At 70.2% G+C, this 56,673-nt stretch carries 51 protein-coding genes and 1 tRNA gene (2 of these 52 running past the window's edge); 24 read left to right on the top strand and 28 right to left on the bottom strand.

Annotation, left to right across the window (positions count from 1 at the left end; genetic code table 11):
* Both manB and ABCR94_RS35195 read right to left on the bottom strand, forming a co-directional pair.
* Positions 1–621 carry the 5' portion of a mannose-1-phosphate guanylyltransferase gene (gene manB / locus ABCR94_RS35200; RefSeq protein WP_347125137.1) on the bottom strand. It extends 462 nt beyond the left edge of the window, so 621 of the gene's 1,083 nt are visible here — the first part of the coding sequence; the start codon lies at positions 619–621; its stop codon lies beyond the left edge, outside the window.
* 77 nt (positions 622–698) lie between these two features.
* Positions 699–2,036: an N-acetylmuramoyl-L-alanine amidase gene (locus ABCR94_RS35195; RefSeq protein ID WP_347125135.1), complete on the bottom strand. Its 1,338-nt coding sequence runs from the start codon at positions 2,034–2,036 to the stop codon at positions 699–701.
* Between the two features lie 138 nt (positions 2,037–2,174).
* Between ABCR94_RS35195 and ABCR94_RS35190 the strand changes: the two genes are divergently transcribed.
* The 4 genes from ABCR94_RS35190 (at position 2,175) to ABCR94_RS35175 (ending at position 8,371) form a co-directional block, all read left to right on the top strand.
* Complete coding sequence (locus tag ABCR94_RS35190) at positions 2,175–2,957, top strand: TIGR03089 family protein (protein WP_347125133.1); 783 nt, start codon at positions 2,175–2,177, stop codon at positions 2,955–2,957.
* A 152-nt stretch (positions 2,958–3,109) separates the two neighbouring features.
* Positions 3,110–4,540, top strand: coding sequence for an LCP family protein (locus ABCR94_RS35185; RefSeq protein WP_347125132.1), 1,431 nt, complete (start codon positions 3,110–3,112; stop codon positions 4,538–4,540).
* Between the two features lie 224 nt (positions 4,541–4,764).
* A complete protein-coding gene (locus ABCR94_RS35180) occupies positions 4,765–6,531 on the top strand; it encodes an LCP family protein (RefSeq protein WP_347125129.1) in 1,767 nt (588 codons plus the stop codon).
* Positions 6,532–6,610: 79 nt separating this feature from the next.
* Complete coding sequence (locus ABCR94_RS35175) at positions 6,611–8,371, top strand: LCP family protein (RefSeq protein WP_347125127.1); 1,761 nt, start codon at positions 6,611–6,613, stop codon at positions 8,369–8,371.
* 72 nt (positions 8,372–8,443) lie between these two features.
* On the opposite strand, the gene ABCR94_RS35170 is transcribed toward ABCR94_RS35175, so the two are convergent.
* Positions 8,444–9,466, bottom strand: coding sequence for a glycosyltransferase family 2 protein (locus tag ABCR94_RS35170; RefSeq protein ID WP_347125126.1), 1,023 nt, complete (start codon positions 9,464–9,466; stop codon positions 8,444–8,446).
* A 72-nt stretch (positions 9,467–9,538) separates the two neighbouring features.
* Between ABCR94_RS35170 and ABCR94_RS35165 the strand changes: the two genes are divergently transcribed.
* The gene (locus tag ABCR94_RS35165; RefSeq protein ID WP_521978524.1) at positions 9,539–11,041 is read left to right on the top strand and encodes an LCP family protein; all 1,503 of its coding nucleotides are present in this window, start codon (positions 9,539–9,541) and stop codon (positions 11,039–11,041) included.
* 17 nt (positions 11,042–11,058) lie between these two features.
* Here ABCR94_RS35165 and ABCR94_RS35160 read toward each other — a convergent pair whose 3' ends face one another.
* Positions 11,059–11,607: an acyl-CoA thioesterase gene (locus tag ABCR94_RS35160; protein ID WP_347125122.1), complete on the bottom strand. Its 549-nt coding sequence runs from the start codon at positions 11,605–11,607 to the stop codon at positions 11,059–11,061.
* 108 nt (positions 11,608–11,715) lie between these two features.
* Between ABCR94_RS35160 and ABCR94_RS35155 the strand changes: the two genes are divergently transcribed.
* Positions 11,716–12,978 carry an LCP family protein gene (locus ABCR94_RS35155; protein WP_347125120.1) on the top strand — a complete coding sequence of 421 codons (1,263 nt, stop codon included), beginning with the start codon at positions 11,716–11,718 and terminating at the stop codon, positions 12,976–12,978.
* Positions 12,979–13,056: 78 nt separating this feature from the next.
* Here the strand turns inward: ABCR94_RS35155 and ABCR94_RS35150 are convergent, their stop codons facing one another.
* A complete protein-coding gene (locus ABCR94_RS35150; RefSeq protein ID WP_347125177.1) occupies positions 13,057–14,541 on the bottom strand; it encodes an MFS transporter in 1,485 nt (494 codons plus the stop codon).
* 357 nt (positions 14,542–14,898) lie between these two features.
* Here ABCR94_RS35150 and ABCR94_RS35145 point away from each other — a divergent pair, with 357 nt between their 5' ends.
* Positions 14,899–15,264 (top strand): cupin domain-containing protein, encoded by a 366-nt coding sequence (locus ABCR94_RS35145; protein WP_347125118.1) that lies wholly within the window; start codon positions 14,899–14,901, stop codon positions 15,262–15,264.
* A gap of 219 nt (positions 15,265–15,483) precedes the next feature.
* On the opposite strand, the gene ABCR94_RS35140 is transcribed toward ABCR94_RS35145, so the two are convergent.
* Entirely contained in the window at positions 15,484–16,656 is a 1,173-nt protein-coding gene (locus ABCR94_RS35140; RefSeq protein WP_347125116.1) for an acyl-CoA dehydrogenase, read from the bottom strand.
* Positions 16,657–16,822: 166 nt separating this feature from the next.
* Between ABCR94_RS35140 and ABCR94_RS35135 the strand changes: the two genes are divergently transcribed.
* Both ABCR94_RS35135 and ABCR94_RS35130 read left to right on the top strand, forming a co-directional pair.
* On the top strand, positions 16,823–18,166 hold the full coding sequence (locus tag ABCR94_RS35135; protein WP_347125115.1) for a UDP-glucose dehydrogenase family protein: 1,344 nt from the start codon (positions 16,823–16,825) through the stop codon (positions 18,164–18,166).
* Between the two features lie 119 nt (positions 18,167–18,285).
* A complete protein-coding gene (locus ABCR94_RS35130; RefSeq protein WP_347125114.1) occupies positions 18,286–18,648 on the top strand; it encodes a VOC family protein in 363 nt (120 codons plus the stop codon).
* A gap of 41 nt (positions 18,649–18,689) precedes the next feature.
* Here ABCR94_RS35130 and ABCR94_RS35125 read toward each other — a convergent pair whose 3' ends face one another.
* The 4 genes from ABCR94_RS35125 to ABCR94_RS35110 all read right to left on the bottom strand — a co-directional run bounded on the left by ABCR94_RS35125 (position 18,690) and on the right by ABCR94_RS35110 (position 22,962).
* Positions 18,690–19,934: a dipeptidase gene (locus tag ABCR94_RS35125; RefSeq protein ID WP_347125112.1), complete on the bottom strand. Its 1,245-nt coding sequence runs from the start codon at positions 19,932–19,934 to the stop codon at positions 18,690–18,692.
* 135 nt (positions 19,935–20,069) lie between these two features.
* Positions 20,070–21,329: a dipeptidase gene (locus ABCR94_RS35120; RefSeq protein ID WP_521978520.1), complete on the bottom strand. Its 1,260-nt coding sequence runs from the start codon at positions 21,327–21,329 to the stop codon at positions 20,070–20,072.
* Positions 21,326–21,847, bottom strand: coding sequence for a 5-(carboxyamino)imidazole ribonucleotide mutase (gene purE / locus ABCR94_RS35115; protein ID WP_347125110.1), 522 nt, complete (start codon positions 21,845–21,847; stop codon positions 21,326–21,328). The genes ABCR94_RS35120 and purE overlap by 4 nt, the downstream gene beginning before the upstream one ends.
* Complete coding sequence (locus ABCR94_RS35110) at positions 21,844–22,962, bottom strand: 5-(carboxyamino)imidazole ribonucleotide synthase (protein ID WP_521978542.1); 1,119 nt, start codon at positions 22,960–22,962, stop codon at positions 21,844–21,846. Before ABCR94_RS35110 ends, purE begins: the two co-directional genes overlap by 4 nt.
* Positions 22,963–23,202: 240 nt before the next feature.
* Between ABCR94_RS35110 and ABCR94_RS35105 the strand changes: the two genes are divergently transcribed.
* Positions 23,203–23,712 carry a GtrA family protein gene (locus tag ABCR94_RS35105; protein ID WP_347125107.1) on the top strand — a complete coding sequence of 170 codons (510 nt, stop codon included), beginning with the start codon at positions 23,203–23,205 and terminating at the stop codon, positions 23,710–23,712.
* Here ABCR94_RS35105 and ABCR94_RS35100 read toward each other — a convergent pair.
* The gene (locus ABCR94_RS35100) at positions 23,705–24,994 is read right to left on the bottom strand and encodes a sensor histidine kinase (protein ID WP_347125105.1); all 1,290 of its coding nucleotides are present in this window, start codon (positions 24,992–24,994) and stop codon (positions 23,705–23,707) included. The genes ABCR94_RS35105 and ABCR94_RS35100 overlap by 8 nt on opposite strands.
* Positions 24,995–25,009: 15 nt before the next feature.
* Entirely contained in the window at positions 25,010–25,687 is a 678-nt protein-coding gene (locus tag ABCR94_RS35095) for a response regulator transcription factor (protein ID WP_347125103.1), read from the bottom strand.
* Between the two features lie 435 nt (positions 25,688–26,122).
* Between ABCR94_RS35095 and ABCR94_RS35090 the strand changes: the two genes are divergently transcribed.
* Entirely contained in the window at positions 26,123–27,613 is a 1,491-nt protein-coding gene (locus ABCR94_RS35090) for an oligopeptide:H+ symporter (RefSeq protein ID WP_347125101.1), read from the top strand.
* Between the two features lie 91 nt (positions 27,614–27,704).
* Here the strand turns inward: ABCR94_RS35090 and ABCR94_RS35085 are convergent, their stop codons facing one another.
* The 6 genes from ABCR94_RS35085 to ABCR94_RS35060 form a co-directional block, all read right to left on the bottom strand.
* The gene (locus tag ABCR94_RS35085) at positions 27,705–29,093 is read right to left on the bottom strand and encodes a hypothetical protein (RefSeq protein ID WP_347125100.1); all 1,389 of its coding nucleotides are present in this window, start codon (positions 29,091–29,093) and stop codon (positions 27,705–27,707) included.
* Between the two features lie 14 nt (positions 29,094–29,107).
* Positions 29,108–30,214 carry a hypothetical protein gene (locus ABCR94_RS35080; protein ID WP_347125173.1) on the bottom strand — a complete coding sequence of 369 codons (1,107 nt, stop codon included), beginning with the start codon at positions 30,212–30,214 and terminating at the stop codon, positions 29,108–29,110.
* Positions 30,215–30,414: 200 nt separating this feature from the next.
* On the bottom strand, positions 30,415–31,488 hold the full coding sequence (locus ABCR94_RS35075) for a COG1470 family protein (RefSeq protein ID WP_347125098.1): 1,074 nt from the start codon (positions 31,486–31,488) through the stop codon (positions 30,415–30,417).
* An 87-nt stretch (positions 31,489–31,575) separates the two neighbouring features.
* Complete coding sequence (locus ABCR94_RS35070; protein ID WP_347125096.1) at positions 31,576–32,277, bottom strand: peptidase; 702 nt, start codon at positions 32,275–32,277, stop codon at positions 31,576–31,578.
* Between the two features lie 195 nt (positions 32,278–32,472).
* Positions 32,473–32,964, bottom strand: coding sequence for an ATP-binding protein (locus tag ABCR94_RS35065; protein ID WP_347125094.1), 492 nt, complete (start codon positions 32,962–32,964; stop codon positions 32,473–32,475).
* Positions 32,965–33,175: 211 nt separating this feature from the next.
* Positions 33,176–33,544 carry an STAS domain-containing protein gene (locus tag ABCR94_RS35060; protein WP_347125172.1) on the bottom strand — a complete coding sequence of 123 codons (369 nt, stop codon included), beginning with the start codon at positions 33,542–33,544 and terminating at the stop codon, positions 33,176–33,178.
* Between the two features lie 252 nt (positions 33,545–33,796).
* On the opposite strand from ABCR94_RS35060, the gene ABCR94_RS35055 reads away from it, so the two are divergent.
* On the top strand, positions 33,797–34,693 hold the full coding sequence (locus tag ABCR94_RS35055) for an RNA polymerase sigma factor SigF (protein WP_347125170.1): 897 nt from the start codon (positions 33,797–33,799) through the stop codon (positions 34,691–34,693).
* Between the two features lie 203 nt (positions 34,694–34,896).
* On the opposite strand, the gene hutI is transcribed toward ABCR94_RS35055, so the two are convergent.
* The 4 genes from hutI to hutU form a co-directional block, all read right to left on the bottom strand.
* On the bottom strand, positions 34,897–36,072 hold the full coding sequence (hutI, locus tag ABCR94_RS35050) for an imidazolonepropionase (RefSeq protein WP_347125093.1): 1,176 nt from the start codon (positions 36,070–36,072) through the stop codon (positions 34,897–34,899).
* A gap of 17 nt (positions 36,073–36,089) precedes the next feature.
* Positions 36,090–37,433: a formimidoylglutamate deiminase gene (locus tag ABCR94_RS35045; protein WP_347125091.1), complete on the bottom strand. Its 1,344-nt coding sequence runs from the start codon at positions 37,431–37,433 to the stop codon at positions 36,090–36,092.
* Positions 37,424–38,614 carry an allantoate amidohydrolase gene (locus tag ABCR94_RS35040; protein WP_347125168.1) on the bottom strand — a complete coding sequence of 397 codons (1,191 nt, stop codon included), beginning with the start codon at positions 38,612–38,614 and terminating at the stop codon, positions 37,424–37,426. Before ABCR94_RS35040 ends, ABCR94_RS35045 begins: the two co-directional genes overlap by 10 nt.
* A gap of 203 nt (positions 38,615–38,817) precedes the next feature.
* The gene (gene hutU / locus ABCR94_RS35035; RefSeq protein WP_347125089.1) at positions 38,818–40,497 is read right to left on the bottom strand and encodes a urocanate hydratase; all 1,680 of its coding nucleotides are present in this window, start codon (positions 40,495–40,497) and stop codon (positions 38,818–38,820) included.
* 120 nt (positions 40,498–40,617) lie between these two features.
* Between hutU and ABCR94_RS35030 the strand changes: the two genes are divergently transcribed.
* The 5 genes from ABCR94_RS35030 to ABCR94_RS35010 all read left to right on the top strand — a co-directional run bounded on the left by ABCR94_RS35030 (position 40,618) and on the right by ABCR94_RS35010 (position 44,350).
* Positions 40,618–41,976, top strand: coding sequence for a type III PLP-dependent enzyme domain-containing protein (locus ABCR94_RS35030; RefSeq protein WP_347125087.1), 1,359 nt, complete (start codon positions 40,618–40,620; stop codon positions 41,974–41,976).
* Between the two features lie 262 nt (positions 41,977–42,238).
* The gene (locus ABCR94_RS35025) at positions 42,239–42,622 is read left to right on the top strand and encodes a roadblock/LC7 domain-containing protein (RefSeq protein WP_347125085.1); all 384 of its coding nucleotides are present in this window, start codon (positions 42,239–42,241) and stop codon (positions 42,620–42,622) included.
* 17 nt (positions 42,623–42,639) lie between these two features.
* The gene (locus ABCR94_RS35020; protein WP_347125167.1) at positions 42,640–43,392 is read left to right on the top strand and encodes a transcriptional regulator; all 753 of its coding nucleotides are present in this window, start codon (positions 42,640–42,642) and stop codon (positions 43,390–43,392) included.
* Positions 43,393–43,430: 38 nt separating this feature from the next.
* On the top strand, positions 43,431–43,823 hold the full coding sequence (locus ABCR94_RS35015; RefSeq protein ID WP_347125083.1) for a roadblock/LC7 domain-containing protein: 393 nt from the start codon (positions 43,431–43,433) through the stop codon (positions 43,821–43,823).
* Between the two features lie 149 nt (positions 43,824–43,972).
* Positions 43,973–44,350 carry a hypothetical protein gene (locus ABCR94_RS35010; RefSeq protein WP_347125081.1) on the top strand — a complete coding sequence of 126 codons (378 nt, stop codon included), beginning with the start codon at positions 43,973–43,975 and terminating at the stop codon, positions 44,348–44,350.
* A gap of 119 nt (positions 44,351–44,469) precedes the next feature.
* Here the strand turns inward: ABCR94_RS35010 and ABCR94_RS35005 are convergent, their stop codons facing one another.
* On the bottom strand, positions 44,470–45,306 hold the full coding sequence (locus tag ABCR94_RS35005) for a MurR/RpiR family transcriptional regulator (protein WP_347125079.1): 837 nt from the start codon (positions 45,304–45,306) through the stop codon (positions 44,470–44,472).
* Positions 45,307–45,363: 57 nt separating this feature from the next.
* Entirely contained in the window at positions 45,364–46,878 is a 1,515-nt protein-coding gene (locus tag ABCR94_RS35000) for an aromatic amino acid ammonia-lyase (protein ID WP_347125078.1), read from the bottom strand.
* A 400-nt stretch (positions 46,879–47,278) separates the two neighbouring features.
* Between ABCR94_RS35000 and ABCR94_RS34995 the strand changes: the two genes are divergently transcribed.
* On the top strand, positions 47,279–47,698 hold the full coding sequence (locus ABCR94_RS34995) for a hypothetical protein (RefSeq protein ID WP_347125076.1): 420 nt from the start codon (positions 47,279–47,281) through the stop codon (positions 47,696–47,698).
* Between the two features lie 322 nt (positions 47,699–48,020).
* Here the strand turns inward: ABCR94_RS34995 and ABCR94_RS34990 are convergent, their stop codons facing one another.
* A complete protein-coding gene (locus ABCR94_RS34990; RefSeq protein ID WP_347125075.1) occupies positions 48,021–49,415 on the bottom strand; it encodes a cystathionine beta-synthase in 1,395 nt (464 codons plus the stop codon).
* Positions 49,416–49,573: 158 nt separating this feature from the next.
* Between ABCR94_RS34990 and ABCR94_RS34985 the strand changes: the two genes are divergently transcribed.
* The 3 genes from ABCR94_RS34985 to ABCR94_RS34975 all read left to right on the top strand — a co-directional run bounded on the left by ABCR94_RS34985 (position 49,574) and on the right by ABCR94_RS34975 (position 53,429).
* On the top strand, positions 49,574–50,572 hold the full coding sequence (locus ABCR94_RS34985) for an SGNH/GDSL hydrolase family protein (protein WP_347125073.1): 999 nt from the start codon (positions 49,574–49,576) through the stop codon (positions 50,570–50,572).
* A gap of 432 nt (positions 50,573–51,004) precedes the next feature.
* A complete protein-coding gene (locus ABCR94_RS34980; protein WP_347125072.1) occupies positions 51,005–52,225 on the top strand; it encodes an acetyl-CoA C-acetyltransferase in 1,221 nt (406 codons plus the stop codon).
* A gap of 340 nt (positions 52,226–52,565) precedes the next feature.
* Complete coding sequence (locus ABCR94_RS34975) at positions 52,566–53,429, top strand: hypothetical protein (RefSeq protein WP_521978538.1); 864 nt, start codon at positions 52,566–52,568, stop codon at positions 53,427–53,429.
* A gap of 22 nt (positions 53,430–53,451) precedes the next feature.
* Here ABCR94_RS34975 and ABCR94_RS34970 read toward each other — a convergent pair whose 3' ends face one another.
* Positions 53,452–53,769 (bottom strand): hypothetical protein, encoded by a 318-nt coding sequence (locus ABCR94_RS34970; RefSeq protein ID WP_347125070.1) that lies wholly within the window; start codon positions 53,767–53,769, stop codon positions 53,452–53,454.
* Between the two features lie 99 nt (positions 53,770–53,868).
* Between ABCR94_RS34970 and ABCR94_RS34965 the strand changes: the two genes are divergently transcribed.
* Positions 53,869–54,099: a DUF4287 domain-containing protein gene (locus tag ABCR94_RS34965; protein WP_283515299.1), complete on the top strand. Its 231-nt coding sequence runs from the start codon at positions 53,869–53,871 to the stop codon at positions 54,097–54,099.
* Between the two features lie 108 nt (positions 54,100–54,207).
* On the opposite strand, the gene ABCR94_RS34960 is transcribed toward ABCR94_RS34965, so the two are convergent.
* Both ABCR94_RS34960 and ABCR94_RS34955 read right to left on the bottom strand, forming a co-directional pair.
* Positions 54,208–55,074, bottom strand: a complete 867-nt coding sequence (locus ABCR94_RS34960; protein WP_347125068.1) for a Bax inhibitor-1/YccA family protein — start codon at positions 55,072–55,074, stop codon at positions 54,208–54,210.
* 186 nt (positions 55,075–55,260) lie between these two features.
* Positions 55,261–55,342, bottom strand: a tRNA-Leu gene (locus ABCR94_RS34955).
* A 377-nt stretch (positions 55,343–55,719) separates the two neighbouring features.
* On the opposite strand from ABCR94_RS34955, the gene ABCR94_RS34950 reads away from it, so the two are divergent.
* Together ABCR94_RS34950 and ABCR94_RS34945 are read left to right on the top strand one after the other, a co-directional pair.
* Positions 55,720–56,487 carry an ABC transporter ATP-binding protein gene (locus ABCR94_RS34950; RefSeq protein ID WP_347125067.1) on the top strand — a complete coding sequence of 256 codons (768 nt, stop codon included), beginning with the start codon at positions 55,720–55,722 and terminating at the stop codon, positions 56,485–56,487.
* A gap of 65 nt (positions 56,488–56,552) precedes the next feature.
* Positions 56,553–56,673 carry the 5' portion of an ABC transporter permease gene (locus tag ABCR94_RS34945; protein ID WP_347125065.1) on the top strand. It continues 2,423 nt past the right edge of the window, so 121 of the gene's 2,544 nt are visible here — the first part of the coding sequence; the start codon lies at positions 56,553–56,555; its stop codon lies off the right edge, out of view.

Raw genomic sequence — 56,673 nt, 5'->3', positions numbered from 1 at the left:
GGCGAGCAGGCCGGGGAAGGTCTCCCGTTCGACCGAGACGGGCCGGCCGGCCGGGATGGTGTCGATGACCGAGCGGCGGAAGACGTACGCGCCCGCGTTGATCTGGTCGGTGACTATTTCCTCGGGGGTCTGCGGCTTTTCGAGGAAAGCCGTCACCCGGCCCGTGGAGTCCGTCGGGACGAGGCCGAACGCCCGGGGGTCCTCGACCCGGGTGAGGTGCAGCGAGACGTCCGCGCCCGACGACCCGTGGGTGGAGACGAGGGCCTCGATGTCGAGGCCGGTGAGGATGTCTCCGTTGAAGATGAGGACCGGCTCGTCGGGCCCCGAGCGGAGCCTGGAGGCGACATTGCGGATGGCCCCGCCGGTGCCGAGGGGCTCGTCCTCGGTGACGTACTCCAGGTGCAGTCCGAGCTCGGAGCCGTCTCCGAAGTGCGGCTCGAAGACCTCCGCGAGGTACGACGTCGCCAGCACGATGTGTTCGACTCCGGCCGCCCGTGCGCGGGCCAGCAGGTGGGTGAGGAACGGGACGCCTGCCGCCGGGATCATCGGCTTGGGGGTGTGCACCGTGAGCGGACGCAGCCGGGTGCCCTTGCCCCCGACCAGGAGGATCGCTTCAGTCACCTTGTCGTCTCTGCTTCCTGCTGGGGCCGGCCGGGTACGGGCAGGCCAGTGTATGCAGACTGTTCGAACGCCCCCGGTCAGCGGCCCTGAAGGCGGGCCGATGAGCTCCGGGCCGTGCCGAGCTTGTTGTAGAGGCGGCCTCCTGGGCACTCGGTGGCGAATCCGTCCCGGTGTCCTGAGATTACGTGGAGCCTGACGTTCGCGCCCTTCTTGTACAGGTTGCCGCCGCCGGACTTCAGGGTTGTCCTGGCGCGGGGGTTGGCTCCGTGCAGACCGAGCTTCCAGGCGGTGATACGGGCGATCGCATTCACCGCGGCGGCGGGCGGGTTCGACGAGGTGTAGGTCCCGATGACGGCGATGCCCGTGCTGTTGGTGTTGAAACCGAGAGTGTGCGCCCCAAGAACCGGCTTGGCCACACCGCCTGCCCGGCCTTCGTAGATGTTTCCGCACTTGTCGACGGCGAAGTTGTAGCCGAAGTCGCGCCATCCACTGCTCTTGACGTGGTAGCGGTAAATACTGCGAAGGACTGAGCTCGCCTGCCCGCAGCTGTAGTTGTTGCCGGTCGCGCTGTGGTGCACGAAGGCGGCCTTCACCGTCTCGGTGTAGCCCAGCTTGCGCTCACGCATCCTCTCGTCGGCGCCCCACCCCTTGCGCGTGATGATGCGCGGGCGCGGGCCGATGTACGGCCTGGCGGCCACGAGTCCCGCGTCGGCCTCCGTCTCGGCCCTGGTCAGGGCCGGGAGTTCGGTGGCGAGCGAGGAGCGCCCTGCGTCGGCGGCGTCGGAAGAGCCCGCGGGCGGCGGGGCGCCGGGGTCGACCAGTTCCAGCCGCAGGCCGGCCGGCAGGGGGGCGCGGACGGCGCGCTCGGAGGGCGCGGCGTTCTCGTGCTGCGCCGGGCTCTCGTGCTGCGCCGGATTCTCGGACGGTCCCCCGCTCGCGGACTGCACGCGTACTTCGACGCCGTCGGAGGCGCCGACCCACAGGGGTGCGGTCGAGCCGCGCACCTTCCCCGAGTCGCGCTCCGCCGTACCGGGGTCGGCGGCGTGCTCGCTGTTGTGAGTCTCGACGTGCTGCCAGGCGGACCAGGTGCCCCTCCCGGCAGCCCGGGTACGGACCTGGACCGTGCCGTCCAGCTCGGCGGAGGCGTCGTCCCAGACGACACCGACCAGTGAGAACGGCTGTACGTCGCGCTCCGCCAAGCCCTGTGGAGTGGCGGCGGGGCTCGCGGACCGCTCACTGCGAGGGGCGAGTGGCGTGAGTGGCAGGGACTGGGTGGAGCCCGGCAGCGCCTCGCCGGCGGGCGCGGGGGCGGAGACTGCCGTGGCCAGCGGTGCGGAAGAGGCCACGGAGACGGACGGAAGGACCAGAGCGGCGGTGCACGCGACGCCGATCGCGGAAGCAAGGTAGGCACGCATACAACAGATCTTGGACATAGTCGTATAAGTCTGTCCATTGGGGATCTGATGGTGCGTCGGCCGAATTGGCTAACCCCAAGTGCGTGGACCCCGGGCACGGCAGTCCTCGCACCAGGGGCGCCGCGTACCCTTGCGCGGGTGAACGCCATCGATCGCACCCCCGCCGACCTGCTGCGATCCGCGCTCGCCGCGGACCCGGCCCGCCCCCTTGTCACCTTCTACGACGACGCCACCGGCGAGCGCGTCGAATTGTCCGTCGCCACCTTCGCCAATTGGGTGGCCAAGACCGCCAATCTGCTCCAGGGCGACCTCGCCGCGGCGCCCGGCGACCGGCTCGCGCTGCTGCTGCCCGCGCACTGGCAGACCGCGGTCTGGCTGCTCGCCTGTTCCTCGGTGGGCGTGGTCGTGGAGGTCGGCGGCGACCCGGCCGACGCCGACCTGGTCGTCACGGGACCCGACACGGTCGAGGAGGCGCGCGCCTGCCGCGGGGAGCGCGTCGCGCTCGCCCTGCGCCCCCTGGGCGGCCGCTTCCCGCAGCCCCCCGCCGGGTTCGCGGACTACGCCGTCGAGGTGCCGGGACAGGGCGACCGCTTCGCCCCCTTCGAAAAGGTCGACCCGGACGCCCCCGCGCTCACCGTCGTGGACCCGAGCGGGCGTACGGAACTGACGGGTGCGCAGCTGGTCGAACGGGCCCGTACGGACGCCGGGGCTCTGGGGCTCGACGGCGCGGCGGGTGCACGGCTGCTGTCAGGGCTGGCGTACGACTCCTGGCAGGGACTGTCCAGCGGCCTGTACGCGCCACTCGCCGCCGGCGGATCCGTGGTGCTGTGCCGAAACCTCGACCGGCTCTCCGACGAGGACATCGCCAAGCGCGTCGACAGTGAGCGCGTCACCAACACGGCGGTACGACAAGCCCCCTGAGGGCCACCCGTCCGGCCCACCCACTGCCGAGCCCCCGGGCCTGAGCGTCAACTCCGGTACATGATCGACGGTACGCATCGCACAACCAAGCGCGAGGTTCGGCCGTCTACCCCTGCGACCGGCGGCCGAGCGCGCCGCCGACTCCGTGAAGGATGGACGCAGACGTGACCGACAGTGCTGGCACGCCCTCCGGACCGGACACCCCGGCCGAGGACGAGGCGAAGAACGAAGCCTCCGAGGGCAGGAACGAAGAGACCGGCACGAGTACGGGCACAGGCACGGACGCGAGTGCGGACACGGGTGCGAGTGCGGACACGGACACGGGTGCGGGTGCGGACACCACCGCGGCGGCCGACGGCGCCACCGACGACCACGCCGCCGACTCCGGCACCGCGGCGAGCACCGATGCGGCTCCGGCCGCCAACCGCAAGCGCCACTGGCTGCGTTGGACCGCCATCGGCGCGTCCTTCGTCCTGCTTGTCGCGGCCGGTGTGGGCTGGTGGCTCTACAAGAAGCTCGACGGCAACATCACCACCGACACGACCGCCGCCGCGGAGCTGGAGACGTACGAGAAGGAGCGCCCCACGCCCGTCGTTCTGGACGCCCAGAACATCCTGCTCATCGGCTCCGACACCCGCTCCGGCAAGGGCAACAGCAAGTACGGCCAGGACGAGGGCAGCCAGCGCTCCGACACGACGATCCTGCTGCATCTCGCGGCGGACCGGCAGAGCGCCACGGCCGTCTCGCTCCCCCGCGATCTGATGGTGGAGATCCCCAGCTGCCGGCGGACCGACGGCACCCGCTCGGAGGAGCAATTCGCTCAGTTCAACTGGGCCTTCGAGTTCGGCGGAACGGCCTGCACGATCCGTACGGTCGAGCGGCTCACCGGCGTCCGGCTCGACCATCACATGGTGGTCGACTTCGACGGCTTCAAGGGGATGGTCGACGCGGTGGACGGCGTCGAGATCTGCCTCAGCAAGCCGATCGACGACAAGGACGCCCACCTCAAGCTCGCCAAGGGCCTCCAGACGCTCAACGGCGAGGAGGCGCTGGGCTACGTACGGGCGCGCAAGTCCATCGGCGACGGCAGTGACACCGAACGCATGGACCGCCAGCAGCAGTTCCTGGGCGCACTGGTCAACAAGGTGCAGAGCAACGGCGTACTGCTCAACCCGACGCGGCTCTACCCGGTGCTGGACGCGGCGACGAAGTCCCTGACCACCGACCCGGGCCTCGACTCGCTCAAGGATCTGTACGACCTGGTGCGCGGGATGCGGAACATCCCTACCGAAAAGGTGCAGTTCATGACGGTGCCCCGGCAGCCGTACAGCTACGACCAGAACCGCGACGAACTCGTGGAGCCGGACGCCGGGCGCCTGTTCAAGCAGTTGCGCGAGGACCAGCCCGTCTCGATCGTGCCCGAGGGGTCCGAAGAGGCGGAAACGGGAACGGACGAGTCCTCCGAAAGCGAGGAGGAGTCCGATTCCTCGTCCGACGAGAAGCCCGACGACGCGGGTGCACAGAGCCCCACCCCTACACCGACTTTCACCGGAACCAATGCGGCCACCGAGAAGTGCGAGTAAAGCCATGCCCAAGGCAGACCCGGCAACTGATGCGTATCGGACGTATTGCCCAGTTGTAAGGGGAGTGGAATTTGTCACGCACGTCGCCCGGCGCTGAACTGGGCAGATAGTGTGACGCGATCCGGTGCCTCATGCCCTCAGGTCGTGGTCGCACTGCTGGATCGAAAGACCGAGCGCCTGAGGGGAGGCGCCTCGCGTGGCTCCGACGGAGGACTCAAACAACCGTGGATGCGCAAAACCGTGGGCGGGCCGAAGAAATCGACCCCGCAGACCAGTGGGTACTCAACCCGACTACCGGTCATTACGAATTGCGACTGGACCAATCCGCTGGGCAATCATCCGGGTCTTCCGACAGCGGTTCCGCCAGTGGTACGGGCAGTCGTTCTGCCCGTAATGCCCCCAGTGGGACCGCGCCCAGGAAGACGACCCGGGACGGAACGACCGCCCCGCGACGCGAGGTTCCCGGCCAGCGCAGCCGACGGACCGGCGGCAAGGCGGGCGGTTCGCGCGGCGAAGGGTCGGGCCCGCAGACCGGGCGCCGCAAACGCAAGCCGCAGAAGACCCGCAAGAAGAAGGCACTGCTGTGGACCGGCAGCGTCATGGCGCTTGTTCTCATCGGCGGCTCGCTCGGCGCGTACCTCGTCTATCAGCACTTCAACGGAAACCTCAACACGATAGACGTCCCCGGCGCGGGCAGTGGCGGCTTCAAGAAGGACCAGGCCGTCAACGTCCTGGTGATCGGCACGGACAAGCGCACGGGGGCCGGCAACGAGGGTTACGGCGACAAGGAGAGCGTCGGCCACGCCGATACCACGATCCTCTTCCATGTCTCCAAGGACCGTACGAACGCGACCGCGCTGTCCATCCCACGCGACCTGAAGACCGACATCCCGGACTGCCCCACCAAGGTCGGCGACACCGAGAAAATCGTCCCCGGCGAGCGCGACGTCCGCTTCAACACCAGCCTTGGACAGGGGGACCGCGACCCGGGCTGCACCATGCGCACCGTCAAGGAGCTCACGGGCATCACGGTCGACCACTTCATGATGGTCGACTTCAACGCGGTCAAGACGCTCACCAGCGCCGTCGGCGGCGTCGAAGTCTGTGTCGCGAAGGACGTCGACGACCCGGACTCGCACCTCAAGCTGTCGGCGGGCAAGCACACGATCGAGGGCGAGCAGGCCCTCGCGTTCGTCCGCACACGGCACAGCTTCGGCAACGAGAGCGACCTCGACCGGATCCAGACGCAGCAGCAGTTCCTGGGCTCGATGATCCGCAAGATGAAGTCCAGCGAGACGCTCACCAGCCCCACCAAGGTGTTCGACCTGGCGAATGCGGCCACCAAGGCACTGACGGTCGACAGCGGAATCGGTGACATCGACAAGCTCCGTGCCCTCGGCGTGGAGCTCGGCAAGGTCGACCCGAAGAACATCACCTTCACCACTCTTCCGGTGAAGGACAACCCGGCGGAGACGATCAAGGCGACGGTCGTCGTCGACGAGGCCAAGGCCGATCCGCTCTTCGCGATGATGGCGTCCGACACCTCGCTGACCGAGGTGAAGCAGAAGGAGAAGGCGGCCAAGAGCAAGCAGCAGGCGCTGCTCAAGGGCCCCAGGTCGGCAGCCGATGACGTACGCGTCAGTGTCTACAACGGCGGCGGCCCCCCTGGCTCCGCCTCATCGACGCTGCTCTGGCTCCAGAACGAGATGCTCGTGACGAAGTCGAGCAACGAGAGCAACGCCCCGAACCAGCCGAAGACGACCCTGAAGTACGCCCCGAACCAGGCCGACCAGGCCCGCAGGCTCGCGGACATGATGGGTCTGCCCGCCGCGGCGATGAAGCCCGGCACGCAGGACGCCAAGGAGCTGGAGCCGATGACCCTGGTCCTCGGCGCCGACTTCAAGGAAGCGGGCACACCGATCGCACCCCCGGCAAAGGCGCCGGAAGGTATCCAGAAGGTCGGTGCCGACAAGTCGGTGTGCGCCAAGTGACCTCGGGTCAAGTGGCATCAGGTCATCCGGCCTCGGGTCATCCGGCCGTACGAAACATCTGAAGCAGCGGGGGAATCTGGTGGGGCAGAGCAGTGTGCGGGGTGATAGACCGCGACAACGCGATCGACGCGCCCGCGAACTGGGCTGGGACGACAGCCTGTACGAGGGTGGGAGCGGCCCCGGGGTCGCTGCGGGTGGCAGTGGCGACGGCGGTGACGGTAACGGTGACAGTGGTGACGGCAACGGCTCCGGCTCCGGCTCCGGCGACGACCGTGGCGGTAAGGGCCGGAGAAGCGGCCCGCCGCCTCGCAAGGGCGGCGGGAGCAGCGGCACGAAGAAGCGCGGGAAGGGCCGAATACTGCGGCTGACCGCGATCGTCCTCTCGCTGCTCATACTCGCCGTGGCCGGCGTCGGCTACCTCTACTACAACCACCTCAACAGCATTCTGAAGAAGGACGAACTCACCCTCGGCGACAAGGCCATGGCCGACCACAAGGCCAACGCCGCCGGGCAGACCCCGATGAACATCCTGCTCATCGGCTCGGACGCCCGTAACTCCGACGTGAACAAGCGGCTCGGCGGCGCCCGGGACACCTTCGACAGCCCGCCGCTCGCGGACGTACAGATGCTGGTGCACGTCTCCGCCGACCGCAGCAATATCTCGGCCGTCAGCATGCCGCGCGACACCCTGCTCAAGATGCCCAAGTGCACCGACCCGGACACCGACAAGGTCTACCCGGCGAGCACCGGGCTGATGATGACCAACGAGAGCCTCGGCCGCGGCGGCCCCGGCTGCACGGTCGCCGCCTGGTACAACCTGACCGGCATCACCATCGACCACTTTATGATGATCGACTTCGGTGGTGTGGTGTCCATGGCGGACGCCATCGGCGGCGTCCCGGTCTGTGTCACCGACAACGTCAGCTCCCGCGACAGCCAAGGCCATGGCTCGGGCCTGAAGCTCAAGAAGGGCACCACCAAGGTGCAGGGCGAGCAGGCCCTCCAGTGGCTGCGTACCCGCTACGGCTTCGAGGACGGCACCGACCTCGCACGTACTCACGCGCAGCACATGTACATGAACTCGATGGTCCGGGAGCTCAAGCAGAACACCAAGCTCAGCGACCCGAACAAGCTGCGCAAGCTGGCCGAGTCCGCCACCCGGGCGCTCACCGTCGACAAGGGCCTCGGCACGGTCAAGAAGCTGTACGACCTGGGCGAGGACCTCAAGCAGGTCCCGACCGCCCGCATCACCATGACCACCATGCCGTGGGAGTACTCCACGGTGCAGAACGGCAAGGTCGAGCCGAAGAAGGACGAGGCCGAGCAGCTGTTCCGGATGGTCCGTGAGGACACCCCGCTGGACGGCAAGGCCTCCAAGAAGCAGCAGCCGAAGGCGAAGGCGGCTTCGTCCAAGGACGAGGCCGCGCCCGCCGCGGAGATCGCCGTCATGGTGCAGAACGGCACCGGCAGCGTGACCGAGGCCCCGGTCCGGGGGCGCGCCGCGGCCGTCACCCAGATCCTCGTGGCCAAGGGCTTCACGCTGGCCAGGGCGGACACCCGGCTCAGCCCACAGGAGCGGACGACCGTCCTGTTCCCCAGCGTCGACCTGGAGGGCGACGCCCAGGCCGCGGCGAAGGCCATCGGGGTGCCGCTGACGTCGGTGCGCAAGTCCACCGACGTCTCCGGCGTCGCGCTGGTGGTGGGCGCGGACTGGCGCACCGGCAGCGTGTTCCCGAAGGCGGCGGCGAAGGCCGACGACAAGACGCCGGAGTCGGCGCGGGCACTCAATGGCGAGGACACGGGCGCCTGCATGAAGGTCGACAAGAACTTCACCTGGTAGCGCGGCCGGTAGGTATGAGGGAGGGGCCCCGGTCACGATCGTGACCGGGGCCCCTCCCTCATACCTACCGGGCTACGGCTGGGGCTCGGCCTGGCGGACCGCCGGGCGGCGGCTCGCGATGACCTTCTTCGCCAGCGCGCGCGGGCTGGTCAGGAAGCCGTACCCCCACGACATGTGCATGGTCGCCAGGGCGACGGGGATCAGCGCCCGTGCCTTCAGCGACAGGCCCTTGCCCGCCGGGAGCGAGCCGCCCACGATCGCGGCCAGGTAGCCGGCCGGGACGACGAAGCCCCACGGGGTGAGGGCGACGCCCACCACGATGCCCGCGGCGATCGCGCAGACGGCGGTCGGCGGCGCGAGGTAGCGCAGGTTGATCGAGCCTGAGTGGAAGCGGGCGACGACGTGGCGCCAGCGGCCGTACTCCTTGTACTGCTTGGCGAGCGCCTTCACCGAGGGCCGCGGCCGGTACTGGACCTTCAGCTCGGGCGAGAACCAGATCAGCCCGCCGGCCTCGCGGATCCGGAAGTTCAGCTCCCAGTCCTGGGCGCGGACGAACTCCACGTTGTAGCCGCCCTGCTGTTCGAGGGCCTCGCGCCGGAAGACCCCCAGATACACGGTCTCGGCCGGGGCGGCCTCGCCGCCCGTGTGGAACGCCGCGTTGCCGACGCCGATCTTGGAGGTCATGGCCGCGGCGACGGCTTCCTCCCAGGCGCTCTCGCCCTCGGCGTGCATGATGCCGCCGACGTTCTGGGCGCCCGTCTCCTCCAGGAGGCGGACGGCCGTCGCGATGTAGTTCGGCGAGAGCATGCCGTGGCCGTCGACCCGCACTACGATGGGGTGCCGGGAGGCCTTGATGGCGGCGTTCAGCGCGGCGGGCGTGCGGCCCGTCGGGTTCGGGACGGTGTGGACGCGAGGGTCCTCGCGCACCAGCTCGGCGGCGATCTCGTCGGTGCGGTCCGAGGACGGGCCGATCGCGATCACCACCTCCATCTCGCCGTCGTAATCCTGTTCCAGGATGTGACGGACCGAGTTGCGCAGATGCCGCTCCTCATTGAGGACCGGCATGATCACGGAGACTGCGGGGGTGGCGTTCATCGGGGGTCACGTTACCGCGAATGGGGGACACGGACGCGCGGCGGCCGGTCGGTGCGCCAGGTCGCGGATCGTATGGGCTTACGGTGCTCAAGATCCCCCCTTGCCTTCGCGGAGGTGTCTCAGTTGCCCACGTCGCCCCGCCATCGGCAGAGCCGCAGAAGCCGCAGCAGAAGGCAGGACGAACGCCCACGGTGGGCCATGCGCATGGCCACGACTCTCTCGGTCGTGGTGCTCGGCGCGGGTGGCATCGGTCACGCGGTGCTGACCGGCATGGAGAGCGGCATCGACCGGGTCGACCCGTTCCGGGACATGAAGAACCGTCCCGAGGGCAGTCACGGCACGAACATCCTGCTCGTCGGCACCGACGGCCGCGACAAGATCACGCCGGCCGAGAAGAGAAAGTACCGGCTGGGCGGCGCCCCCTGCCACTGCACCGACACGATCATGATCGTGCACATTTCCGAGGACAACGGGCGCGCGAGCATCGTGAGCCTGCCGCGGGACAGTTACGCGGAGGCCCCCGAGCACACCGACCAGTCCAGCGGTGAGCATCACAGGATGCACCCGGTGAAGATCAACGCGGCGTACGCGGAGGGCGGCCCCCAGCTCACCGTGCGGACCGTGGAGCACATGACCAAGGTGAAGATCGACCACTATCTGGAGGTCGACTTCACCAGCTTCATGAAGACCGTGGACGCGGTCGGCGGGGTGGAGATCTGCACGGTCCGCCCGCTGAAGGACTCGTACACCGGTCTCGATCTGCCCGTCGGCACCCACAAGCTGAACGGTGGCGCGGCCCTGCAGTACGTACGCTCCCGGCACATCGACGGGGCCGCCGACCTCGGCCGCATGCAGCGCCAGCAGCGCTTCCTCGCCGCGTTCATCGCCAAGGCGAGCAGCAGCGGCATTCTGCTGAACCCGGTGAAGTTCCAGCAGGTCACCGGCGCGCTGCTCGGCTCGGTGCGCGCGGACAAGGGGTTCGGCAGCCAGGAGATGCTCGCTCTGGGCCGGGCGATGAAGGGCTTCTCGCCGGCGTCCTCGGAGTTCACGTCCGTACCGATCGGGAAGATGGGCTATCCGGTCGAGGGCATCGGGTCGACCATCAAATGGGACCCGGTGAAGTCCGAGAAGCTCTTCAGGGCGCTGCGCGAGGACAAGCCGCTCGCCCCGTACCGGGTGAAGAAGCCGAAGGCGACGCTCGTCGATGTGGCGCCGCAGCAGATCCGTGTCCAGGTCTACAACGGGACGCCGACCGTGGGGATTGGCAAGAGCCTCGACAAGGCGCTGCGGGGGACCGGTTTCCGGACCACCAGGATGCCGGTCAACGCACCCCGGCTGAATCTGGCGCGCACCCTCGTCACGTACGACCCGCGCTGGGACCGCTCGGCGAAGTCGTTGCAGACGGCGCTGCCCGGGTGCGAGCTGCGCGCGGTGCCGGGGCAGGGCGGGCTGCTGAAGGCGACCGCGGGCGCCGACTTCAAGGCGAACCCGAAGCTGGTCAGGAAGGTGATGGCCGAGGACCCCTACCAGGGCGAGTTCGGGGCGGTCACCGGCGACCAGGTGGTGTGCCCGTGAGTGCGTAGGGCTTGGGCTCAGTCGTCGAAGCCGTCGGCGATGCGCTTCTCCCGCAGTTCCTTGATCGCGCGGCGCCGGGCCAGCCGGTGCGTACGCCGGATCTGGGCCTCCTGGTAGCGCCGCTTGTCGCGCTCGGACTCGGGCTGTACGGGCGGTACGGTGCGGGGCTTGCCCTCGGCGTCGACGGCCGCGAAGACCAGGTAGGCGCTGCCGACCTGCTGCGCGGGGGTCGACTCGTTCCAGCGCTCGGCCAGGACCCGTACGCCGACCTCCATCGAGGACCGGCCTGTCCAGTTGACCTGCGCCTTCACATGGACCAGGTCCCCCACCCGCACCGGCTCCAGGAAGACCATCTCGTCCATGGACGCGGTGACGGCGGGCCCGCCGGAGTGTCGGCCTGCGACGGCCCCCGCCGCGTCGTCCACCAGCTTCATGATCACGCCGCCGTGCACGGTGCCGAGCAGATTGGTGTCGTTGCCGGTCATGATGTGGCTGAGCGTGGTGCGGGACGCCGAGGTGGGCTTGCCCGGAATATCAGCTTCCGAGCGCGGGGCCTGATCTGTCATGCCCTCCACCTTATGCGCGGTCACCTTTGCATCAGCTCTGCAACAGCACTGCCCCGATTTCCCACCTGCTCTGTGAGCCAGGCGTATTTTGCCTGCACACTGGACCGTATGAGCGACTGGCCCAACGGGCGGACCAACGACCGCGGCGACCGTAACGGACGCGGCGACGCGCAGCCTGAGGGCGCGCGGGTGATGCGGCATGTGCAGCGCGGGCAGGTTCCGCAGCCGGCCGCGCCGCCGCGCGGTCCTGTTCCGCCGCAGCAGTCGCAGGGATACGACGAATACGGCCGCGGTGGCGGCGACGGCTACAACACGGGCCAGGTCTACGGCGGCGACGACGGCAGCGGTGGCTCACCGCCCCGCGGCGGGCGCGCGCCCCGCAGTGGACCGGCGCCGGACTGGAGGCGCCGTATCAAGCTCGGATCAGTGACGCTGGTCGTCGTGCTGCTCGCCGTCTCGATCGGCACGTACTTCTGGGCGGACGGCAAGCTCAAGCGCGAGGTCGACCTCTCGAAGGTCATCGAGCGCCCGGGGGCCGGCGACGGCACCAATTACCTGATCGTGGGCTCCGACAGCCGCGAGGGCATGACCGCGGACGACAAGAAGAAGCTGCACACCGGCTCCGCCGAGGGCAAGCGGACCGACTCGATGATGATCCTGCACGACGGTTCCAACGGGCCGACGCTGATCTCCCTGCCGCGCGACTCCGACGTGGAGATCCCGTCCTTCGTGGGCTCGCAGTCCGGCAAGACGTTCCCGGCGCAGGGCCGACGGGTGAAGCTGAACGCGGCGTACGCGGAGGACGGCCCCGAGCTGCTGGTGCGGACCGTCGAGCACAACACCCACCTGCGCATCGACCACTACGTGGAGATCGGCTTCGCGGGCTTCGCCGGCATCGTGGACGCGATCGGCGGCGTGGAGATCGACATCCCGAAGGCGTTCAAGGACAAGAAGTCCGGCGCCGACTTCCAGGCGGGCAAGCAGACGCTGAACGGCGAGGAGTCCCTGGCGTTCGTACGGACGCGGTACGCCTTCGCGCGCAGTGACCTGGACCGTACGAAGAACCAGCAGAAGTTCCTGGCGGCCCTGGCGAGCCAGACGGCGACGCCGAGCACCATCCTCAACCCGTTCAAGCTGTATCCGACGATGGGCGCGGGCCTGGACACCCTCATCGTCGACAAGGACATGTCCCTGTGGGACCTGGGCCAGATGTTCTTCGCGATGAAGGGCGTCACCGGCGGCGAGGGCAAGTCGATGAACATCCCGATCTCGGGCAGCAACGGCGGCAACCTGGTGTGGGACAAGGCGAAGGTCGCGCAGCTCGTGGATCAGCTGAAGAAGGACGAGAAGGTCACGGTCACCGAGAACTAGCCCGGCGGTGCGATCGAGGAGCGGGCCCGGACGGTAGACCGTCCGGGCCCGCTCCTGTTCCCGCACCCGGCCCGTGGCTCAGTGCGCGTTCTCCGTGGGCCGCAGGTCCTTCGGAATCCACGCCCAGGTCATCGCCGCCGCGCCAAGCGCGAGCGCCGCGCCGACCAGGAAGGCCGGTGTGATGGCCGTGGTGTACGCCGCCGAGACCGCGTCGAGGAGGGTCCGGCCCGTGTCGCCGCCGATGCCCTGGGCCACGTGCGCGGCCTCGCCCACCGAGTCGCGCACCGCGCCGAGCGCCGGTCCGTCCAGGGCCAGCGGCGGCAGGTTCGCCCGGTACAGGGCGGTCGCCAGGCTGCCCAGGATGGCGACGCCCAGGGCCGCGCCCAGCTCGTAGCAGGTCTCCTCGATGGCCGCGGCTCCGCCGACGTCATGGGCCGGGGTGGCGGCCATCAGGGTCACGGAGGCCACGGTGGCGGCCAGGCCGACGCCGAGTCCGAGGACCGCCAGCGCGGCGGCCATCGCCGGGTACCCGATCTCCGCGGACTGCTGGACCACCCAGGGCAGGGCGAGTCCGGCGGCCATCACGAGCAGGCCGGTGCCGAGGATGTGCCGGATGGGGAAGCGCTGCATCAGGGACGGGGTGACCATCGAGGTGACGATCAGTCCGAGCGGCGCCGGAAGCAGCCGGATGCCCGCTTCGAACGGGGTGTAGCCCTGTCCGTACTGGAACCACTGCGTGACCAGGAACAGCACCGCGCCCATGCCGACCATGCCGACCATGCCGAGGAAGATGGCGGCTGCGGCGATGCTGAAGGCGCGGTTCGCGAAGAGCCTGACCTGGAGCAGCGGGTTGTCCAGCCGGAGCTGACGGCGTACGAACACGGTCAGCGAGACGGCGGCCAGGGCCAGCAGGAGCCAGGGTAGCGGCGCGGCGAAGCCGCTCTTGCCAAGCTGCTTGATACCGCCCGCGAGGGCGAGCATGCCGACGATCGACTGTCCGACGCCCCACCAGTCCCACCGGCCGACGCGCGGAGAGCGGGACTCGGGCAGATAGCGGGCGCCCAGCGCGATCACGAGCGCGGCGACCGGCAGGTTCAGCAGGAACGCGGAGTGCCAGCCGAAGTCCTGCACGAGCAGCCCGCCGACGACAGGACCGAGCGCCATGCCGCCGCCGAGGACGGCCGCCCACACGGCGTACGCGAAGGCCCGCTCACGGGCGTCGGTGAAGACGTCGCGCAGGATCGACAGCGTGGACGGCATGATCGCCGCGCCGCCGATGCCGAGCAGTGCGCGGGCCACAATGACGTGCCAGGCCTCGGTGGAGAAGACCGCGAGGAGCGAGGCGAGCGCGAAGATCCCGAAGCCGAGCAGCAGCATCCGCTTGCGGCCCGTCCGGTCGCCCAGCGCACCGGCCGTGACCAGCAGGCCGGACAGGACCAGGGCGTAGATGTCGATGATCCACAACTGCTCGACCGAGCCCGGCCGCAGGTCGGAGACCAGGGACGGGAAGGCGACGTTGAGGATCGTGGTGTCCATCGCGATCAGCAGGAGGCTGCCCGACAGGATCGCGAGGACGATCCAGCGCCGGGGGTCCAGGCGCTGGGCCTGCCCGGCAGTGTGTCGGGCGGCGGCGAGGGGGACATGGGACTTCCGTTCCGAGACTGGTGGGATCCGAGACTGACGGGACCCGTCTGAGACATCAGCGTCTCATTGAACCGGAGAATGTCCCACTCGGTTTGGCCCGGTTGACGAGCGGTCCGAAGACAGCCCTCTGCGCTTCGCCGCGACACGAGGGAAGACGGACACCGCTCGCCCTGCCGCCCACCCAGCCCCACAGGTCGCGCACCGCACCCGTCAGGCCCAGGCTGGAGGGGAAAGGGGTTCTCTCAGGCCCCACAGCGGACTGGACGAGGAGGAACCATGACGGCGACGACGCGGAACGACGTTCCTGTCGCGATCGAAGGCGGCGGCGTGGAGCTGCGCACGCAAGAGTTCGGGGGAGACATGTCCGTCGCGTTCGTGAAGTTTCCCCAGGGCGCGGACATGGCGCCAGCCCTCAAGGGGCAGCCCGACGACCTGTGCCAATGCCCCCACTGGGGATACCTGCTCAAGGGGCGGCTGAAGATGCGGACAGCGGACGGGGAAGAGATCTACGAGGCCGGGCAGGCCTTCTACTGGGCACCCGGTCACGCCCCGGAAGCTCTCGAGGACTGCGAGTACGTCGACTTCTCACCGACGAAGGAGTTCAACGAGGTGATCGACCACATCAAGGCGCAGATGGGATGACCCGACGGCTACTGGCCGCCCACTCTCCGTCGATCCGCTCGCGCAGCAAATCAGCGTGGCTGTTGTGCCGAGCGTTCTCGTCGTCTTCCCGCGGGTCGTCCTCGAAACAGTGCAGCCCGCAGCCCCGGCTGCCCATCGCCTTCAGCAAGAAAGCGGACATCGAAATGCCCCCAAATCGGGCGCATGGATGTCCGCTTTCGCACAGAAGACGGCGGCTCTCTACGGCAGGTTTCTCGCCATGACGATCCGCTGGACCTGGTTCGTGCCTTCATAAATCTGGGTGATCTTCGCGTCGCGCATCATGCGCTCCACCGGGTAGTCGCGCGTGTAGCCGTAGCCGCCAAGCAGCTGGATCGCGTCGATGGTGATCTCCATCGCCGCGTCGGACGCGAAGCACTTCGCCGCCGCGCCGAAGAACGTCAGGTCCTCCTTGGCGCCACCGGCCGAGACACGCTCGGACTTGGCAGCCGCCGCATAGGTGAGCTGACGGGCCGCCTCCAGCTTCATGGCCATGTCCGCGAGCATGAACTGCACGCCCTGGAAGTCGCCGATCGGCTTGCCGAACTGCTTGCGCTCCTGGACGTAGCCCTTCGCGTAGTCCAGCGCGCCCTGCGCGATGCCGAGCGCCTGGGCCGCGATCGTGATGCGGGTGTGGTCCAGGGTCTTCATCGCGGTGGCGAAGCCGGTGCCCTCGTCGCCGATCATGCGGTCCGCGGGGATACGGACGTTGTCGAGGTAGACCTCGCAGGTCGGGGAGCCCTTGATGCCGAGCTTCTTCTCCGGGGCGCCGAACGAGACGCCCTCGTCGGACTTCTCCACGACGAACGCGCTGATGCCCTTGGAACGCTTCTCCGGGTCGGTGACGGCCATCACCGTGTAGTAGTCGCTGACGCCCGCGTTGGTGATCCAGCGCTTCACGCCGTTGAGGACCCAGGAGTCCCCGTCACGCACGGCCCTGGTCTTCATGCCGGCCGCGTCCGAGCCTGCGTCCGGCTCGGAGAGCGCGTACGAGAACATCGCCTCGCCCTTGGCGAGCGGGCCCAGGTACTTCTTTTTGATGTCCTCGGAGCCGGCGAGGATGACCGGGAGCGAGCCCAGCTTGTTCACGGCGGGGATCAGGGAGGACGAGGCGCAGACGCGCGCCACCTCCTCGATGACGATGACCGTCGCGAGGGCGTCCGCGCCCGCGCCGCCGTACGCCTCGGGCACGTGCACCGCATGGAGGTCGGACGTCACCAGGGCGTCCAGCGCCTCCTGCGGGAAGCGGGCCTCCTCGTCCACCTCCGCGGCGAACGGGGCGATCTTCGCCTCGGCTAGGGAGCGCACGGAGCCACGGAGCATGTCGTGCTCTTCGGACACGCGGTACAGGTCGAAATCAGGCGTACCTGCCAAGGTCTCTTCACTCCCCAAAGATGCTAACTACCGTTAAGTAACCATGATTTTAGTGGGCCCGGCCGCCCCAGGCATACGTGAGCTTGCCGACAGCCCGAAATGGGCCGGGGCAAGCCCGACTATGCTCGGGCAGCGCCCGCCCGCCCGCACCTCCCTGGAGCACCACATGGCCCTCAAAATCACCGTGATCGGCACCGGATATCTCGGCGCCACGCACGCCGCGGCCATGGCTGAGCTGGGATTCGAGGTGCTCGGCCTCGATGTGGTGCCCGAGAAGATCGAGATGCTCTCGGCCGGCAAGGTCCCGATGTACGAACCGGGGCTCGAAGACCTGCTGCGCAAGCATGTCGCGGGCATCGAGGGATCCAGCGGCCGGCTGCGCTTCACCACGTCGTGGGAAGAGGTCGGCGCGTTCGGCGACGTCCACTTCGTCTGTGTGAACACCCCGCAGAAGCACGGCGAGTACGCCTGCGACATGAGTTACGTCGACTCCGCCTTCGCCTCGCTCGCGCCCCAGCTGACCCGGCCCGCCCTGGTCGTCGGCAAGTCGACCGTCCCGGTCGGCAGCGCGGCCCGGCTCGCGGCGCTGCTCACGGAGCTGGCCCCGGTGGGCGCGGACGCGGAGCTCGCCTGGAACCCAGAGTTCCTGCGGGAGGGCTTCGCCGTGCAGGACACGCTGCATCCCGACCGGATCGTGGTGGGCGTGGAGAGCGAGCGCGCGGAGAAGACGCTGCGCGATGTCTATTCGACGCCGGTCGGGGAAGGGTCGCCGTTCGTGGTGACGGACTTCCCGACGGCCGAGCTGGTGAAGACCGCCGCGAATTCCTTCCTCGCGACCAAGATCTCGTTCATCAACGCCATGGCCGAGGTGTGCGAGGCGGCCGACGGCGACGTCGTGAAGCTGGCCGAGGCCATCGGGTACGACGAGCGGATCGGCAAGAAGTTCCTGCGGGCCGGCATCGGCTTCGGCGGCGGGTGCCTGCCCAAGGACATCCGGGCCTTCATGGCGCGCGCCGGTGAGTTGGGCGCGGACCAGGCCCTGACGTTCCTGCGCGAGGTCGACTCGATCAACATGCGGCGCCGCGGCCACATGGTCGAGCTGGCCCGCGAGGCGCTGGGCGGCGGCGGTTTCCTGGGCAAGCGGGTGGCGGTGCTCGGTGCGACGTTCAAGCCCGACTCGGACGACGTACGCGACTCACCGGCGCTCAATGTCGCCGGGCAGATCCACCTCCAGGGCGGCCAGGTCACGGTCTACGACCCCAAGGGCATGGAGAACGCCCGGCGCATCTTCCCGACCCTGGCCTACGCCCCGACCGCGATCGACGCGGTGCGCGGCGCGGATGTGGTGCTGCACCTGACGGAGTGGCGCGAGTTCCGTGAGCTGGACCCGGCGGAGCTGGGTGAGGCCGCTGCGGCGCGGCTGATCCTGGACGGGCGCAACGCGCTCGACCCCGTGGTGTGGCGCGAGGCCGGCTGGACGTACCGCGCGATGGGACGGCCGCGCGCGTAGCGGGTCCCGCATGGCCGGAAGCCCCGATCAGGCCGACCGCGCGCCGCGCCCGGTACGTGCCTGACCGTTACCGTCAAAGACGCACAACCGGTAACCAAGAATCGCACCGAGGAGGAACCATGCCCGTGGCCAAGCTGGGGAGCGTCGTCCTGGACTGTCCGGACCCGGAGGCGCTCGCGCGTTTCTACGCGGAGTTGCTCGGCGGGGAGCCCAGGACCGATTCTGAGGGGTGGGTGGATCTCGCCGGGCACGAGGGGACGCCGCTGGCGTTCCAGGAGGCGCCCGGGTTCGTACCGCCGCAGTGGCCCGCTCCCGACGGCTCGCAGCAGTTCCATCTGGACCTGACGGTCGAGGACCTGGACGCGGCGGAGGAGCGGGTCATCGCGCTCGGCGCGAAGCCGCTGGACGCCACGGACCGGGCGCGGACCTTCCGGGTCTACGCCGACCCGGCCGGGCACCCGTTCTGCCTCTGCGCCGGCTGACTGGCGCGTTCGCAGGCGGACGGGGGCCCAGGAGCCCGGCGCTACAGCCCGTCGAGCTCCTGGGCCGTGGCCTTCGACGGGGCGCGGCGGCGGCGGGCGGCGCGGGCCGTGAATTCCGCGTCCTGCATCGTGCGCGCCACATTGCCCCACGTCAGCAGGGCGATGTCGGCGTCGTCCCAGCCCCGGTCCAGGAGCTCCGCGACGACCTTCGGGTAGCAGGACGTGTCCTGCAGCCCGTCGATGTGCGGCGCGTCCGTCCCGTACATGGCGCCGAGACCCACACACTCGCGGCCCGCCACCTCCCGTACGTGATCGAGGTGGTCGGCCAGCTCGCCCACGGTTGAGCCGACCTGGTCGGGGGCGAAGCTCACCAGGCAGACGCCCTTGTCGGGTCCGAGCAGGCGCAGGACGTCGTCGGGCAGGTTCGCCGGGTGGTCGGTGAGCGCGCGGGCGCCGGACCGGGAGAAGAGCACCGGCGCCTTAGCGACGGTGAGGACCCGGTGCGTCGTACGGTCCGATGCGCCCGCCAGGTCGATGAGCATCCCGAGGCGGTTCATCTCCCGTACGACCTCCTGGCCGAAGCGGGTCAGCCCCTCCCCCTCCTGTGTCCAGCGCGTGCCCACGAACGCCAGGCTGCGCACGCCCAGCGCGTGATACGCCCGGAGTGTGCCCAGCGAGTCGCCGAGCGCGTGGCCCGAGACCGGGCCGAGCAGCGAGGCGATGCGTCCGCAGTTGCGGGCGTCGGCCATGCTGCCCGCGTCCTGCGCGAGCCGCAGGCTTTCCGGGTACGCCGCCACGAGCGACCTGACCAGGTCTATCTGTTCGAGGGTGACGCTGACGGCCCGGTCGCCTGTGTAGTTCGCCGGCACCTGCAAGGACCAGAACTGCGCGCCGACACCACCCGCCCGCAGCCGGGGAATGTCCGTGTCCAGGGTGCTCTCGCCGAGTTCGAGGTCGTGCCACGGCAGGGCCCTGAGCTTCCAGGCCAGGCCGTTGCACCCGTCGGCGACGGGGTGCTCGACGAGCAGCTCGCGGGCATGCTGCTCGACGGGCCCGACTTCGGGTCCTGGCTCGGCGGCGGGCTCCACGGGCACGTGTGTGTACTCGACCGAGGGCTCCGTGTGCACGGTGGCACACTCGTCCGGTGGTTCCGCGTGCACGGGCGTGCACTCGGGTGAGGGCGCCACGGGCGCGGTCGCGCCGCTCCCGGGCTCCGGGTCGAGTTGTCCGACCGAGGAGGAGGAAGTGGCTGAGTCGGTGTGCGGATCGTCCTGTAGATCTGCCATGACTGGGCTCCGGATTCGGCGACGGCAGTCCGGCAACCGTGACACGGGAGCGGCAGGGGTTCGCGGCGGACGGAGCGTTCGGGGGTACGCCCGCGCAACGCGAGGTACCCCCACCCCGTATACCCCGCCCCATTGTCAGCCGTCGAGCAGCCCGATCGTGGCGTTCGACGGGGCGCTGCGCGTCTGGAGGTCGCGGGCCACGTCCTCGGCATCCCGCAGCGTGCGGACCGCGTTCTGCCAGGTCAGCTTGGCGAGGTCGGCCGAAGACCAGGAGCGCCGCAGCAGCTCGGCGATCAGGTTCGGATAGCCGGAGACGTCCTCCAGGCCCGTCGGGGTGAAGGGCGTCCCGTCGTAGTCGCCGCCGATGCCGATGTGATCGACCCCGGCGACCTCACGCATCCGGTCGAGGTGGTCCGCGATCGTGGCGGGCGTGGCCATCGGGCGCGGGTGGGTGTCCTCGAAGGCGCGGTGGATCTTCATGGCCTCCGGTGTGGTCTCCAGGTGGTGGAGGCCGTGGGCGCGCATGTTCTCGTCGGCCCGCCGGGTCCACTCCCCCGCCGCGGGCAGCACGAACTTCGGCACGAACGTCGCCATCGCGATGCCGCCGTTCGCCGGCAGCAGCGCGAGTACGTCGTCGGGGATGTTGCGCGGGTGGTCGCAGACCGCGAGCGACGAGGAGTGCGAGAAGATCACCGGCGCCACCGACACGGCGAGCGCGTCGCGCATCGTCGTGGCGGCCACGTGCGAGAGGTCCACCAGCATGCCGGTGCGGTTCATCTCCCGTACGACTGCCCGGCCGAAGGCCGACAGGCCGCCGACCCCCGGCTCGTCCGTCGCCGAGTCCGCCCAGGCGATGTTGTCGTTGTGGGTGAGCGTCATGTACCGCACACCCAGGGCGTACAGGGCCCGCAGGGTGGCGAGGGAGTTGTTGATGGAGTGGCCGCCCTCGGCGCCCATCAGGGAGGCGATCCGGCCCTCGGCGCGGGCCGCTTCCATGTCCTCGGCCGTGAGGGCGCGGACCAGGTCGTCCGGGTAGCGGGCGAGGAGCTGGGTGACGACGTCGATCTGCTCCAGGGTCGCACTGACGGCGTCGTCCCCGGCCAGGTCGGAACGTACGTACACGGACCAGAACTGCGCGCCCACGCCACCGGCGCGCAGCCGGGGGATGTCGGTGTGCAGGTGCGCCTGCTGGTCGGTGGCGATGTCGCGCCGGTCGAGGTCGTAGCGGACCTGCTCGCGCAGGGCCCACGGCAGGTCGTTGTGTCCGTCGACGACGGGGTGCGCGGCGAGCAGCTCGCGGGCCGCGGCGAGGTGCTCCGCCCCGGCCGCCGGGACCGTGTCCGCAGCCGTCGGAACCGTGTCCGCAGCCGCCGGGCCCGTGTCCGCGGCGGTCACTTGCCGAAGCCGAACTTGTCCCCGGCCATGGCCTTGGCGCGCAGCCGCTTGCCCTTCTCCGTCGCCTGATCGTTCAGCTCCTGCTGGAACTCCCGCATGCGGACGAGCAGTTCGCTGTCGTGCGTGGCGAGGATACGGGCGGCCAGCAGCCCCGCGTTGCGCGCGCCGCCCACCGAAACGGTGGCGACGGGCACCCCCGCGGGCATCTGCACGATGGAAAGCAGCGAGTCCATGCCGTCGAGGTACTTCAGCGGCACCGGTACGCCGATGACCGGCAGCGGGGTGACGGAGGCCAGCATGCCCGGCAGATGGGCGGCGCCGCCGGCGCCCGCGATGATCGCCTTCAGGCCGCGGCCGTCGGCCTGCTCGCCGTACGCGATCATCTCGCGCGGCATCCGGTGCGCCGACAGGACATCGACCTCGTAGGGGATCGAAAACTCGTCGAGCGCCTTGGCGGCCTCTTCCATGACGGGCCAGTCGGAGTCCGAGCCCATCACAATGCCCACTACAGGAGTCATTCGGTGATCGTTCCTCGCAGGTAACCGGCGGCATGACGGGCGCGGTCCAGCGCGTCGTCGAGGTCGTCGCCGTAGGTATTGACGTGCCCGACCTTGCGGCCCGGCTTCACGTCCTTGCCATACATGTGGATCTTGAGCTGCGGGTCCCTGGCCATGCAGTGCAGATACGCGGAGTACATGTCCGGGAAGTCGCCGCCCAGGACGTTACACATGACCGTCCAGGGCGCACGGGGCCGCGGGTCGCCGAGCGGCAGGTCCAGGACGGCCCGGACGTGGTTGGCGAACTGCGAGGTGATCGCGCCGTCCTGGGTCCAGTGGCCGGAGTTGTGCGGGCGCATCGCGAGTTCGTTGACGAGGATGCGGCCGTCGGTCGTCTCGAAGAGCTCGACCGCCAGATGGCCGACGACATCCAGCTCCTTGGCGATGCGCAGCGCCAGCTCCTGCGCCTGACCGCCGAGGCCCTCCGGGAGACCGGGCGCCGGGGCGATCACCGTGTCGCAGACCCCGTCGACCTGGCGGGACTCCACGACGGGGTAGGACACGGCCTGACCGTGCGGGGAGCGCACGATGTTCGCCGCGAGCTCCCGTACGAAGTCGACCTTCTCCTCGGCCAGGACGGGGACACCGGCCCGGAAGGGCTCCTCGGCGTCCTTCTCGCTGCGTACGAACCAGACGCCCTTGCCGTCGTAGCCGCCCCGCACCGTCTTGAGGATCACGGGGAAGCCGTCGCCCTCCGCCGCGAAGGCCGCCGCGTCCGCCGGATCGCTCACGATCCGGTGCCGCGGGCAGGGTGCCCCGATCTCCATCAGTGTCTTGCGCATCACCCCCTTGTCCTGGGCGTGCATCAGCGCGTCGGGCCCGGGGCGGACGGGAACGCCGTCCGCCTCCAGGGCCCGCAGGTGCTCGATCGGGACATGCTCATGATCAAAAGTGATCACGTCGCAGCCGCGCGCGAAGGCGCGCAGCGTGTCCAGATCGCGGTAGTCGCCGACGACGACATCGCTGACAACCTGGGCCGCCGAGTCCTGGGGGGTGTCACTGAGGAGCTTGAATCTGATGCCGAGGGGGATGCCCGCCTCGTGGGTCATTCGGGCGAGCTGACCGCCACCGACCATGCCGACTACCGGGAACGTCACACCTCCAGGGTATCCGCAGGGCCACGGCCTCCGATCCGGCTGCTCCGCGTCACTGGCCGGGCGCCCGGTGTGACACATCGCGACCGGATCGATGGTGCGCGCAGGCATCGGCGGTGGGCGCTGGTTAGCATGGATGGACGGCCCCGGGCGGCCGGAGGACGAGCGACACCGACCGAGACACCGACCAAGACACCGACCGAGCGGGGATGGGCAATCACCATGAGCGAGCGAGGAGCACTGCGGAGGCGACTCGATCGGCTCGTCCGTGAGCTCGCCAAATTCGGTGCGGTCGGAGCCGTCGGCTTCCTGGTCAACGCGATCGTCTTCAACGTCTGTGTGCACTACTTCGACCTCGCGGTCGTACGCTCCGGGGTCATCGCCACCGCGGTCGCGATCGGCACGAACTATCTCGGCAACCGCCACTGGACGTACCGCAGCAGCGACAAGCGCGGCCGCAGCCGGGAGCTCACGCTCTTCCTGCTCTTCAGCGGCGTCGGCCTGGTCATCGAGAACGGTGTGCTGGCGCTGTCGCACTACGGCCTCGATTTCACCTCGACGCTCGCCGACAACGTCGCGAAGAACGTGATCGGCCTCGGCATCGCGACGATCTTCCGCTTCTGGTCGTACCGCACCTGGGTGTTCCGCAAGACACCCGCACAGGACGCCGTCGAGACGGCCGAGTCCTTCCTGGGCGACCAGCGGGCCACCCAGGTGGACCGCGTCACCTGATCGTCGGCTCCTGCTCATCCTTCTCGTGCGCCTTGTGGTCCTTGGAGTCGGGCGTCACCCGGCTCAGGAAGAGCGCGAACACCGGCGGCAACTGCTGGAGCATCTCCAGGCGGCCACCGTCCGCCTCCGCCAGATCGCGTGCGACGGCCAGGCCGATGCCCGTGGAGTTGCGGCCGCTGATGGACCGTTCGAAGATCCGCGCCCCGAGGTCGGCCGGTACGCCGGGGCCCTCGTCCGTCACCTCGATGACGGACTGGTTGCCGGTGATGCGGGTGCGCAGGGCGACCGTACCGCCGCCGTGCATCAGGGAGTTCTCGATCAGCGCGGCCAGCACCTGGGCGACCGCGCCGGGCGTACCGACGGCCTGCATGCACGACTTGCCCGAGTGCACGATGGCGCGGCCCGCGCTGCGGTAGGCCGGGCGCCACTCCTCGATCTGCTGCTTGATGACCTCGTCGAGGTCGAAGGCGACGGCGGAGCCGGTGCGTGGGTCGCGGGCGTTGGTGAGCAGCCGCTGCACGACGTCGGTGAGCCGCTCGACCTGCGTCAGGGCGATCGTCGCCTCCTCCTTCACTGTCTCCAGGTCGTCGGTGAGGGTGATCTCCTCAAGACGCATGGACAGTGCGGTCAGTGGCGTACGGAGCTGGTGCGAGGCGTCGGCGGCGAGCCTGCGCTCGGCGGTGAGCATCCGCCCGATCCGCTCGGCGCTGGAGTCGAGCACATCGGCGACCCGGTCCAGCTCGGGGACGCCGTAGCGCTTGTGGCGGGGGCGCTGGTCGCCGGAGCCGAGGCGCTCGGCGGTCTCGGCGAGGTCGGTGAGCGGGGACGCCAGCCGGTTCGCCTGGCGTACGGCGAGCAGCACCGCGGCGACGACCGCGAGCAGAGCCACCGCGGCGATGATCAGCAGGGTGCGGCCGACCTCACGGCTGACGGTGGAGCGGGATTCCTGGACGGTGACGGTCTCCCCGTGGTCGCCCTTGGCCCTGGCCTGGATGACTCCGCCGCCGGGACGGTCGCCGATCTCGATGGGGGCGCGGCCGGGCAGGTCGATCCGGGCGTAGCGGTCGGCGTCGATCTGCTCGGCGAGCACGGCGGGGTTGACCCGCTCCTCACCGAGGAGCTTGCTCTCGACGACGCTGATCAGGCGCAGCGCCTCGGAGTCGACGCTCTCCTGCGCGCTGTTGCTGATGGTGCGGGTCTCGACGATGACCAGGGAGACGCCGAAGACCGCGATGACGACGAGCACCACGGCGAGTGTGGAGTTGATCAGGCGACGGCGCATGGCTGTGTGTGTACGTCAGCTCTTCTCGAAGCGGAAGCCGACGCCCCGCACGGTGGCGATGTAGCGCGGGTTGGCGGCGTCGTCGCCCAGCTTCTTGCGGAGCCACGAGATGTGCATGTCGAGGGTCTTGGTCGACGACCACCAGGTGGTGTCCCAGACCTCGCGCATCAGCTGGTCGCGGGTGACGACCCGGCCGGCGTCGCGCACCAGGACCCGCAGCAGGTCGAATTCCTTGGCAGTGAGCTGGAGTTCATCGTCGCCCATCCAGGCCCGGTGCGACTCGACGTCGATCCGTACGCCGTGGGTGGCGGGCGCGGGGACGGGCTCGCTGGCGCCGCGCCGCAGGAGGGCCCGTACCCGGGCGAGCAGCTCGGCGAGCCGGAATGGCTTGGTGACGTAGTCGTCGGCGCCGGCGTCCAGGCCGACCACGGTGTCCACCTCGTCGGCGCGCGCGGTCAGCACGAGGATAGGGATGGTGTGGCCCTCGGCGCGCAGTCGGCGGGCGACCTCAAGGCCGTCCATGCCGGGCAGTCCCAGGTCGAGCACGACGAGGTCGACTCCCCCTTGGAGTCCGGCGTCGAGCGCGGCCGGGCCGTCCTCACGCACCTCGACCTCGTAGCCCTCCCGACGCAGGGCGCGGGCCAGCGGCTCCGAGATGGATGCGTCGTCCTCGGCGAGCAGTACACGGGTCATGAGGTGATGGTAGTCGTCGCGAGGTACAAGCCGTGGGTCGATCGCCGGTGGAACGTCCGTCCCTGCGGCTTCGGGATGCAATCCTGGCATCGCCCTTCGAATCAGCGCCCATGGTTCCAGTGCGGCCTGTGATCCATCTCTCAAGTCCTTCCATATGCGCCACTGTCGTGTCGTATGGTGTCGAGGCGCCTTTAGCGGTACTCGGAGGCCTTTCGGCTGTAGGCACGCCAAAGGTCTCCTTTCTGTGCGGGGTTGGCGATGCCGGCCCCGCGGTGGTGCACCACATCAATGACCTGTGGGCCGGGCCCCCTTGCGCTGCGGCGCGGCGGGTGTGGATCCCGGTGCGGGCTCAGCTCCGTACCGGTGCCGGCCGCCCCCCACCGGGCGCGTACCAGCTCACGAGGCGGACGCGTCCCGAGCGAGCAAGGATCGACCATGGCGTCCAGCCTGACGAAGGACACCCCCAGGACTCCGGGGACGGAAAAGACCTTCTTCGGCCACCCCCGCGGCCTGGCCACCCTCTTCATGACGGAGATGTGGGAGCGCTTCAGTTACTACGGCATGCGTGCGCTGCTGCCGCTGTACCTGATCGCACCCAACGGCCTGAACATGAACGCAGGCACAGCGACGGCGATCTACTCGATCTACCTCGCGCTGGTCTACCTGCTCGCCATGCCCGGCGGCTGGTTCGGCGACCGCGTCTGGGGCCCCCGCAAGACGGTGGCCATCGCGAGCTTCGTGATCGTGGCCGGTCACCTGGCGCTGGCGCTGCCCTGGGAGGGCAGCTTCTTCGCCGGTCTCGGCCTGGTGGCTGTCGGCTCGGGCATGCTGAAGTCCAACATCTCGACGATGGTGGGCCACCTTTACGACGGCCCGGACGACCCGCGCCGCGACGGTGGCTTCACCGTCTTCTACATGGGCATCAACCTGGGCGCGTTCATCGCCCCGCTGATCATCGGCACCATAGGTGAGACCGTCAGCTGGCACCTGGGCTTCGCGCTCGCCGCTGTCGGCATGGGCCTCGGACTGATCCAGTTCATGATGGGCACCCGCCACCTGAACAAGCGCAGCAGCGTCGTCCCGAAGCCGCTGACCGTCGCTGAGCGCAACAGCACGCTGGTCAAGTGCCTGATGGCCGCGGGCGTTGTCGCGGTCTTCTACCTCGGCGTCTCGTTCTTCGCCGACATCACCGACAAGTGGATCCTGGTCCCGATCGCCGTCGCGGGTCTGATCATCCCGGTGGCGGTCCTGACGCGTATCAAGCGCGACAAGGACCTCAGCGACCTTGAGCAGTCGAAGATGTCCGGCTACATATGGTTCTTCGTCGCCGCTGCCATCTTCTGGATGATCTACGACCAGGGCGGTTCGACCCTGTCGATCTTCGCCCAGTCCTCGGCCGAGAACAGCGTCTTCGGCTGGGACTTCCCGGTCTCCTGGTACCAGTCGGTCAACCCGGTCCTGATCATGGCCCTGGCCCCGGTCTTCGCCACCGTCTGGCTGGCCCTGAACCGCCGCGGCAAGGAACCGTCCACCATCGTGAAGTTCGCTTCCTCGCTGATGCTGGTCGGAGCGTCGTTCCTCGTCTTCCTGCTCCCGCTGGGCATCGCGTCCGACGGCCAGAAGGCCGCCGCGATGTGGCTGGTGGCGATCTACTTCGTGCAGACAATCGCGGAGCTGTGCCTGTCCCCGGTCGGCCTGTCGGTCACCACGAAGATGGCGCCGGTGAAGTACGCCAGCCAGATGATGGGCGTCTGGTTCCTCGCGGTCACCGCGGGCGACTGCGTCATGACACTCCTTGCGACCTACGGTGTCGGGCTCGACAGCACCGGCGTGGTCACCATGGAGGCCGTCGCCGCGCTCGGCGCCGGTGTCGCGATCTTCATGTACCGCAAGAAGGTCCAGGCGCTGATGGGCGACGTGCACTGACGTACGTCCCCGCCTGATCGCAGCATGGCCGGAAGGGCCGTCGTACCGGATGCACGGATCCGGTACGACGGCCCTTCACTCTTGCGTCAGCTCACCTGGCGCCCCGCAGCCGCCGCCACGGGGTGAAGGTGAACACCGCGCCGCCCAGCAGGATCACCGTGCCGGCGATCATGCCCAGCGCCTGCAGTCCGCCGTTGTCCGAAGCGCCCGTGTCGGCGAGGCCGCCGCCGGAGTCGGTGCCGCCACCGGACGCCGCGCCGCCCGCGCCTGTGGTGTCACCGCCGGACGCGGTGCCTCCGGAGGCGCCGCCCGGCTGGGCCGAGGTGTCGAGTTCGAGGGAGACGTTCGCCGTTCCCTTGACCGTGCACGGGATACTGATCTGCTGGCCGCCCAGGGTGACGTCGATCGTCAGGGTGCCGGGGCTGAGCGTGGACTTGCCGTCGGCGCCCGGCTTGTACGTCCCGGTCATGTCGGGCAGGTCGACGGGCTTGCCCTGCTCCAGCGGTTCCGGGTTCCCGGGGCCCGTCACGGAGACGCTGCCCTTGTCCGCGCCGCCGACGGTGATCGCCATGGACGGCTTGAGCGCGCCCGCGGGGAGCGCGGCCGGGCTGTCCATGACGCCCTTGGCCGTCTTCACGGTGAGGCCGTAACTGCCGCCTTCCTTCTTGGCGTTGATGGTCACCTTGCCGTCGATGCCCGCCGGGCCCGGCGACTTGCACGCGAAGGCGACGGCGACTTCCTTGCCCGGGAAGTCGCTCCCGCCGTCTCCACCGCCCGTTGTGCCGCCGGTGGTTGTACCGCCGGTGTCGCCGCCGGAAGCCGCGCCCCCGGTGTCGCCGCCGGTGTCACCACCCGTGTCACCGCCGGTGTCACCGCCGCCCGTGGTCGTACCGCCGGAGGTTGTGGTGCCCGTCGTGCCGCCCGACGTCGTACCGCCCGTCGTACCGCCGCCACCCTCCGAGACCTTGATGGTCGCCCCGGCCTTGACCGTTTCCTTCGGCGTGCACTTGGTGTCCGTCGAGATGGGCTTGCTGACGTTGGTGTTGTACGCATCGGGCGTCAGCGTGACCTCGCCCGCCTTCTCCAGCTTCAGCTTGCCCTTCATCTCGGGGAGGATCATCGGGCTGTTCTTGGGGATCGGCGGGTTCTGCCGCGGCCCGTCCATCGCGAGGTCGCCGCTCGCCGCGCCGCCCACCTTGATCGTGCCGGTCGGCTTGACCGTGTCCTTCCCCAGATCGAGGATGTCCGGGTTCTTGGAGGCCGCCTCGACGGTCTTCCACACCACTTCCACCTCGTCGCCGACCTTGGCCTCGGCAGGGGCGGTGATCTCCACCTTGGTCGTGCCCTGGATGGGCGGCAGGCCGGATATGGCCGGGGGTATGCACTCGGTCTTGTACGAGACTTCGGCTGCTTGCGCGGGACTCGCCACCAGCAGGATTCCCGCACCGCCGAGCATCAGCGCGACCCCTGCCGCACTCATCCTCCGTTGCGTGCTCACAAATTTCCCTTCGTTGTCGGGCTGTTCTGGGACGGTGCGGAGATCTGGGCGTGCGGCCCCGGCGTGTTGTCCGGGGTGAACCACGGCAGGACCGTGCCGGTCCCGGCCATGGAGTCGGTGGGCGGCGGCGCCGCGGGGTCACCGCGCGGCGGCCTGCGGGAAGGACCCTGCGTACGTGCCCGGGGCGGCTTCAGGCCGGGGAGCCGGACCGTGCGGTGGCGTCCCGCGCGACCTCCGGCCGTATGCGGCCGCGCCTGGTCGACGACCGCCATACCGATCCGGAACAGGGCGGCCGGCACGACCACGCACAGCAGGAGCCAGAACAGCGTGATGCCCCACGGCCGTCCGACGCCCCACGGCTGCTCGGCGAGCACCTTCGGCCCGTACTTCAGCGAGACGAGATAGTCGCCGTGCGCGCCCGCCGCCAGCTGGACGTCCAGCTTCACCTGGGCCTTTCGGCCCGGCTGGATGGTGCCGCGCCACTGGCGTTGCTCCCACTGCGGGGCGAAAACACCGTGCGAGGAACCGATGTGGAAGACCGGGTCCTTGACCGGGTCGGTGCCGAGATTGCCGACGGTGACCACGAGGGTGCGGGCGGGCGGGGCGCCGAACCAGGTGAGGAGGGAGCCCGAGCCGTCGAGGCGCGCGGCGGCGAGCACCGCGAGCCTGCCGCCCCCGCCGGGCTGCGGCAGCGGCTCGACGGGGTGGCCCGCGACCTTGAACGCGGCGTGTGCGGCAGCCCGTTCGCCGGTGACCGTCGCGACGTGCACCACGCACGGGCACGGTTCGGGCGGCTCGGACACCGGCAGCTGCTTACGGAACGCGCCCTTGGAGTCGGTGGTCACCGCGCGGCCGTCTGAGTTGGCACAGGAGTTGGTGCCGCCGATCACGCCTCGCTCGGGCGTGGCCCGGCCGCAGATCAGCATCATCAGCAGGGTGTCGGGGCGCCAGCCCGAACCGGTGACGGTGATGTCGCCGCCCTTGCCCGCCTCCTCCTTGGACAGCTTGACGACGGGCTTCCCCTCCGCCGCGACCGAACCGGCGGCGCGCGGGGACGCCGCATTCGCGGGCGCGGCAGCGTTCGCGGGCGCGACGGGCAGCATCACCAGTGCGGGCAGCATCAGTGCGGGGAACACCACCAGCGCGAGCAGGGCCGCCCAGCGGCGAGCGACCCGGTTGGGTACGCCCCGCTCGGGTACGCCCCGCTCGGGATCGGCCCGTTGGACGGTGGGCAGGGGCGCTGCGTGCCGTCGCGGACCGCCCGGTGTGTGCCGTACGGCGGTCACCTTGTCCGTAACTCCACTCACGATCGCGCTCCCGCCCTGGCCAATTGCTGTTCCGTACCGGTCTCTTCGCGGCCCGCCGCCTCGGGATCACCGTCGGCGACCCCATCGGCGTCAGCCCCTGCGTCGGCCCTGTCGGGATCCCGCCCCGGCCGCCGCCGGCGTCGTACCAGCCGGGCCGCCGCGCCGCCCGCCACCAGCAGCACAAGACCGGCTCCGGCCACCGCGGTCCACGGCACGAACGCCTTGGCCGCCGAGGCCCCGCCGCGTGCGCCGCCCGCCGCGGTCACCGTCAGCCGCACCTCGGCCCTGTCGAGCGTGGGTACGTCCGGCCACGGCTCGGTCAACTCGACCCGCCGGCCCGGCAGCAACTCCACGGGCAACGCGCGGGCGTCGCGCCGCAGCAGCTCCCCGAACAGGCCATCCGCGCGCAGCGCGAGGCGCGGGGTGAGCGTGGTGTTGCCCCGGTTGACCAGCGCGTACCGGACGATCGCACCGTCGCCCCGCTCGCCGACCGTCACGTCCTCGACAGTGAGAGCGGCCAGCGTGGGCCCGCTGACCCGCAGATGGATCCGTACGCCGACCTCGCGGCCCCCGCCCGTGACGACGATGGCGCCGGGGTGGTCGCCGGGGGTCGCACCCGGCGGCACGGTGACGGAGAAGGGGACCTCCGCGCGGGTGCGCGGCGGGATCTTCACCTGGCCCGCGGCGAGCGCGATCCACGCCCCGGTCCCGGTGGACCTCTGTTTCTCCCGTACGGCGAAGGCGCCGCCCCGCGCGTTGTACGCGTCGGCGCCGCGCAGCCGCACCGTGCGGGGCTCGCTGCCGGGGTTGGCCAGCGACACCCTGTCCTGGAGGACCGTGCCGGCCGCGCCCTCCAGATAGAAGTACGGCCTGCCCTCGCCGCGCCCGTCACCGCGCCCGCCGCTCGGCGCCGCCGTCCAGGCCGGTCCGCCGTCCGCCGTGGGTGCGGCGGGGGCGGTGGGCGCGGACAGCAGGACCGCGCCCAGCAGCATCCCGGCGACGGCGCCGAGGCGACCCGCGGGACGGGCATAGCGGCGGGCACAGCGGCGGGCGAGGTGCAGCGACGGCATGGGCGGCTCCCAGCTCCCACGAACGACGTACGGGTGGACGCACGGACTGGCGGACAGGACAGCGGGACAGGCTGCGTACGGCCGGGCTCAGCCCGTACGCTGCCGACCGCTCCTGGTCAGCCACAGCACCCCGGCCGCACCGCCGAGCAGCACCGTGCCGCCGAGCGTGCCGAGCGCCGCCGCCGAGTCCAGCGGCCCGGTCCTGGGCAGCTCACCGGACGCGGGCGGTGTGTCCTGCGACGTACCGCCCGTCGAATCGCTGCTGCCCCCGCCGCTGCCGCCCGCACCCTTGGCGTCGAGCTCCAACGCCGGCTTGGGGTTGTTGGTGGGGGTGCAGGTGGTGGTCGTACCGAGCGCCTTGATGGTCAGGACGGACGCCGTGAAGGTGACCTTGCCGCTCTTCTTCGGCGTGTACGTACCGCTCAAGTCGCTTATCTTGATGGGGGTGTTGGCCGGAATGGCCGCCGGGTTCGGCGCACCGGACACCGGTACGGTGCCGCTCTCCGCGCCGCCCAGCTTGATGACCGCGCTCGGGCTCATCGCTCCCTTGCCCAGCTCAACGGGGCTGGAGGAGACGCCCTTCTGGAAGGACATGGTGAGCTTGTAGCCACTGCCGCTCTTGACGCCCTTGATATCGATCGGGGAGACGGCTCCCTTGTTCCCGATCGGCGTTTTGCACTGGTAGTTGACGTCCACGACGTCGGCATGGGCTGCGGGGGCGGCCAGCAGCACCACCGAGCCCGCAACCGCCGCCGCCAGCGCGAGAGTTGTCCGCTTCTGGTACGACACCTCAAGTTCCCCTTATGCCGGAATTTACCTGACGACACATCAGATCGGGCGCTCAAGGTACGCCTGGGGCCTTGCCGAGGGAAGACAAAATGCACGCCGGATCGGCGTGCATTGAATTCATAACTAACCGCCGGTAACCCGTGCGGTTGCTGGGCCGATGGCCCTGGAGGGACGGCCGCGCGGGCCGGGCGCTCGCTAGGCGGGGGCTGCCAGTTCCGCCCAGACCGTCTTGCCGGGGGCCTCCGAGTGGCGTACGACGCCCCAGTCCACGCAGAGCCGCTGGACGATGAACATCCCGTGCCCGCCGGGCCGGCCGGCGCGGTGCGGGGTGCGGGGAGCCGGCTGGCCACCGCTGCGGTCGATCACTTCGAGGCGCAGCACCTTGCCGTCGGAGGAGACGCGCAGCGCCTCGGGACCCTCGGCGTGCAGGCAGGCATTGGTGACCAGCTCGGAGACGACCAGCAGGACATCCTCGGCGGCGGCCCGGCGGTCGGCGGTCGCGGCGGGGAGCCAGCCCCAGTCGTACAACGCCTGGCGGGTGAAATCACGGGCGAGCGGAACTATCCCGCTGGCACTGCTCAGCGCCAGCGAGCGCGGCTGTCCGGCGGCGGACACGGCAGAGGTGGAGCCGGGGCCGTCCGGCTCTGGGCCGAACTCGCCCGGCGGAGGATGCCGGGTGGTGCTCATCAGCGCTTCACCTCACCGATTCGCCAATTCATCAAGACTCACAAGACTCAACAGGGGTACGGCGGAGGCTTCCGGAGCCTCCGGGATTCGACAGTCAGAGATCTCCTGCCCTGCTGGGGCGTGAGAACACCCACTTTTCTCCGCGAGACACGTGACACTTGTAACTCGCTGGGTACTGCGGGCGACGGGAGAGGGGCGCAAGGCCCGTAACTCAGTCTTCCAGCGCGGCTTCGAGCGACTCGTGCACCGTAAAGACAGCCTCTGCCCCGGTGATCTCGAAGACTCTGGCCACCACCGGCTGCATCGCGGCCAAATGGACTCCCCCTCCGGCCGCTTCGGCCTTGAGGCGAGCACCGAGCAGCACATTGAGCCCGGTGGAATCACAGAAGTCGAGTGCTGAACAGTCGACGATCAGGCGCGTACGCCCGCCTTCGAGGGCGCTCTCCAGAGGCTCACGCAGCAACTCGGCGGTGTGGTGATCCAGCTCACCCGCCGGTGTAACGATCTCGCTCTGTCCTTCGGTCCGAACGGCGACCCGGAGTCGACCCCGGTTCGCGCTGCCGACCGTCCCGCGATCCATGCCCGCTCGTCTCTCTTCGCAGTCGTAGCTGATGTTGAACGTCACAGAACCCTACGCCTTCTCTACGCCGACCGGTACCCGAACACCCATACAACGTGGGCGTATTAGGACATAGCGGACTTGCAACTCCAGGTCAAGAGCGGGTAGGCCTAGTAGGGACACATCCAACACGGCCGGCTCGGAGGCGCCGCACACCCCACAAGCAGATGTATTGGCATCGGCAGCCACATGCCGAGAACGATGGAGGAGACCATGTCACCCCGGCTCGACGAACCGCGAACGCCCAGCGCGCCCCCCGCACCGTCGACTACCCCGTCCGAGCAGATCGACACAGGAACCGAGGGCCTCGAAGGGCTTCCGGACATCCCGCCGTACGCAGAGGTGGGGCCGCTGGATGCCAGGGCCCTGTCGAAGACGCTGTTCAAGCGTCTCGAATCCCTCGAAGAGGGAACGCACGACTACTCATACGTCCGCAACACCCTGGTCGAGCTGAACCTGGCCCTGGTCAAGTTCGCGGCTTCCCGGTTCCGCTCCCGCAGTGAACCGATGGAAGACATCATCCAGGTCGGCACCATCGGCCTGATCAAGGCCATCGACCGCTTCGAGCTCAGCCGCGGCGTCGAGTTCCCGACCTTCGCGATGCCGACGATCGTGGGCGAGATCAAGCGGTTCTTCCGCGACACGTCCTGGTCGGTACGCGTCCCGCGGCGCCTCCAGGAACTGCGCCTGGACCTCGCCAAGGCCGGTGACGAGCTCGCTCAGCAGCTCGACCGCTCGCCGACCGTGGCCGAGCTCGCCACGCGTCTCGGCATCACGAACGAAGAAGTCGTCGAGGGCATGGCCGCGAGCAACGCGTACACCGCGAGCTCGCTGGACGCCCAGCCCGAGGAGGACGACTCCGAGGGTGCGCTGGCGGACCGGATCGGCTACGAGGACCACGGCCTGGAGGGAATCGAGTACGTCGAGTCCCTGAAGCCGCTGATCGCGGGGCTGCCGTCGCGCGACCGCAAGATCCTCTCGCTGCGCTTCGTCGCGAACATGACGCAGTCGGAGATCGGCGAGGAACTCGGCATCTCGCAGATGCACGTGTCGCGGCTGCTGTCGCGGACGCTGAGCAAGCTGCGGAAGGGCCTGACCGTCGAGGAATGAGCACGGCTGTGTTCCTCCGGCGCGGCTGCGTCGGCTGGACGAGGGTCTGTCCCGGGGGGTATCCGGGGCAGGCCCTCGTTCATGTTCTACCCCTACCCCGCGGAACGGGGTTCATGAGGGGCGAAGGTGCCGGGGTGGGCGGGGGCAGTGCTGGGTGCTGTGCTGGGTGCCTGCGGCGCTGTCCCCGTACCCCCACCCCCCGCTCAGACCCGCCGTTCCCCGCCCCGCCACACCGCGGACACCAGCGGAACCCCCGGCCGGTAGGCCAGGTGTACGTGGGACGGCGCGTCCAGCAGCACCAGGTCCGCCCGCGCACCGGGGCTGACGCGCCCGACGTCCGTCCGCCGCAGCGCCGCCGCACCCCCCGCGGTGGCCGCCCAGACCGCCTCGTCCGGAGTCATCCCCATGTCCCGCACGGCCAGGGCGATACAGAAGGACATCGAGCTGGTGAACGACGAGCCGGGGTTGCAGTCGGTGGAGAGCGCGACAGTGGCGCCCGCGTCCAGGATGCGCCGCGCGTCGGGCCACGCGGCCCGCGTCGAGAACTCCGCTCCCGGCAGCAGCGTCGCGACGGTGGAGCTGTTCGCGAGCGCGTCGACGTCCGCGTCGGTGAGGTGCGTGCAGTGGTCGGCGGAGGCCGCGTCCAGCTCGACGGCGAGCTGGACCCCGGGACCGTACGAAAGCTGGTTGGCGTGGATGCGGGGATGCAGCCCCTTCGCCCGGCCCGCGGTCAGGATCGCCCGCGCCTGGTCGCCGTCGAAGGCGCCCTTCTCGCAGAAGACGTCGATCCATCGTGCGTGCGGCGCGCAGGCGTCGAGCATCTCGCCGGTGACCAGGGCGACGTACGCCGCCGGGTCGTCGGCGTGCTCGGGCGCCACGATGTGCGCGCCGAGGTACGTCACCTCGTCGGTGTGGGTGGCGGCGATGCGCAGGGCGCGGGCCTCGTCGGCCGTGGTCAGGCCGTAGCCGGACTTGGTTTCGAGGGTGGTCGTGCCCTGGCAGAGGGCCTCGGCGAGGTACTTCGCGACGTTGGCGCTCAGCTCCTCGTCGCTCGCGGCGCGCGTCGCGGCGACCGTGGTGCGGATGCCGCCCGCGGTGTAGGGGCGGCCCGACATACGGGCGTTGAACTCCTGGGTGCGGTCGCCCGCGAAGACCAGGTGGGAGTGGGAGTCGACGAAGCCGGGGAGCGCGGCCCGGCCGGCGGCGTCGACCGTGTTGTCAGTGGTGGGTGCTTTGCTTGTTTCACCGACCCAGGCGATGCGGTCGCCGTCGATGACGACGGCCGCGTCCTGGATCAGGCCCAGGGGGGATCCGTCACCGAGGGAGGGGTCGTTGGTGACCAGACTGGCGATGTGGGTGATGGCGGTGGTCGTCGTCATCGCGGAAGTGCTCACTTTCAGCCGTGTGCGGCGCGTACGGCGGCGATGGACTCGGCCAGAGCTGCCGGGACATCGGGGACCAGGGCGTGTACTCCGTCGCGTACGACATGGCGGCCGCCCACGATCGTGTGACGGATGTCCGCGGCCGACGCCGCGAATACGGCCGTCTCGGCGCCCAGACGGGGCAGCGGGCCCGCTGTCCTGACCGAGTCCAGCGCGATCGTGGTGAGGTCGGCGAGCGAGCCCGTCTCGATGGTGCCCGCGCCGTGCCAGCCCAGCGCCGCGTGGCCGTCGGCCGAGGCGGCGCGCAGCAGGGCCGCCGCCGTCCAGTGGCCGCGGGTGCGCGAGCGCAGGCGTTCGTTCAGCTCCATCGCGCGGGCCTCTTCGAGCAGGTCGATCACGGCGTGGCTGTCGCTGCCCAGGGACAGCGGGGAGCCCGCGCGCTGGAGGCGGGCCGCGGGGCCGATGCCGTCGGCCAGGTCGCGTTCCGTCGTGGGGCACATGCAGGTGCCGGTGGACGTCGAGCCGATGAGGGCGATGTCCTCGTCGGTGAGGTGGGTGTTGTGGACACCGGTGGTGCGCGGGCCGAGGACTCCGTGGTCGGCGAGCAGCCGGGCCGGGGTGCGGCCGTGGGCTGCCAGACAGGCGTCGTTCTCGGCGGTCTGCTCGGACAGGTGCACGTGCAGCGGTGCGTCGCGCTCCCGCGCCCACTGCGCGACGGTCGCCAGCTGGTCGGCGGGCACGGCGCGTACGGAATGGATGGCCGCGCCGATGCGGGCGTGGTCACGATCCTTGAGGAGGGAGGCGCGCTCGGCCCAGGCGGCGGCCGTGCCGTCGGAGAAGCGCTGCTGGTGCTTGTTGGGGCGTTCGCCGAAGCCGGCGGACAGATAGGCGGTGTCGAGGAGGGTGATGCGGATGCCCGCCTCGGCGGCGGCCGCGATCAGGGCCTCGCCCATCGCGTTCGGATCGTCGTAGGGCGTACCGCCGGGCGTGTGGTGGAGGTAGTGGAATTCGCCGACGGAGGTGATGCCGGCCAGCGCCATCTCGGCGTACACGGCGCGGGCGAGTGCGAAGTAGGAGTCGGGGTTGAGCCGGGACGCGACGCCGTACATCACCTCGCGCCAGGTCCAGAAGGTGCCGGAGCCGACCTGGACCGTGGAGCGCAGGGCCCGGTGGAAGGCGTGCGAGTGGGCGTTGGACAGGCCCGGCAGGGTGAGGCCCCGCAGGACCGTGGCGCCGGGCGGTGGGGCGTGCACGTCCCTGCGGACGGCGGTGATCCGTCCGTCGGTCACGTCCAGGGCGACGCCCGGCTCGACGAAGGTGTCGAGCCAGGCGTTCTCCAGCCAGTAGGTCACCTGCACGCGAGACCCTCCAGTACGTCGGCGAGCGCGACGACCCCCGCGACGCAGTCGTCCTCGGCGGCGTACTCGGCCGGGGAGTGCGAGATGCCCGTGGGGTTCCGTACGAACAGCATGGCGGTCGGGGCCGAAGCGGACAAAATACCCGCGTCGTGTCCGGCGCCGGTGCCGAGGACGGGGATGGCGCCGCCGAGCAGTTTGGCGAGCTCGTCACGCAGGGCGTGCTGGAACTCGACCACGGGGGTGAAGGACTCCCGCGTGATGCTCAGATCGATGCCGTCGCGGTCGGCGTGCTCGTGGGCCGCGGCCTCGATGCCGGCGATGACGGTGTCGAGAGTGCCCTGGTCAGCGGCGCGGGAGTCGAGCCAGCCACGGACGAGGGAGGGGATGGCGTTGACCCCGTTGGGCTCCACGGCGATCTTGCCGAAGGTCGCCAGGGCGCCCGCGAGACGGGCCTGCTGCCGGGCCGCGAGGACGGTCGCGGCGTACGAGAGCATGGGGTCGCGGCGGTCCTCCAGGCTGGTGGTGCCCGCGTGGTTGGCCTCGCCGTGGAAGTCGAACCGCCAGCGGCCGTGCGGCCAGATGGCGGAGGCGATGCCGACCGGGTCGCCGGACAGGTCCAGCGCCCTGCCCTGCTCGACGTGCAGTTCGACGAACGCGCCGATCCGGGCGAGGCGCTCCGGGTCGGGGCCGATGGTGCCCGGGTCCTGCCCGGCGCGCTCCATGGCCTCGGGGAGGCTCACGCCGTCCGCGTCGCGCAGCTCGTGCGCCTTGTCGACGGTGAGCTGCCCGGCGGCGAGCCGGGACCCGACGCAGGCGAGTCCGAACCGGGCACCTTCCTCGTCACCGAAGTTGGTGATGGCCAGCGGACGGGCGAACTCCGCCCCCCTGCGCCGGAGTTCGTCGAGGGCTGCGAAGGAGGACACGACCCCGAGCGGCCCGTCGAAGGCGCCGCCGTCCGGGACGGAGTCCAGGTGGGAGCCGGTGACCACGGCGTCCCCCGCGAGGGGGTCGCCGAGCCAGGCCCACTGATTGCCGTTGCGGTCGAGCTCGAAGCTGAGGCCGCGCGCCTCGGCCTGCGCCTTGAACCAGGCCCGGCAGTCGGTGTCGGCCGCGGTCCAGGCGAAGCGGCGGTAGCCGCCGCTGCCCCGGTGGCGGCCGATGGGCAGGAGGTCCCGCCACATCTCGTGGAAGGACGCTCCGGCGGCGTGCGCCGGGCCGGCGGGGGCGTGCGCCGGGCCGGAGGGGGCTGCGGCAGCCGGAGAGCCGGTCGGAGCGGGGCCAGCGGCCGCAGAGCCGGTCGGGGGGGCGCCCGCGGCCCGGGTGCCGGTCGGGGGGACGCTCGCGGCCGGGGTGTCGGTCCGGTCGCTGACGGGTTGGTTCTTGGTCACGCCTGGTCGCCCTCGCGCATCGGGATGCGGACGCCGCGCTCGGCGGCGACCGTCTCCGCGGTCTCGTAGCCCGCGTCGACGTGCCGGATGACACCCATGCCAGGGTCGTTCGTCAGGACGCGGCGCAGCTTCTCGCCCGCGAGCTCGGTGCCGTCGGCGACCGAGACCTGGCCGGCGTGGATGGAGCGGCCCATGCCGACGCCGCCGCCGTGGTGGATGGAGACCCAGGACGCGCCGGACGCCACATTGACCATGGCGTTCAGGAGCGGCCAGTCGGCGATCGCGTCGGAGCCGTCCTTCATCGCCTCGGTCTCGCGGTACGGCGAGGCCACCGAGCCGCAGTCGAGGTGGTCGCGGCCGATGGCGAGCGGGGCGGCAAGGGTGCCGTCGGCGACCATGTCGTTGAAGAGCGCGCCCGCCTTGTCGCGCTCGCCCTGGCCGAGCCAGCAGATCCGGGCGGGCAGGCCCTGGAACTGGACGCGCTCGCCAGCCAGCTTGATCCAGCGGTGCAGCGACGCGTTCTGCGCGGAGTCGTCCTTGGGGAAGAGCTTGAGGAGCGCCTGGTCCGTCTTGTGGATGTCCGACGCCTCGCCGGAGAGGGCCGCCCAGCGGAACGGGCCCCTGCCCTCGCAGAAGAGCGGGCGGATGTACGCGGGGACGAAGCCGGGGAAGTCGAACGCCCGGTCGTAGCCGGCCAGTCGGGCCTCGCCACGGATGGAGTTGCCGTAGTCGAAGACCTCGGCGCCCGCGTCCATGAAGCCGACCATGGCCTCGACGTGCCTGGCCATGGACTCACGGGCGCGCAGGGTGAAGTCGGCGGGCTTCTCGGCGGCGTACGACTCCATGTCGTCGAAGTCCATGCCGAGCGGCAGGTAGGCGAGCGGGTCGTGGGCAGAGGTCTGGTCGGTCACGATGTCGACCGGGGCGCCCTCGGCGAGCATCCGCGGCAGCAGCTCCGCCGCGTTGCCGAGGAGGCCGATGGAGAGCGGCTTGCGGGCGTCGCGGGCCTCGACGGCGAGCTGGAGCGCGTGCTCCAGGTTGTCGGCCTTCACGTCGAGGTAGCGGTGCTCGATGCGGCGGTCGATGGCGCGCGGGTCGACGTCGATACAGATGGCGACGCCGTCGTTCATCGTCACGGCGAGCGGCTGGGCGCCGCCCATGCCGCCCAGGCCCGCGGTCAGCGTGATGGTGCCCGCGAGGGTGCCGCCGAACCTCCTCGCGGCGACGGCGGCGAAGGTCTCGTACGTGCCCTGGAGGATGCCCTGGGTGCCGATGTAGATCCACGATCCGGCGGTCATCTGGCCGTACATGGTGAGCCCGAGCTGCTCCAGGCGGCGGAACTCCTCCCAGTTGGCCCAGTCGCCGACCAGGTTGGAGTTGGCGATGAGCACGCGCGGCGCCCACTCGTGGGTCTGCATCACGCCGACCGGACGCCCGGACTGGACGAGCATCGTCTCGTCCTGCTTCAGGGTCTTCAGCGTGCGCACCATCGCGTCGAAGGAGCGCCAGTCCCGTGCCGCCTTGCCCGTGCCGCCGTAGACGACGAGCTTGTCGGGGTGCTCGGCGACCTCGGGGTCGAGGTTGTTCTGGAGCATGCGCAGGGCGGCTTCCTGCGGCCATCCCAGGGCGCTCAGCTCCGTACCGCGCGGCGCCCGTACGGGTCGGGGTCCTGACATGGTGTGCCTCCTCGCATGACGACTATTGCATTGTCTATTCACATCCTGACCAGCTGAATAGAGCTAGTCAATACGCATGCCCCTCCGCGTCCTGTCGCGGTGGGTGGTTGGCTGGATCACATGCTTTCGGAGAACAGCCCGGACACCAGCCCCGCCGACCGGCGCGACCACGCCGTACGGGCCGCGGTCGAGCAGGGCATCACCGGCCCCGGCCACCCCATCGTGGGCCTGCTCGACATCACCGGCATCCGCACCGCCGCCACCGCGCTGCGCGCCGCCTTCGCCGAGGTGACCCCGCCCGGCACCCCGGTCCTGCACGCCTTCGCCGTGAAGGCCACACCGCTGGTCCCCGTCCTGCGGCTGCTGTACGAGCACGGGGGCATCGGCGCCGAGGTCGCGAGCCCCGGCGAGCTGGCCCTGGCCCGCGCCGCCGGCGTCCGCCCCGAGCACACCGTCCTGGACTCCCCCGCCAAGACCCCCGCAGAGCTGCGCGAGGCCCTCGCCCTGGGCATCGCGGTCAACGCGGACAACGCCCAGGAGCTCGCGCGCATCGACGCCATGACCCGCTCCGCCCCCACCACCTCCCCCATCGGCCTGCGCGTCAACGCGCAGATCGGCGGCGGCTCCATCGGCGCGCTCTCCACCGCCACGGCCACCTCGAAGTTCGGGGTGGCGCTGCGCGATCCCGGCGCCCGCGAATGGGTCGTACGCGCCTATCTGGACCGCCCCTGGATGACCCGGCTGCACACCCACTCCGGTTCGCAGGGCCTCCCGCTGGAGCTGATGGCCCGAGGTGTGGCGGAGGCGTACGCGCTCGCCGAGGAGATCAACACGGCGGCGGGCCGGCAGCAGATCGACACCGTCGACATCGGCGGCGGCCTGCCGGTGAATCTCCTGTCCGACGCCGAGACCCCGACCTTCGCGGACTACGCCCGGCTGTTGAAGCAGCAGGTGCCCGGCCTGCTCGACGGGCGCTACGGCCTGGTCACCGAGTTCGGCCGCTCGCTGCTCGCCAAGCAGGGCACCGTACTGACCCGCGTCGAGTACACGAAGACCTCCGGCGGCCGTCCCATCGCCCTCAGCCACGCGGGCGTCCAGATCGCGACGCGCACCGTCTACGACCCCGCGTCCTGGCCGCTGCGCATCGCCACGTACGACGCGAAGGGCCACCCCAAACCGGGCCCGGCCGTCGCCCAGGACGTGGCGGGACCGGCCTGTTTCGCGGGCGACCTGCTCGCGGAGAACCGTCCGCTCCCGCTCATCGAACAGGGCGATCAGGTGGCGGCACTGGACACCGGCGCGTACTACCTGGCCGCGCACTACACGTACAACAGCCTTGCCAGGCCCGGCATTTACGGCTTCACCGTCACCCCGGGCGGAGTGCGCTTCAGCCTCGTACGAGCCCCGCAGACCCTCGACGAGATCGTCGCGGAGTCCGGCGGGGCGCAGCCGGACGCGCTCCTGCGCCACCAACCCTGACGCCACCCGCACGAGGCGGCCGCACCCGGATCGCCGAGGCGTGCGCGCACGCCGAAAGACCGAGGTGTACGCGCCTGCCGAAAGCGGGCGCAGCGCACGCCAATGTCCCGCTCCAGTCACCCCGTACGACCGCAGGAGTTCCGGACTCTAGCCACCGGCGGGCAGGTTCCGCCGGGAATCACCAGAACTCTGCCTAGGCACACGCACGTTGAGTAGCGTCCTCGCTACCGCAAGGCGCCACACCTGGGGAGGGGATTTCGGCGTGCCCGGAATCGATGAGTGTCTGCTCGAAGCCATGCTGTTACCCGGCGCCCGCGGAGCCGCGGTGGTCGACTGGACCAGCGGGCTCGCGCTCGGCACGGTCGGGGACTCCCCCAACAGCGACCACGAGGTCACCGCTGCCGAAACGGCGGAGCTGGCCCGTATGGCCACCGAACATCCAGTGTTCTCCCCCGACGCGGGAGAAGGAATGCCCGTCGAGGACGTCATTGTCACCAACCGTTCCGGCTACCACCTGCTGCGCTTCGTCGAAACAGCCTTCGACAGCACGGTTTTCCTCTACCTCTGGCTCGACCGCGACCTGGGCAATCTCGCTCTCGCCCGGATCCGGCTGCGCGATCTCGCCGAACGGCTGGTCCTCGTGTGAGAACCGCAGTCTCCCCCATGCTCGTGCGCCTCGCGGAGGAGCGCGCGACCGGAGCGCTCCTCCGCGACCGCGGCACCCTGTATCTGATCGACGGTGAGGTGGTGCACGCGGAGAGCCCCGCATCACCCGGCATCGAGGTCCTCCTCATCGCCTCGGGACGCCTGCGCCCCGAGGGGTGGCGGCGGGCCATCGACGAGGCGGGCGCCAAGAGCCAGGTCGGCCGCTTCCTCGTCGACAGCGGCCAAGTGGCCGACGGGGAACTGGAGATCTGCCATCTGGGTGCGCTGTACGACGCCGCCTACTTCGCGCTCGCCCCCAGCAGCGAGCCCACCCACTTCCGCTACGGCGTGGCCCACTGGATCGGCCCCGTGCGTCCCGTACCCGCGTACGCCGTGGACCGGGAGACCTGGCGGCGCCGGGAACTGCTGCACCGGATCTGGCCGCATCAGGAGACCGACACCTCACCCGTCGTGCGGACGGCCGGGCATCTGCGCGGCACACCCGTCACCTCCAGACAGCGGACCGTTCTGGACCTCGCGGACGGCGAGCGCACTCCGCCCGACATCGCCCGCGCCCTGGGCAGGCCCGCCTTCCACACATTGATCGACATCCGCAGGCTGGCCGCGGCGGGCGTCGTCGAGGTGGCGTCCCGGACATCGATGCCGCCGGCCCGGCCGTCCGTCGCCGCCCGTGTGTCGGCGGAGTGCGCCGCCACCGACCCCGACATCGCTCTGCTGCGCCGGCTTCGCGACGCATTGGAGGCCCTGTGATCCGCGCCCTCCGACAGCGCGCCGAGAGGAGACAACTGATGTCGACGGAACCGGAAGTCCTGCAAGAACTAAGGCGGTTGAGAGCCAGGGTGCCCCAACTGACCGGCGCGCTCGCGGCCAGCACCGACGGGCTCGTACTGGCCCAGGACTGTGCGACCGCGGAGGCGGAGGGCATCGCGGCACTCACCGCGGCCGCCCTCGGGGTGTCGATACGGCTGACCGAGGCCACCGGCCAGGGGGACTTCAGAGAACTCCTGGTGCGTGGTGAGCACGGATACGTCGCCACCTACGCGGCGGGCTCCGCGGCCGTCCTCACCCTCCTCGCGGAACCACGGATCAACGTGGGCCGCCTGCACCTGGAGGCCCGCCGGTGCAGCGCACGCCTGGGCGAACTGATCGACGGCGCGCTCGATCGCCTCGACCAGCCCTGACCAACGACCAGCCCTGACCCACGACCGACCACTACCGACAGAGCACGACCGACCACTACCGGCACAGACCGATAGAGACCGACACACCCCATCTCCCACCCCGGACGGCTCACCGAAGTCCCGGAAACAGAAAGAGAAAGAGAACCACCATGGCCAAGACCGAAGTTGCACTCAAGCAGGCAATGACCGCGATCGAGGGCGCCCTGGGCGTCGCCCTCGTCGACTACACCAGCGGCATGGCCCTCGGCACCGTGGGCGGCGGCAAGGACCTGGACCTGACCGTCGCCGCCGCGGGCAACACCGACGTGGTCCGCGCCAAGGTGCGCACCATGGAGCACCTGGGCCTCAAGGACGAGATCGAGGACATCTTGATCACCCTCGGCAGCCAGTACCACCTGATCCGGCTGCTGAAGTCGCGCAGTACCGGTAGCGGTCTCTTCCTCTACCTGGCGCTGGACTCCTCACAGGCGAACCTGGCAATGGCCCGCCACCAGCTCAAGAAGATCGAAGCCGACCTGGACGTCTGAGGCCTGGAGATCTGAGGCCTGGACGTCTGAGGCCTGGAGATCTGAGGGCCGCCTGGCCCGTCAGCCGGGCCCGTCAGTGGTGTCGCCGCCGACGGGCCCGGCGCGGCGTCGCCCCGCGTTCACTCCACGAACAGACCCCGCGCCGCCGCCTTCGCGTCGAACTCCTCAAGCCGTGCCTGCGCGTCCGGCAGGTTGTCGCACATCGCCTCAAGGAGCACCCGCCCCAGCAGCATCGGCGCGCACGCGGTGTCGAAGGCGAGGCCGGTGCCGACCGCCGCCGGGATCAGCAGGTCGCTGTACCCGGCGACCGGGGCGAACGCGGAGTCGGCGACCGTGACCACGGCAAGGCCCTGGTCCCTGGCGTACGCCAGCGCTTCGAGCACCTCCTTGGGATGCCGGGGCAGGGCGAAGCACAGCAGGGCGCTCGCGCCCGCGCGGCGGGCCGCGTCGATGCGGTCGGCGAGCATCGTGCCGCCTTCGTCGAGCAGGCGTACGTCCGGGTGGACCTTGGCGGCGAAGTACGCGAAGCCACGGGCCTGCGAGGAGGCGGCGCGCAGGCCGAGCACGGGCAGCGGGCGGGACGCGGCGAGCAGCCGGCCCGCCTGTTCGACGGGGCGCGGGTCGGCGAGCAGCTCGGCGAGGTGGCGGAGGTTCTCGATCTCGGCCTGGACCGCCTGCTGGTACTCGTTGTACGTGTCCTCGCCGCCGGAGGGACCGGTCGGCGCGACCTCCCGCAGGTTCTTGCGCAGCGCCGGATAGCCGTCGAAGCCCAGCGCGACGGCGAACCGGGTGACGGACGGCTGGCTGACGCCGGCCAGCTCGGCGAGTTCGACACTCGACAGGAACGGCACATCGGCGGCCTTGCGCACCATGCAGTGCGCGATGCGCCGCTGGGTCGGGGTGAGCCGGTGCCCCTCGAAGAGCTGCTGCAGTCGTGCGGCAGGACTGTCGCTCATGCCATCCCCCTCGAAGGTCCGTTCATCCGTTAAAGGTCAGCCGCAAAAGGTCATCCGCTAAAGGTCCGCGAACTGGTCGAGCAGCGCGGCCGCCACCCTCACATCATCGGTGAGCGGGCGGTCCACGACGTCCGGTTCCAGTGCCGCGTCCGCCAGGTCGAAGGCCAGGCCGACCGGCAGACCGGGGTCGATCCGCAGGTCGCGCTGGCGCAACGCCCTTACAGCGGCGACGAGTTCGCAGCCGACGACGTGACGGTACGCGTCGCAGGCCCGCAGGGTCTGACGGGCCCCCAGGGAGGCGAAACTGGCCTGTTCCTCGACGCCGCGGGAGAGCACCGCGTGGCCGAGCGACGCGGGGGCGGAGAAGGCCCGCAGGTCGCCGAGGGCGGCCCCGGCGGCGTACTCCAGGATCATCACGCCCGAGCTGGCCGCCTCCCCGTCGGCGAGGAAGGGGGGCAGGCGGGTGAAGCCGGGCTCGTTCAGCGCGGAGAGCCCCGATGTGGACAGCCGGGCGGTCTGGGCGATGGCGAGCCTGAAGTGGTCCAGGGCGAGCGCGAGCTGGGCCATGTAGAAACCGCCGTGGTGGTACGCGGCCGGGCTGCTATTGAGCGCAGTGTCGGCCCGGATGAGCGGGTTCTCAGCGGCGGCGTTGATCTCGGCGGCGAGGGTGCGCTCCAGCAGGTCGGCGGCGTCCTGTGCGGGCCCGTGGATCTGCGGCAGACAGCGGAAGCCGTACGGGTCCTGGATGCGGCCCAGCGGCGGTGTGGGCCGCTCGGGGGCGCCGAGCAGGCGGCGCATGGTGGTGGCGACCGCGTACGATCCTGGGTGCGGCCGGGCCGCGTGCACCGGCTCGGCGTACGCCTCGTAGCTGCCGTCGACGGCGAGCAGTGAGAGCGCGCCGACGACCTGGGTCGCGGCCACCAGGCGGCGCAGCTCGTCCAGGGCGAGCGCGGACTGGCCCAGAGTGAGTGCATTGCTGCTGATCATCGCGAGGGCGTCATTGTTGTCGAGTGCCTGCGCCCGGGGCGGCGTACCGCCCTCCCAGGGGTGTTCGCCGGCGAGGGCGAGGCCGAGCTGGGAGAGGGCGGCGATGTCGCCCGTACCGACCGAGCCGTATTCGTTGACGACGGGGTACGCGCCGGATTCCAGGGCCTCGCACAGGGCGGTGACGACGGTGGGGCGCAGGCCCGCGCCGCCGGCCAGCAGCTGGTTGGCGCGGACGGCGAGCATCGCGCGGACCTCGCGGGCGGGCAGCGGGTTACCCACGGCTCCGGCGTGGCTGCGCAGCAGGCGCAGGCCGTGGTCGGCGGCGGCGCCGGTGGGCACGGTCTCCGAGCGGTTGGCGCCGACGCCGGTGGAGCGGCCGTAGACCCGGCCGGAGGCGGCGAGCTCGCGGGCGGCGTGCCAGGACTCCTCGACGCGCTTCATGGCCTCGGTGCCGGGGACGGGACGGGCGGCGCCGTGGGCGAGGCGGACGACATCACCGACGGGGAGGCTCTGACCGTCGAGGACAACGATGGCGGCCGGTTTCTGGGTGAGCTCCTCGGAGTCCACCATGTGGGACGACTTCATACACAAACGCCTCCTTTCGGACAGCTCATCTCGCCCACCGGTCGAACGTAACCAGTGATTTACCTCAGAGCATTGACATCTATTCAGATAGGCAGAACTCTGCATGACCATATACAGCCCCGGCAAGGGATGACCGATGATCAAGTTTGACGCAGTGCGCAAACGCTTCCCGATCGTCGACAAGGACAAGAAGGACCCGGAGGACGTGGCGGCGGACTGGGCGGCCGACCACAAGCTCACGAAGAGCAAGTAGGAACGCGAGCGCGAGCGCACGCCGGCGTCACCTCAGCGGCGTCACCTCAGCAGGGATCAGCGGGCCGCTCGCAGGCCGGGCTGCCCCAGGGAAAGAGGGGGGTTACCCCCACTGACCCGGCTGCGCCCGCTCCGTAGCGTAAACAGCATGGAAGCCCGCGACCCTGAGCTGCAAAAGGAACTCGACGCGACCCTGCAAGCGCGCAGGGAGCTCGGCCCGGAGTACGAGTCCGCGCTCATCGAGTCATTCCTGGAGAAGGTCGACCAGCGCCTCGACAGCGCGGTGGACCGCCGCGTCCGGCGTCAGCTGGCCGAGCAGCAGATGGTGGTCGCCCGGGGCGGCGCCAAACCGGCCCACGGGGGGCGGGGGTTCGGCGAGCGGTTCGGCTTCGGAGCGATCTCGCTGGTCCTGGCCATCCCGCTGTCGGCGATCGGCGCGGTGAACGCGGACACCCCGGGCCTGGTAATCAGCTGGATCGGCATCGTCGGGGTCAACGCGGTGCACGCGGCACGGGGCTGGCCGTGGATGCAGCGGCGGGCGCGGGAGAAGTCCGACTGGGAGGACTGACGGGGCCTGGCGGGACCCGAGCAGAATCGGGGTCCCGCCAGGTCCGCCGGAAAGCTGCCGCGGGGACCGCCGCACCCCCGGTTGCCCGGGAGTCGGGACGACGGCGGTCCCCACGAGGAACACGGTCCGGGTCGGGGCCGGATTGCGTGTCCATGGCGTCCAAGGGGTCCGGGAGCCGCTCCGTAGTCCTTGACGCCGACAACAACCAATGTGCCCGACCCGTGTTAAGCCAGTGCTGCGCGGACGTGTCGTGCTCGTACCACTTTCGCGAAGCCGGGACGCGGCCCGCCCACTGCTCGCCGCCCCGCCGACTACTGTCCCGCTAGTTGCTTTCCCGGGCCAGGAACGCCAGCAGGTCCTGCCTGCTCACCACACCCGTGGGCTTGCCCTCGACGAGCACGATCGCCGCGTCGTGGCCGCCCTTGGAGCCCAGCACCGCCATCAGGTCCTCCACGGGCTCGCCCGAGCCGACCTGCGCCAGCGGAGCGCTCATGTGCTTCTCCAGCGGGTCGCCCAGCGACGCGCGCTGCGCGAACAGGGCGTCGAGCAGCTCCCGTTCGACGACCGAACCGATGACCTCGGCGGCCATCACGTCCGGGTGTCCGGCGCCCGGCTTCACGATCGGCATCTGCGAGACGCCGTACTCGCGCAGCACCTCGATCGCCTCGCCGACGGTCTCCTCCGGGTGCATGTGCACCAGCTTGGGGATGGGGCCCTCCTTGTACTTGAGGACGTCACCCACGCTCGCCGAGGGACCGGACTCCTCCAGGAAGCCGTAGTCCGCCATCCACTCGTCGTTGAAAATTTTGCTGAGGTATCCGCGCCCACTGTCCGGCAGCAGTACGACGACCACATCGTCGGGGCCGAGCCGCTCGGCGACGCGCAGCGCGGCCACGACGGCCATCCCGCAGGAGCCGCCGACGAGCAGGCCCTCCTCCTTGGCGAGGCGCCGCGTCATCTGGAACGAGTCCTTGTCCGACACGGCGACGATCTCGTCCGTGACGGTCGCGTCGTACGCCGTCGGCCAGAAGTCCTCACCGACGCCCTCGACGAGGTACGGCCGGCCGGAGCCGCCGGAGTACACGGAGCCCTCGGGGTCCGCGCCGATGACCTGGACCCGGCCGTCGCTGACCTCCTTGAGGTAGCGCCCGGTCCCGGAGATCGTGCCGCCGGTGCCGACGCCCGTGACGAAGTGGGTGATCTTCCCCTCCGTCTGCGTCCACAGCTCGGGCCCGGTGGTCTCGTAGTGCGACCGCGGGTTGTTGGGGTTGCTGTACTGGTCGGGCTTCCAGGCGCCGGGGGTCTCCCGTACCAGGCGGTCCGAGACGTTGTAGTACGAGTCGGGGTGGCCGGGGTCGACCGCGGTCGGGCAGACCACGACCTCGGCGCCGTACGCGCGCAGCACATTGATCTTGTCTGTCGAAACCTTGTCCGGGCAGGCGAAAATGCATTTGTAGCCCTTTTGCTGCGCCACGATGGCGAGACCGACACCCGTGTTTCCACTGGTCGGTTCCACGATCGTGCCGCCGGGCTGGAGCGCGCCGCTCTCCTCCGCCGCCTCGATCATGCGCAGGGCGATCCGGTCCTTCACGGACCCGCCCGGGTTGAAGTATTCGACCTTGGCCAGGACTGTTGCCTGGATTCCGGCCGTCACAGTGTTGAGCCGCACAAGCGGGGTGTTGCCGACGAGGGTGATCATCGAGTCGTGAAATTGCACGGTCTTCTCCGGGGTCTCCGTGATGGTGCGGACCAGCGTAAGTGTCGCGGGGACCGCGCGTTCACCTTCAGGCGCGATTGAACAGCACCCGCTACCGGGCAGTAAGCAGGTGAGCGAGAGGCATCGAGGAGGTGGCTGCGACTGTGTCGAGGGCGAGGGTGGCACGACGGATCGCTGCGGGCGCGGCGTACGGAGGCGGCGGCATCGGTCTGGTGGGTGCGGCGGCGGTGGGGCTCTTCCTCGCCGAGGTCCAGCTGGCGAAGCGGTCCGTGGGCGGCAATTCGGCCCCGGTTCCGCCGCCGGGGGACGGCCTGTACGGGATGCCCCTGAGCGGGCACACCGGGCTGCCGCCGCTGCGTCTGGGCATGCTCGGCGACTCCACGGCGGCCGGCCAGGGCGTACGCCGGGCGGGCCAGACGCCGGGGGCGCTGCTCGCCTCGGGGCTCGCTGCGGTGGCGGAGCGGCCGGTGGAGCTGCGCAATGTGGCGCAGCCGGGGGCCATGTCGGACGACCTGGAGCGCCAGGTCACGGCGCTGCTGCGGGATCCGGCGCGGCGGCCCGACGTCTGCGTGATCATGATCGGCGCGAATGACGTCACGCACCGGATGCCGGCCACCCAGTCGGTTCGGCATCTGGCGTCCGCGGTGCGGCGGCTGCGGACCGTGGGCGCGGAGGTGGTGGTCGGCACCTGCCCCGACCTCGGCACGATCGAGCCGGTCTACCAGCCGTTGCGGTGGCTGGCCCGCCGGGTCTCGCGGCAGCTCGCGGCGGCGCAGACGATCGGCACGGTGGAGCAGGGCGGGCGCACGGTGTCGCTGGGCGATCTGCTCGGCCCGGAGTTCCTGGCGAACCCGCGGGAGCTGTTCGGCCCGGACAACTACCACCCGTCGGCCGAGGGATACGCGACGGCGGCGATGGCGGTGCTCCCGACCCTCTGCGCGGTGCTGGGTCTTTGGCCGGAATCGGACCGGCTGGACGCTTCGCGCGACGAGGACATGCTCCCGGTGGCGAAGGCGGCCGCGGAAGCGGCGGCGGAAGCGGGCACGGAGGTCACGGGCGCCCGAGGCCCCTGGGCCCTGCTCAAGCACCGCCGCCGCAGGCGCCTCCCCACCCTCCCGAACGCGGAACCGACCCCGACGGAGGCCCACCGGGCGTAGGAGGCGGCGGTGCGGGTGCGGGTGCGTTGCCTGCCCGCCCTCGGGTGCGGGTGCAGGCGCGTTGCCATCGCCGCCCGGGGGCGCAGCGCGGGCCGGCCCGTGCGGAGGTGCGGACACCGCCGCCGGGGCAGGAGGCCGCCGGGTGCCTGCCGCGCCGCCGGGTGCAAGGCCCCGGGGACCCGTACGGGTCCCCGGGGCCCCACACGCAGGCCCCAGGGCCTCACGTGCCCCACCCGCCCCGGTGGACGGAGTCCACCGCAGCGACCCGAAGCCGGTGAGGCCCCCAGGGGCCGATCCGTGCGAGGGTTGCACGAAAAAGCTGAGCGGGCGCTTAGAAAAGAGGCCCGCATCACATCACCCGGGACGTGCCCCGAGCCATACGTGCGGGTAACTTCCCACACAGCCCTGCCTTCTCGCCCTCATGGAGCCGTGATGCCCGAAGCCGTGATCGTTTCCGCCACCCGCTCACCCATCGGCCGCGCCTTCAAGGGCTCGCTGAAGGATCTGCGGCCGGACGACCTGACCGCCACCATCATCGAGGCCGCCCTCGCCAAGGTGCCCGAGCTCGACCCGCGCGACATCGACGACCTGATGCTCGGCTGCGGTCTGCCCGGCGGCGAGCAGGGGCACAACCTGGGCCGCATCGTCGCCGTACAGATGGGGATGGACCACCTCCCCGGCTGCACCGTCACCCGGTACTGCTCCTCCTCCCTCCAGACCTCCCGCATGGCCCTGCACGCCATCAAGGCCGGCGAGGGCGATGTCTTCATCTCCGCCGGTGTCGAGATGGTGTCGCGCAGCGTCAAGGGCTCCTCGGACGGTCTGCCGGACACCCACAACCCCCTCTTCGCCGACGCGGAGGCCCGTACCGCCGAGCGCGCCCAGCAGGAAGGCGCCGACTGGCGCGACCCCCGCGAGGACGGGCTGATGCCCGACGCGTACATCTCGATGGGCCAGACCGCCGAGAACCTGGCCCGCACCAAGGGCGTGACCCGCCAGGACATGGACGAGTTCGGTGTGCGGTCGCAGAACCTCGCCGAGGAAGCCGTCAAGAACGGCTTCTGGGAGCGGGAGATCACCCCGGTCACCACCCCCGACGGCACGGTCGTCAGCAAGGACGACGGCCCCCGCGCCGGCGTCACCCTCGAAGGCGTCCAGGGCCTCAAGCCGGTCTTCCGCCCCGACGGCCTCGTCACCGCGGGCAACTGCTGTCCGCTCAACGACGGCGCCGCCGCCCTGGTGATCATGTCCGACACCAAGGCGCGCGAGCTGGGCCTGACCCCGCTGGCCCGGATCGTCTCCACGGGCGTCTCCGGCCTCTCCCCCGAGATCATGGGGTACGGCCCCGTGGAGGCCAGCAAGCAGGCGCTGCGCCGCGCAGGCCTGGGCATCGGCGACATCGACCTCGTCGAGATCAACGAGGCCTTCGCCGCCCAGGTCATCCCGTCCTACCGGGACCTCGGCATCGACCTGGACAAGCTGAACATCAACGGTGGCGCCATCGCGGTCGGCCACCCCTTCGGCATGACCGGCGCCCGGATCACCGGCACCCTCATCAACAGCCTCCAGTTCCACGACAAGCAGTTCGGCCTGGAGACGATGTGCGTGGGTGGCGGCCAGGGCATGGCCATGGTCATCGAGCGCCTGAGCTGACCCTCGGCAGCTGACCCTTGGCAGCCGACCCACGGCAGCCGACCCACGGCGGGGCCGAGAAGCGGTGGACACGGGGGTCGAAAAGTGGCTTTCTGCAGCGCTTTCCGGCCCTCCGGCCGTCACCGTCGCGCCCTGTCCGTGACCTAATCTCCCCCAGGCTGTGACCTACCTCTCCCCCGAAGGGTATCTCCGCAGGTCACAGCCGTTTATGGACTAAACACCAGGCCCAAAGACCTGTCCAATTCGTGACGTAATGCACTGACACCGGGCACGGCTTCACGACAAGCTGATGTAGGAAGTCGGGGGATCGATTGAAACCGGGAGTAAGTCAGTGAGCGCCATGCCTCTTGCCCTACTGCTTACCGCGGCCGCTGCGACGGCCGTGGGCGCCGCTGCGCTGCACGCCGTCCACGGACTGCGCAAGCAGGTCAGCGCCCTGCGCACCGAGCTGGCGGCCTCCGCCACGCACGGCGGCGCCGGGCCCACCGTCCCGCAGCAGACCCGTGCTGCGGACACCGACGGCATACGGGTCGCTGTGGCCGAGGCGCTCGCGGAGGAACGCGAGCGCGAGCTGGCCGAGGCGCGTGCCTTCTGGGCCGCGCAGGAGTCCCGCGACGTGGCTGACGCCCCGTCGCTGCTCGGCGGTCTGTCCGGGCTCGGCGAGGACGCCCCGTTCTTCGTGCCGCGCCAGGCCGACTTCGCGGGCCTGGAGCCGTTCGACGTCTACGAGGCGCTCGAAGCCCTCGACAGCACGGACATCGTGGACGGCTTCGACGGCGCCGATGTGGAGGCCGACCCGTACCCCGAGGACTCCCCGGAGCTGGCCGCCGCCCGCCGCCGCCACCCCTCGCACCCCTCCAACCGGGTCGAGCAGAGCATCCCGGTCCAGCCAACGGCCGCCACCGGCGACCACGACCGCACCGTGTCGCGGCTGGAGGAGCTCGCGCTCTCCCGTACGGCCCTCACCGACGTACGTCCGGGACCGCTCGGCACCCTCGACGTGTACGTCTTCACGGACGGCACGACGCTGTGCATGACCCCGGGCCACCGCGAGACCGCCGAGCGTCTGGCCGAGTCGCTGCGCGGCGGCACCGCCCCGGTCCTGCTGGGCGGCTCCGGCATCTCCGGCGCGTACGCGCTGACCTTCTCCTGCGGCGAGGAGAACGTCTACATCCTCGCCGACCGGGTCATAGCGTCGATGTAACCGGCGGCCCCGGTGCCTCGCCCTATCCCAGTACTTCCGCCGTCACGGCTTCCACCAGACTCACAACCTCGTCCAGTTCCACGGACGAGGCTGTTTGCAGTGCGGTGGCCAGATCATGCCCGGCGACGGCGAGTTGGTCCGCCACCGCGAAGACCCCCGCGTCCGGCATGATCCGCGGCTCGCGTCCGGGCGACTCCAGGCGCTGGGCGCGTACAGACAATTCCCTGGCCAGCGCCAGTCCTTCGGCCGCGAATCCGCGCTGCAGGCGGCTCTGCGGGGCGGCGCGCAGCCGGTCGGCCAGTCGGTCCACGGTGGCCACCAAGGGCGTTGTATCGAGCACACCGCGACCCTACGCGCCTCCCCCGGACTGTTGCCAACAGGCGAACGCTCAGGCACGGTGGCGTGAAGGAGCACTCGTGCGAAGCGTCCGGAGGCGCCGATGTCCCAAGTTTTCTCCGAGGAGACCCACCGAAACCTGCTCTCCCGAATCCCCCATTGCACCGGTCGTGAAATCTCCGACTGGCTCCGCGCCGTAGACGACGGTCCCTCCCTCTTCCGCTTCGAGGAGAAGGTCAGCTGGCTCCGGAGTGAACACCATCTCGCCTACGGTCACGCCAAAGCGATCATCCATGAGTACGACCTGAGGCGGGCCGCCCGCAAACTTCTCTGAACCACGGCAGCGAAACACGGCAGCAAGAAGGGCCCGCAGGCAGTGCCTGCGGGCCCTTCTTCATGCCTCGATCGGCCCCGACTGCATCAGTCGGGGCCGGAACGACCGCTAGTCGTTCCCGCTGAAGATCGCGACGAGTCGCAGCATCTCCAGGTAGATCCACGCCAGGGTCATGGTGAGGCCGAAGGCCGCCAGCCAGGACTCCTCGCGCGGCGCGCCGTAGGCGATGCCGTCCTCGACCTGCTTGAAGTCCAGGGCGAGGAAGAACGCGCCGAGCAGCACACCGACGACACCGAAGAGGATGCCCATGGGCCCGCTGCGGAAGCCGAGGCCGTCACCGCCGCCGAAGACCATGAAGAGCAGGTTCACAGCGGTGAGCACCATGAAGCTGATCGCGGCGATCATCAGGTAGCGCGTGAAGCGCTGGGTGACGCGGATGATGCGGGTCTTGTACAGCACGAGCATGGTGACGAAGACCGCCATCGTGCCCAGTACTGCCTGCATCGCCGCGCCGGGGACCCACTGGTTGACGAAGTTGCTGATGGCACCGAGGAAGATGCCCTCGAAGGCCGCGTACGCCAGGATCAGCGCCGGGACCGGCTGCCTCTTGAACGCCTGGACGAGGCCGAGCACCATCGCCACGAGGGCGGCGCCGATGGCCAGGCCGAGGCCGAGGTTCATGACCCAGGCGACGGTCGCGCCGGCGACCAGGACGCCGAGCGTGATGCCCGTCCGTGCGACGACGTCGTCCATCGTCATGACGGAGCCGCGCGGCGGTGCCTGCGGAACGCCGTACTGGGTGTCCTGCTGGGCGTAAGGGTTCGTCGCGTACGGGGTCGTGGCGCCCTGGGCGTACGGGTTGCCCTGCGCCGTACCTACGGCGGGGCCCCCGGCCTGCGGCGTCGCGTTGAAGCCCGCGGTGCCGTTGTCGCGGCTGAAGCCCCGTCGCGAGAAGACCGGGTTGCTGCTCCTCATCTCACTCCTCCATAGCCACCGAGCGTGGCCTTGGGGTCAAGCGTAATGGGAAAGCAAAGCGAACACCCTAGTGCCAGGGGAGGATCTTTCCGCGATCTTGCCGCGGCCCCGGGCCACGGGTGGCCTGCGGGCGCCCCTCCGGCCGGGGACACAAAAGCGGGAGCCCGCACCCGAACGAGGTGAAAGTGCCCGGAGCCGGACTCGAACCGGCATGCCCCGAGGGGCAGCGAGGTTTAAGCTCGCCGTGTCTGCATTCCACCATCCGGGCGGGTTGTTGTGGCTCCCCATTTCGCGGGTCAGAGCCTATCCGGACGCATCCCCCGAACAGCGGAACAGCGATCCGATGTTGTCTTATTTTATTGGCGCCTGAGGGTGTGTCAGACCATGTAAAGGGCCATCGGCACATGCCGGGCGCGGTGGACGGCCGCAAGAGCCTCCGCCGGGGAATGACGGAAACTCGACTGCCCGCGCGAGCACCCCGGGCGCGGCCCGCCTCTCAGGGTTGACGTCATACCAGAGGAGGACTGACGGGCCGCGGGTCCGACTCAGGGGGGCCACGGGAACGGGCATGCGGGCTGATCCGCGGCGGCCGGTCGGCCGGGACGATGAATAAGTCCCCCAAGCGTCCCCGACAGGAGCCCCCTCGTGACCACCACCACTGCTCACCGCGCCACCGCGGTCGCCGCACGCGCCACCGAGCTGTCCAAGGTTTACGGACAGGGCGAGACCCAGGTGGTCGCGCTGGACCAGGTCACCGTCGACTTCCGACAGGGTGAGTTCACCGCGATCATGGGCCCGTCCGGCTCCGGCAAGTCCACGCTGATGCACTGCGTCGCGGGCCTCGACAGCTTCTCCTCGGGCTCCGTACGGATCGGCGACACCGAGCTGAGCACCCTGAAGGACAAGCAGCTCACGCAGCTGCGCCGGGACAAGATCGGCTTCATCTTCCAGGCGTTCAACCTGCTGCCGACGCTGAACGCGCTGGAGAACATCACGCTGCCGATGGACATCGCGGGCCGCAAGCCCGACCAGGCGTGGCTGAACACGGTCATCGAGATGGTCGGCCTGTCAGGGCGTCTCAAGCACCGCCCCACAGAGCTCTCCGGCGGTCAGCAGCAGCGTGTGGCGGTGGCCCGCGCGCTGGCCAGCCGCCCCGAGATCATGTTCGGCGACGAGCCGACCGGAAACCTGGACTCGCGCTCCGGCGCCGAGGTCCTGGGCTTCCTGCGCAATTCCGTGCGCGAGCTGGGCCAGACCGTCGTCATGGTCACCCACGACCCGGTGGCCGCCGCCTACGCGGACCGGGTGATCTTCCTGGCCGACGGCCGGATCGTCGACGAGATGCTCCACCCGGGCGCGGACGACGTCCTCGACCGGATGAAGGAGTTCGACAGCAAGGGCCGCACCAGCTGACCGACGGCTCGCAGCGCGTACGCCCCCTCCCATCCGGCCGCTCCCACTCCAGGACTGACTGACACATGTTCCGAACCGCCCTGCGCAATGTGCTCGCGCACAAGGCCAGGCTGCTGATGACCGTGCTCGCCGTAATGCTCGGCGTGTCCTTCGTCTCCGGCACCCTGGTCTTCTCCGACACCATCG

Source organism: Streptomyces changchenzhani, from assembly GCF_039766235.1.
Lineage (GTDB): Bacteria > Actinomycetota > Actinomycetes > Streptomycetales > Streptomycetaceae > Streptomyces.
This window is presented reverse-complemented; position numbering and strand designations above follow the sequence as displayed.

Excerpts from the sequence above, each read along its gene's own strand:
- ABCR94_RS35065 (WP_347125094.1), bottom strand. The coding sequence starts at position 32,964 with ATGAGCACCACCCGGCATCCTCCGCCGGGCGAGTTCGGCCCAGAGCCG.
- ABCR94_RS35040 (WP_347125168.1), bottom strand. The coding sequence starts at position 38,614 with ATGTGGCGGGACCTCCTGCCCATCGGCCGCCACCGGGGCAGCGGCGGC.
- ABCR94_RS35110 (WP_521978542.1), bottom strand. The coding sequence starts at position 22,962 with ATGGTCGGTGGCGGTCAGCTCGCCCGAATGACCCACGAGGCGGGCATC.
- ABCR94_RS35020 (WP_347125167.1), top strand. The coding sequence starts at position 42,640 with ATGCTCGTGCGCCTCGCGGAGGAGCGCGCGACCGGAGCGCTCCTCCGC.
- ABCR94_RS35080 (WP_347125173.1), bottom strand. The coding sequence starts at position 30,214 with ATGCTGCCCGTCGCGCCCGCGAACGCTGCCGCGCCCGCGAATGCGGCG.
- ABCR94_RS35185 (WP_347125132.1), top strand. The coding sequence starts at position 3,110 with ATGGACGCAGACGTGACCGACAGTGCTGGCACGCCCTCCGGACCGGAC.
- ABCR94_RS35170 (WP_347125126.1), bottom strand. The coding sequence starts at position 9,466 with ATGAACGCCACCCCCGCAGTCTCCGTGATCATGCCGGTCCTCAATGAG.
- ABCR94_RS35075 (WP_347125098.1), bottom strand. The coding sequence starts at position 31,488 with ATGCCGTCGCTGCACCTCGCCCGCCGCTGTGCCCGCCGCTATGCCCGT.
- ABCR94_RS35060 (WP_347125172.1), bottom strand. The coding sequence starts at position 33,544 with ATGGATCGCGGGACGGTCGGCAGCGCGAACCGGGGTCGACTCCGGGTC.
- ABCR94_RS35095 (WP_347125103.1), bottom strand. The coding sequence starts at position 25,687 with ATGACCCGTGTACTGCTCGCCGAGGACGACGCATCCATCTCGGAGCCG.
- ABCR94_RS35030 (WP_347125087.1), top strand. The coding sequence starts at position 40,618 with ATGCTTTCGGAGAACAGCCCGGACACCAGCCCCGCCGACCGGCGCGAC.
- ABCR94_RS34960 (WP_347125068.1), bottom strand. The coding sequence starts at position 55,074 with ATGAGGAGCAGCAACCCGGTCTTCTCGCGACGGGGCTTCAGCCGCGAC.
- ABCR94_RS35195 (WP_347125135.1), bottom strand. The coding sequence starts at position 2,036 with ATGCGTGCCTACCTTGCTTCCGCGATCGGCGTCGCGTGCACCGCCGCT.
- ABCR94_RS35090 (WP_347125101.1), top strand. The coding sequence starts at position 26,123 with ATGGCGTCCAGCCTGACGAAGGACACCCCCAGGACTCCGGGGACGGAA.
- ABCR94_RS35155 (WP_347125120.1), top strand. The coding sequence starts at position 11,716 with ATGAGCGACTGGCCCAACGGGCGGACCAACGACCGCGGCGACCGTAAC.
- ABCR94_RS35125 (WP_347125112.1), bottom strand. The coding sequence starts at position 19,934 with ATGGCAGATCTACAGGACGATCCGCACACCGACTCAGCCACTTCCTCC.
- ABCR94_RS34965 (WP_283515299.1), top strand. The coding sequence starts at position 53,869 with ATGTCCCAAGTTTTCTCCGAGGAGACCCACCGAAACCTGCTCTCCCGA.
- ABCR94_RS35015 (WP_347125083.1), top strand. The coding sequence starts at position 43,431 with ATGTCGACGGAACCGGAAGTCCTGCAAGAACTAAGGCGGTTGAGAGCC.
- ABCR94_RS35165 (WP_521978524.1), top strand. The coding sequence starts at position 9,539 with ATGGGCTTACGGTGCTCAAGATCCCCCCTTGCCTTCGCGGAGGTGTCT.
- ABCR94_RS35100 (WP_347125105.1), bottom strand. The coding sequence starts at position 24,994 with ATGCGCCGTCGCCTGATCAACTCCACACTCGCCGTGGTGCTCGTCGTC.
- ABCR94_RS34995 (WP_347125076.1), top strand. The coding sequence starts at position 47,279 with ATGGAAGCCCGCGACCCTGAGCTGCAAAAGGAACTCGACGCGACCCTG.
- ABCR94_RS34975 (WP_521978538.1), top strand. The coding sequence starts at position 52,566 with ATGCCTCTTGCCCTACTGCTTACCGCGGCCGCTGCGACGGCCGTGGGC.
- ABCR94_RS35010 (WP_347125081.1), top strand. The coding sequence starts at position 43,973 with ATGGCCAAGACCGAAGTTGCACTCAAGCAGGCAATGACCGCGATCGAG.
- hutI (WP_347125093.1), bottom strand. The coding sequence starts at position 36,072 with ATGACGACGACCACCGCCATCACCCACATCGCCAGTCTGGTCACCAAC.
- ABCR94_RS35005 (WP_347125079.1), bottom strand. The coding sequence starts at position 45,306 with ATGAGCGACAGTCCTGCCGCACGACTGCAGCAGCTCTTCGAGGGGCAC.
- ABCR94_RS35135 (WP_347125115.1), top strand. The coding sequence starts at position 16,823 with ATGGCCCTCAAAATCACCGTGATCGGCACCGGATATCTCGGCGCCACG.
- ABCR94_RS35130 (WP_347125114.1), top strand. The coding sequence starts at position 18,286 with ATGCCCGTGGCCAAGCTGGGGAGCGTCGTCCTGGACTGTCCGGACCCG.
- hutU (WP_347125089.1), bottom strand. The coding sequence starts at position 40,497 with ATGTCAGGACCCCGACCCGTACGGGCGCCGCGCGGTACGGAGCTGAGC.
- ABCR94_RS35105 (WP_347125107.1), top strand. The coding sequence starts at position 23,203 with ATGAGCGAGCGAGGAGCACTGCGGAGGCGACTCGATCGGCTCGTCCGT.
- ABCR94_RS35085 (WP_347125100.1), bottom strand. The coding sequence starts at position 29,093 with ATGAGTGCGGCAGGGGTCGCGCTGATGCTCGGCGGTGCGGGAATCCTG.
- ABCR94_RS35055 (WP_347125170.1), top strand. The coding sequence starts at position 33,797 with ATGTCACCCCGGCTCGACGAACCGCGAACGCCCAGCGCGCCCCCCGCA.
- purE (WP_347125110.1), bottom strand. The coding sequence starts at position 21,847 with ATGACTCCTGTAGTGGGCATTGTGATGGGCTCGGACTCCGACTGGCCC.
- ABCR94_RS35160 (WP_347125122.1), bottom strand. The coding sequence starts at position 11,607 with ATGACAGATCAGGCCCCGCGCTCGGAAGCTGATATTCCGGGCAAGCCC.
- ABCR94_RS35145 (WP_347125118.1), top strand. The coding sequence starts at position 14,899 with ATGACGGCGACGACGCGGAACGACGTTCCTGTCGCGATCGAAGGCGGC.
- ABCR94_RS34980 (WP_347125072.1), top strand. The coding sequence starts at position 51,005 with ATGCCCGAAGCCGTGATCGTTTCCGCCACCCGCTCACCCATCGGCCGC.
- ABCR94_RS35000 (WP_347125078.1), bottom strand. The coding sequence starts at position 46,878 with ATGAAGTCGTCCCACATGGTGGACTCCGAGGAGCTCACCCAGAAACCG.